This window comes from Streptomyces sp. NPDC014894, assembly GCF_043080985.1.
GTDB lineage: Bacteria > Actinomycetota > Actinomycetes > Streptomycetales > Streptomycetaceae > Streptomyces.
On the sequence record NZ_JBIBWD010000003.1, the window covers coordinates 285,429 to 343,099 of the forward strand.

A 57,671-nucleotide genomic window follows, 5' to 3' on the forward strand; every position below is an offset into this window, starting at 1 on the left:
CGACAGTCTCGATGGTGACCAGGACAACCCATGATCGTTGAGAGGGCCGTGTTCACCCATGCCGACACCCCAGCCTATGCCCGTGCCGACATCTCGGCCGACGCCGTCGAACCGGCGCCGCCCGCCTGCCGTGAACTGACCGCCGTACTGTTTGACGACGGCCCCGCCGAATCCCATTCACGCTGGCGCAAAATCATCTCGACAGACCCCTTTCGATTCCGTCCGGAGCTGCGGACCGAGGAGCGCTGGGAGTTGTCATATGCCCGGCTGCGTGCCTTCAACGAGGAAATCGAAGCCCCCGAAGAGCTGGCCCGCGACGCACGCGGCCTCGCCGCGATGCACGAATGGGCCGCGGTCGTCGACGGAGCGCTCGCCACGGTGGCCGGAATTCACTACAACCTCTTTCTCGGCAGCCTGATTGATGACCATTCAACGGAGCGCGATCTCGCTCCTTTCCTGAGTCTCACGCGTACAGGAACGTTCCTGTGCACGGAGCGCGCCCACGGAAATGACGCCGCCGCCCTGGAAACGACGGCCGTTTACGACCGCCGTGCCAATGGCTTCGTCCTCCACACCCCGGGCGAGGGCGCGCAGAAGTACATGCCCAACACCAGCGCGGCGGGCGGCCCCAAGTCGGCGGTGGTCGCGGCCCGGCTGCTCGTGGACGGCCGGGATCTGGGCGTCTTCCTCTTCCTCACCCCGCTGACCGACGACAACGGCCCGCTGCCCGGGATCACCGTCGAGCGCCTCCCCGAACGCGTCGGCAGCCCGGTCGACCACTGCGTCACCTCCTTCGACCGGGTGCGGCTGCCCCGTACCGCCCTGGTCCAGGGGGCGCACGGCCGGCTGCTGCCGGACGGGTCCCTGCGCAGCACCGTGGGCAGCCCGCGCAAGCGCTTCCTGCGGGCCATCGGCCGGGTCACCGCGGGCAAGCTGTGTATGAGCGCCAGTACGCTCGGCGGCTGCCGGGCCGCGCTGGCCATCGCCGTCCGCTACTCCTACACCCGGCACATCTCCGGTCCCACCGCGGGCACCAGGGTCCCGCTCGCCGCCCACCGCAGCCACCACGCCCGGCTGCTGAGGTCCCTGGCGACCGCCTACGCGATGACCTTTCTGCACCGGTCCGTCACCGAGGCCTGGGTCGGCCACGAGCCGGCCGACCGCGACCGGGTGGAGCGGCTGGTGGCCGTCGCCAAGGGCTGGATCACCTGGCAGGCGCGCACCATCACCATCGAGGCCCGGGAGCGGTGCGGCGCACGGGCGCTGTTCCCCGTCAACGGACTCGCCGAGTTCCCGGCCAACGCCGACGGAGCCATCACCGCGGAGGGCGACAATCTCGCCATCTGGTGCAAGGCCGGCGCGGAGATGATCTTCGGCTACACCCCGGGCGAGCCCTCCGGCGACCGCACCGAGGCGTCCAAGTCGCCCAACGCCCTGCGGGACCCGTCCTTTCTGCGGGACCTGCTCGCCGACGTGGAGCGCCGCTGGCACCACCGGGCCCGGCTCAATCTCCGGTCGGGGCCGTCGGGGGACTCCCTCGGCCGCTGGAACAACGCCTCCGGGGCCGCCCTCGAACTCGTCGAGACCCATGCCGTCCTCCAGGCCGCCGACGCCTTCATCGCCGCCCTCGAAACCGTCCCGCACACCGCGACCCGGGCCCTGCTCAGGGATCTGTGCGCGCTGTTCCTGCTGGACGCCGTCGCCCCGCGCGCCGGTGAGCTGCTGGCCGACGGGCACCTCAGCGCCCCTCAGGTACGGGCGCTGCCGGACGTCGCCGAGCGGCTGACGTCCCGGCTCGCCCCGCATCTGGGGCTGCTCGCCGAGGCCTTCGCCGTACCGGAGGAGCACCTCGCCGATCTGCCGATGCTGCACGCCACCTGAGCGCGCGGGACGCCCCGGGCGCCGGGCGGCGGCCGGGGGCCGGGGCCGTCCGGCAGGCGTCACCGTCGGCAGGCCCCCCGGGGCGCCCGCCCTCGCCCGCGCGGGCCGGACCGGCGTGCGCACCGTACGAACGGCCGTACGAACGGCCGTGCGCGGGGCGGGCCCCGGCGGCGTCCCGAGCGCCGGGGCCGGCCGCCGTCGCGGGGGCCTCCGCGGTCACGGGGACGGCTCCCGTCAGGGTTTGCGCGCCACCGCGCCGTACATCGCGACGTCCCGGTCGTCCGGCGGGGTCCCGCCCGGGTCGGGACGCCAGTGGTGCACCTGGCGCAGCCCCGGCCCGACCATGTCCAGACCGTCGAAGAACGCCTCGGCCGCCGCGCGGTCGCGCAGCACCATCGGCATGCCCTGGCGCTCGTACTCCCGGGCCACCCGCCCGACCTCCTCGGGGGCGAAGTCGGCGGTGCCGATCGTCGCCGCGAGAAAGCTGCCCGGGGGGAGCGGGTCCAGCAGCCTGCGCAGCAGGGCGTGGTCGTCGGGCGGGGTGATGAAGTGCAGCATGCCGATCACCATGAGCGCCACCGGCTCGCGCGGATCCAGCAGCTCCCGGAACTCGGCGGACCCGGTGATCGCGTCCGGGTCCCGCATGTCCGCGTCGACATAGGCGGTCCGGCCCTCCGGCGAGCTGGTCAGCAGCGCCTGCGCGTGGGCGAGGACGATGGGGTCGTTGTCCACATAGACGACGGAGGCGTCCGGCCGCTCCCGCTGGACCACCTCGTGGAGATTGGGGGAGGTCGGCAGACCCGTGCCGATGTCCAGGAACTGACGGATCCCCTCCTCCCGGGCGAGATGGCGCGCCGCCCGGTGCATGAACTCCCGGTTGGCCCGCATATGGACCGGGAGCGCGGGCCACTGGGCGCACATCGCCCGCCCGGCCTCGGCGTCCACCGGATAGTGGTCCTTCCCGCCCAATATGCAGTCGTACACCCGGGCCGAGTGCGCCCGGCCGGTGTCCACCCGGTCCGCCGCCCGCCTCTGGTCGGTCATCCGCCAACTCCTTCCGATCCGGCCGTGACCGGGAAGTGTAGGCGGCCGTGCGGCCGTCCCGGCGCGGCCGGGGGAGTCGTCCGACGGACTCCGTTCCCGGCCCCGGACCGCTTCGGGGCGTCACCTCGGGGTGTGACGCCGAGTCCCTCCGTCATACCGGGGGTTGACGCCCACGATCACATCCTCGGGTGACGACCCGCGCCCCGCCTCGCTCGCAGACTGCAACGCGGCTCACGAGGAGAGGAGGGGACCGGATGAACACGGATCGGCGCATCGGCCTCCGTACGGTTCGGAGGTTCTGTACGGACCCGATGGACCTGTCGGACCCGATGGACCCGTCGGCCCCGACGGGCGTGGTCGAAGCGCCGGTCGGGCCGCCCGGGACGGCGACCGCCGGGGCCGGGCCGTACGGGGAGCCGCGCGGAGGCCCGCGGGCTCCCGTCCTGCCCCGCGCCCCCGCCGCACCGCGCGAGCCCCGCCCCTGGAACGCGCTCGGCTGGTCCGCCTGTTCGGCCGCCGCCCTGCTGCTGTCGCTGCTGTCCAGCCTGCCCCCGCACCGGTTCTGGGGCGGCTGCGCCGCCGTCGGCTACGCCCTCGCCGCCCTGCTCGCGCACCGCGCCCACCGCGCGGCGGCGCTCGTGGCGGCGGCCGGCACGGTCCTCGTACCCCTGACGATCCTCGCCGCGCGGGGCGTCTCCCAGCTGGAGGTCGATGTCGTCGAACGCTCCGGAGAGCTTCTGCTCGGCACCGGCAGTCCCTATGTCGCCGAGCCGCTCGACCGGCCGGACTACAACCCCTATCTCCCCGGCATGGCGCTCTTCGGCCTCCCCCGCGCGCTCCTCGGCCCCACCCCGCTCGCCGACGCCCGCTGGTGGTTCGCCCTCGTCTTCCTCCTCGCGCTGGCCGCGTCCGCCCGCGTCGCCGCCCGGCCGAGCCCCGGCCGGTCCCCCTCCTCCGGTCCCCGGACGGCGCGTGCCCTGCTGTGCGCGGCGGCCTTCCCGGCGGTCGCGCTCCCGCTGGCCGTCGGCGGGGTCGATCTGCCGGTCATCGGCCTGATGTGCCTGGGACTCGCCCTGGCGGCAAGGGGATCGAGCGGCCGGGCCGGGCTCGCCGTCGGCGCGGCGGCGGCGCTGAAGTGGACCGCGTGGCCCGCGCTCCCCGTCGTCGCCGTCCTGCTGTACGCGACCCGGGGCCGCCGTTCCGCGCTGCGCGCCGCAGCGGCCGCCGCCGGCGTCCTGCTCGTCACCGCCGTGCCGATCGCCCTGGCCGGCCCGCGCGCCTTCGCCGAGCACCTCGTGCGCTACCCGCTGGGCGAGGGCCGGGCCTCCTCGCCCGCCGCCAGCCCGCTGCCCGGACAGCTGCTGGCCGCCCATGTCCCGTACGGCTCCGCCCTCGCGGTCGGCGCGCTGGCGGTCGCGGCCGCGGCCCTCGCGTACTCCCTCGTCCGCCGCCCGCCCCTGACCCTGCTCGCCGCCGCCGACCGGCTGGCCCTCGGACTCGCGGTGGCCATGTGCGCGGCCCCCGCCACCCGCTTCGGCTATCTCGTCTACCCGCTCGTCCTCTTCGCCTGGTTCCGCCTCGCGGCGGCCCGGCGCCCCGACGGGCCGAAGCCGCCTCCCGCGCACGCCCCGACCATCCGCCCCCGTACGACCTCTGGCAGGCACCGTGTCCCGCACCCTGATCGTCACCAATGATTTCCCGCCCCGCCAGGGCGGCATCGAGACCTTCGTCCACGCGATGGCCGTCCGCTTCCCGGACGACGAGGTGGTCGTCCACACCTCCGCCACCCCCGGCGGCGAGGCCTTCGACGCCGGTCTCCCCTTCCCCGTCGTCCGCGACCCGGCCAGGACGCTGCTGCCGACCGGCGCGGCCACCCGGCGGACGGCGGAGCTGATCCGGCGGCACCGCTGCGACAGCGTCTGGTTCGGCGCGGCGGCCCCGCTCGGCCTGATGACGCCGGCCCTGCGCCGCCGTACCGACGCCCGAATATTCGTCGCCACCACCCACGGCCACGAGGTGTGGTGGGCCCGAACCCCCGGCGCGCGGACGCTGCTTCGGCGGATCGGCGACCATGTGGACACCCTCACCCACCTCGGCGGATACACCCGGGAGAAGATCGCGCACGCGGTCGGCCCGGCCGCCGCCGCCCGGATGCGGCGGCTCACGCCGGGCGTGGACGCGGCCGTCTTCCAGCCGCACGGCGACCGCTCCGGGACCCGCGCCCGATACGGCCTCGGCGAGCGCCCGGTGGTGCTCTGCGCCGCCCGGCTGGTGCCGCGCAAGGGGCAGGACACTCTCATCCGGGCGCTGCGCCAGGTCCACCGGGCCTGCCCCGACGCGGCCCTGCTGATCGTCGGCAGCGGTCCGTACGAGCGTGAACTGCGCGCGCTCGCCGCCGCCGAGGGCGTGCGGGACTCCGTGGTCTTCGCGGGCGGCCACCCCCACGGGGCGATGCCGTCCTTCTACGCGGCGGCGGACGTCTTCGCCATGCCCTGCCGCACCCGCCGGGCCGGACTGGAGGTGGAGGGCCTCGGCATCGTCTTCCTGGAGGCCGCCGCCGCGGGACTCCCGGTCGTCGTCGGCGCGTCGGGCGGCGCGCCCGACGCCGTGCGGGACGGCGAGACGGGGTACGTGGTGGACGGGCGCGACTCCGGCGCGGTCGCCGCTCGGCTGCTGCTTCTGCTGGAGAACCGGGAGGCGGCCCGGGAGATGGGGCGGAAGGGGCAGTCGTGGGTCCGCGCCGAGTGGGGCTGGGACCGGCAGTACCGCACGCTCGCCGGCCTCCTCGGCCGGGACCGCTGACCGCCCCCGGCCGGTCCCCCCGGCTTCGGCGCGGCGGGTGGCCGTCACGGCGGCCCCAGGACGCGGGCCTTCGACGCGAGCCGCCTGCGCGGGCCGCCTGCGCGGGGTTTACGACGGCGCCCGCTCCCGTACCCGGAATGTCCGCCCCGGGCTGGGTAGATCAGCCGGTACGCCCCGCGGGGCGGCCCGGCGCGCCGGTCGCCGCACCCTGCCGGGGCGTACCGACCCCGACTGCCGACCACTGCCCCGGGAGCCCTGTGTGAGCGTTCAGCCGGACCGGCGGACCGAGAAGCCGTTCCTCTACATCGTCGTGTGCGCCGCCGGAATCGCGGGCGACGTCGACCGATTGATCACGTCCGCCCAGCAGGCCGGCTGGGAGGCGGGCGTCGTCGCCACCCCGCAGGGCCTCGGATTCCTCGACGCGCCCGCCGTCGAGGCCCGCACCGGATATCCGATCCGCTCCGCCTGGCGCGCGCCGGGCGACCCGCGCCCGCTGCCGCCCGCCGACGCCATAGCCGTGGCCCCGGCCACCTTCAACACGATCAACAAATGGGCCGCCGGGATCTCCGACACCCTGGCCCTGGGCATCCTCTGCGAGGCCCACGGCCTCGGCATTCCCATCGCGCTCCTGCCCTTCCTGAACGAGGCCCAAGCCGCGCACCCCGCGTACGCCGAGAGTCTGCGAAGGCTGCGCGGCATGGGCGTCCTGATCGGCTCGTACGAACCCCACCGCCCCAAGTCGGCCGAGGCCGCCGACCGCTTCCGCTGGGAGGAGGCCCTCGAACTGCTGGCTTCCGCCCCGCCGCCCCGCGCCTGACCGCCGCCGGGGCCGTGCCCGGGCCGATGTTCACACCGTATTCGCGTACGGGGCCGCCGCCCCCGCGCCCGCACCCCTGACGGACCGCGCGCGGGCGTCTGGAGGACGCCGGGCCGAAGGGTCCCGCCGGGAGCCGGGACGCCGCCCGCGGTGCTCCCGGGGCGCGCGCCGGCCCGGGAAGGCGCTTGGCCCAGCGGGCCGCGCATCGCGGAAGGGGAGGGAGGGGACCAGCGTCAGTGCTGGTCAGATGGGAAGAGCGCCCCCGGCAGGACTCGAACCTGCGGCCAAGCGCTTAGAAGGCGCCTGCTCTATCCACTGAGCTACGGGGGCCGATGACTGGCCGCGGCTGCCGGAACCCGCGGGTCCGTGACCTTGCCGGGACAAGGATAGGGCTCCGATTGCCTTGACCTCATTGCTTCACCTCCGTGGCACGATGTGGAGGTTCGGTGAAGCGAACCGATAATCGCAGGCGAGTGCGATTTCCGCACCGCTTTTGGCGGCCGGGGCCCCGGGTGTTGTGCACTCGTTATGCCTGTGCCCCACTCATCCCCTCTGCCCCTTGTGTCCGACCGGCGCGCAGACAAGCTCATACGCTTCAAAAAGCCGCCAAAGTTAGGCATTCTTCGCATGTGGTGACCTTGGATGCACGGCCTCAGCTGATCGACGCACTAACCGCCCTGCGCGACCGTGTCGCCGCCGTGCGTCTCCCCCTGCCGCTCCCCGGCGCGCCCCGGGCCCGTCAGACACGGGTCGAGCTGCTCGCGCAGCTCGACGACTACCTCGTGCCCCGGCTCACGGATCCCGCCGCCCCGCTGCTCGCCGTCGTCGGCGGATCCACCGGAGCCGGGAAGTCCACTCTCGTCAATTCCCTGGTCGGACGGCGGGTCAGCGAGGCGGGAGTGCTGCGGCCCACCACCCGCACCCCCGTACTCGTCTGTCACCCCGACGATCACCACTGGTTCGCCGAGATGCGGGTGCTGCCCCACCTCACCCGGGTGTGGCTCCCGCGCCAGGACGACACGGAGGACGCCGACGCGGCCGATGAGAACACCCCCGAAGGGGGGAACCGGCTACGGATCGAGAAGGCGTCCTCCCTGCCCAGGGGCCTCGCCCTGCTCGACGCCCCCGACATCGACTCGCTGGTCGTGGAGAACCGGCTGCTGGCGGCCGAGTTGATCTGCGCGGCGGATGTGTGGGTGATGGTGACCACCGCCTCCCGTTACGCGGACGCCGTGCCGTGGCATCTGCTGCGTACCGCCAAGCAGTACGACGCGACCCTCGTCACCGTCCTCGACCGGGTGCCCCACCAGGTGATCAACGACGTCTCACGGCAGTACGCGGCCCTGCTCACCAAGGCCGGTCTCGGCGAGGTGCCCCGCTTCACCATCCCGGAGCTGCCCGAGTCCGCGGGCGGAGGCAGCGGGCTGCTGCCCACCACCGCCGTCGCCCCCCTCTTCGGCTGGCTCGCCCACCGGGTCCAGGACCCAGCGGCCCGGCAGCAGGCCATCGGGCGCACGGCCACCGGAGTGATCAATTCCCTCAATGCCCGGATGCCGGAGCTGGCGGCGGCCGTCGCCGGGCAGTACGCCGCCGCCGTACGGCTCATGGGGGTGGTGGAGGAGGCGTACGACGGCGAGCGGGAACGGGTGGACCGGCAGCTGAGGGCCGGTGCGGTGCTCGCCGGCGACGCCCGGACGCGCTGGCGCGGCTTTCCGCGCGACAGTTCGGCGGGTGAGTTGCTGGATTCGCTGGTCGGCAGCCTCTGCGCGCTGGTGCAGTGCGCCGTCGCCGCCGCCGACGAACATGTCCACGATGCCTGGCGGCGGGAGCCCGGGGCCGGGGCGATCACGCTCAGGGGACGGCTGGACCTGGAGGCCGCCGAGCGGATCGGGATGGCCGTCCGGCGCTGGCGGCGCGAGCTGGAGGAGCTGGCCGACGAGGAGGTCCGCAAGCTGGAGCTGCACGCCGCGCCCGACCCCGAGACCGTCGCCGCCCTCGTCGCGACGGCCCTCCTCGGCGGCCGGCGGGCCCGAGGGGCCGGGGAGCAGCTCGCCGAGCGGATCGGGGCGCAGGGGGCGCTGAGGCTGCGCGACCGGGGCGGCGAGGTGCTCACCGCGTACATCGACGGCGTGCTGCACAGCGAACGGGACCGCAGGCTCGCCCCCCTCGACGCCCTCGACGTCTCCCCGGAACCGCAGGCCGAGCTGATCGCCGCCCTGTCCGTACTGCAGAAGGTGAGGTGACGGCGGTGACCGCCATCACGGGCGACGAGAACCGGGCCCCGGGGCGGGCCGGCGAGCGGGCGGAGGAGGCTGCCGCCCCCGGCCCCGAGGGGGGCGGGACCGGGAGTCCCGCGGAAGCGGCCGGTCCGCAGACCCCGGAGGCGGGACCGGACCTCGGATCCGGCCTCGGGGCCGACCCCGGACCGGACCACGGACCGGACGCTGGGACGGACCCCGGGGCGGCGGTCGGATCGGGGCCCGCACCGGAGCCCCTCCCCGGGGAGCCGGGCGTCGCCCAGCCCCGCGAGTCCGGCGAGGGCCGGTCCGGCGGCGGCTGCTGGGACGACGGGCTGATCGCCCGGCGCTCCGGCGGCCGGGAGCGCAAGGACCCGGCCGCGGAGCCGGAGGAGGGCGACGCGCACGTACCCATCGGCGGCACCTACGGCGGACCGCTCCGCACCCGTCTCGACGCGCTGCGGGAACTCGTCGGCCTCTCCAGCGCCCGGGTCGAGAGCGACACCCTCGCCGAGGCCGGCCGGGTGCTCGACGAGGCCTCCGCCCGCCAGCGGCTCTCCTCCCGGCACACCGTCGTCGCCATCGCGGGCGCCACCGGCAGCGGGAAGTCCACCCTCTTCAACGCCCTCGCGCAGGTCCCCCTCTCCGAGACCGGACTGCGCCGGCCCACCACCTCCGCGCCGATCGCCTGCAGCTGGTCCGAGGGGGCCGCCGGACTCCTCGACCGGCTCGCCATCCCCCCTCGGCTGCGCCGCAGACCACTCGCCGGAGGCGCCGACGAACTCTCCGGACTGGTCCTCGTGGATCTGCCCGACCATGACTCCGCCCTGGTCAGACACCGTGAACAGGTGGACCGGGTGCTCGCGCTGGTGGACGCGGTGATCTGGGTGGTCGACCCCGAGAAGTACGCGGACGCCGCTCTGCACGAGCGCTATCTGCGGCCCCTCGCGGGCCATGCCGAGATCACCTTCGTGGTGCTGAACCAGATCGACCGGCTGCCGGGGGACGCCGCCGACCAGGTCCTGGACGATCTGCGCAGACTCCTGGACGAGGACGGCATGGCGCTCGGCGAGCACGGCGAGCCCGGCGCGACCGTACTGGCGCTCTCCGCGCTCACCGGCGAGGGCGTGGACGAGCTGAGAGACGTCGTCGGCGCGTTCGCGCAGGAGCGGACCGCCCCCGCCCGACGGCTCTCCGCCGACGTGGACGCGGCGGCGGCCGGACTCCGCGCGGCGTACGTCGCCGAGGGCCGCACCGGCCTGGACGAGCGCACCCGCGACGACTTCGCGGCCCGGCTCGCCGAGGCCGTCGGCGCGGAGGCGGCGGGCGAGGCCGCCGAACGGGAGTGGCGCAGACACGCCATCAGGGCCTGCGGAACCCCCTGGCTGCGGCTCTGGCGCTGGTACGAGCGCAAACGCACGCCCGGGAGCGGGGTCCGGCCGGCGCTCGCGCCGGTCGAGGAGGAGCTGACCGCCCGCCAGCGCGTCGAACAGGCGGTGCGCACGGTCGCGGACGAGGCCGCCGCCGGACTGCCCGCGCCCTGGGCGCAGGCGGTCCGCGAGGCGGCCGTCCGGGGCGCGGACGGCCTGCCCGAGGCGCTGGACGAGCTGGCGGTGCGCGAGGCGGCGGCGACGGGCAAACGGCCGCTGCGCCCCGCCTGGTGGCCCGCCGCCGTGCTGGCGCAGATGTCGATGACGGTGCTCCAGGTGTACGGGGGGCTCTGGCTGGTGGGACAGATCGCCGGGGTCCTGCGGCCGGGGCTGGTGGTCCCGGCGCTGCTGATGGCGGCGGGGATCGTGGGCGGGCCGCTGCTGGAGTGGGCGTGCACGGCGGCCGTACGGGGGCCCGCGCGGCGGTACGGGCAGGACGCCCGGCGACGGCTGCGGGAGGCGGCGGCGGGGTGCGGCCGGGCGCGGGTGCTCGATCCGGTCGCGGGAGAGCTGATGCGGTACCGGGAGGTGCGGGAGCAGTACGCGACGGTGGCGGGGAGGGGGCGCGGGAGGGGGTGAGGGGCGCTTCGGGCGGCCGCGTGGGCGGTCGGCCGCGACCGCGAGGGGCGCGGGGGCGCTCGGGGCGCGGGCCACTGCCTGTTGCCCGGCACCCGTCCCCCGTCGTCCGTCCCCCGTCGTCCGTCCCCCGGGAGGGTGACGGAGTTTTCCACAGCCGGGCGGCGGTCCACAGGCCCCGGCGGGATCCGGCGGGCCGGTCCAGCATGGAGATCGGCCGGCAGGGAGCCGGGCGGAGCGGACGGGGAGGTGGCCGCCGATGAACGACACGATGGTGACGGTGGTGGGCAATGTCGCCACGCAGGTGGATTACCGGGAGACGGCGACCGGCGGGATGGCGCGGTTCAGGGTCGCGGTGACGCCGCGCCGCTGGGACCGGCAGCGGGAGAGCTGGACGGACGGACGCACCAGCTTCTACACGGTCTTCGCCTGGCGGACTCTCGCCGCGAATCTGGCCGGATCCCTTTCGGTGGGCGATCCGGTCGTGGTGCACGGCCGGTTGAGAGTGCGGGAGGAAGAGCGGGAGACCTCTCATGACGACTCACGGGGCACATCTCCCGGCACATCGGACGGCGGAGTTCAGCGAAGGACTTTCGTGGACATCGAGGCCGTGTCGGCGGGCCACGATCTGACGCGCGGCACCTCGGCATTCCGACGAGTGGCGAGGGGAGCACCGAATGTGACGGAGCGGCAGCCGGAACAGCCGGGCCACGCGGAACAGCCGGGGGAGACGGCGAATGCGAGGCCGGCGGACGAGTGGGCGGGTCATCACGCGGGGGTGGCCGCGGCCTCTCCCGGAGGCTCGGAGGACGCCGCCGGGATGGCCGCTCCACCCTTCTGAGCAGGGCATCTCCGGGTATCACGGTGTGGAGATTTGTCGATACGCAAAGGGGGATTCGGCGACGCGGGGGCCTTCGGCGATAACGATTACGAGTCGGAATGCTTGTCCGACGGTATGACGGGGGACTGGGCCGTTCGGCCTCTCTAGGATTTCCCGTATTCACGGGGCACTTGAGTCTGTCGGCGAGGCACTTCCCCCATGCGCCACACGTGAACGCACACCGCACATGAGCAGGGGAAGCGGCATGGGCATCCGCGTACGCGAGCACGTGGTACACGCGAATGCGCCTCGCCCGGAGGGGAATTCTGTGTTGTCGAAGTTGGCTGCGTCCGCCGGACGCGGGCGGGGGAGCGCGCGCCGTCTGACGGCCGCGGTCCTGACGGCGGGTCTCGTCGCGGCGGGGGCCGCGGCCGGGACGGGTACGGCCGCGGCCGACGACGGGCCGCAGCACCGGGTCGGCGCCGCCGCGACCCTCGACGGGCTCAAGACGTTCGACCGCGCGGTGCTCCGCGCGAACGGCAAGAGCCACCCCATCCCCGCCGGCCTCTTCGAGATGACCGTCGACGGCGGCGGCCGGCTGAAGACCTACTGCATCGATCTCCACAACCCGACCCAGGTCCAGGCGAAGTATCTGGAAGCCCCCGGGAAGCAGACCTCGCTCGCCGCCAACCGCGACGCGGGGAAGATCCGCTGGATCCTGCGGAACTCCTTCCCCCAGGTGGACGATCTGGCGGTGCTCGCCGAGCGGGCCGGCACCGGCCCGCTCACCCAGAAGGCCGCCGCCGCCGGCACCCAGGTCGCCATCTGGCGCTATTCGGACGGCGCGGACGTCGACGCGCTCGACCCCGCCGCCGAGAAGCTCGCCGACTGGCTTCACGAGAAGGCCCGCGACGACGCCGAGCCCGCGGCCTCGCTCAGCCTGGAGCCGAGCACCGTCGCCGGGCGGCCGGGCGACCGGCTCGGCCCGGTGACCGTGCGCACGGACGCGGACCGGGTCTCCCTCTCCCCGCCTGCGGACGCCGCGGCCAGCGGGATCAGGGTCACCGACGCGAAGGGCAGGCCCGTCGCCAGCGCGGTCGACGGCGCCGAGGTCTATCTGGAGGTGCCCGCCGACGCCCCCGACGGCTCGGCCGCGCTCACCGCCCACGCGATGACCTCCGTGCCGGTCGGCCGGACCCTGACCTCCACCACCCGGAGTCAGGCCCAGATCCTCGCGGGCTCCAGCGAGTCCACCGTCTCCGCGACCGCCGGCGCGACCTGGGCCGCGAAGGGCGCGATACCCGCCCTCTCCGCGCGGAAGAACTGCGCCGCGGGCGGCGTCGACGTCACGGCGGTCAACGCCGGCGACGCGCCGTTCACCTTCGAGCTGGCGGGCGCCGAGCACACGATCCCGGCCGGGCGGTCGCGGACGGTCACCGTCCCGGTCGGCGAGGACCAGCCGTACGACTTCACCGTCACCGTGCCCGGAGGCTTCAGCAAGAGCTTCAAGGGCACGCTGGACTGCCGTATCACCGGGCTCGCGGCCCCCGCCTCCTCCCGGGCCTCCGCCACGGAGACCCCGGTCTCCCGGATCGCCCCCGCCTCGGCCGGGGGATCCTCCGCGGGCCTGGAGGGGGACCTCGCCGCGACCGGCGGCTCCGGCGCCACCCCGATGATCACGGGTATCGCGATCGTCCTGGTCGTCATCGGCGGCGCCGCCGTCTTCTTCCTGCGCGGGAACAAGCCCTCCCCGAAGGAGTGACCGCCCCTCGGCGCACGGTGACCGCCCCCGCCGTGCGCCCCGCCCCGCGCCCCTTTGCCCCGCGACCGGTTTCCATCGGGGGATGGACGTCAGGCAAGATGGGGTGTATCTGCCCACTCACTCATCTGCCGGACGGTTTCTCTTGGCTGAGTACATCTACACGATGCGCAAGACGCGCAAGGCGCACGGCGACAAGGTCATCCTCGATGACGTGACGCTGAGCTTCCTGCCCGGTGCGAAGATCGGTGTGGTCGGCCCCAACGGCGCCGGTAAGTCCACCGTGCTGAAGATCATGGCCGGACTGGAGCAGCCCTCCAACGGCGACGCGTTCCTGTCGCCCGGCTACACCGTCGGCATCCTGCTCCAGGAGCCGCCGCTGGACGAGTCCAAGACGGTCCTGGAGAACGTCGAGGACGGCGTCGCCGAGATCAAGGGCAAGCTCAACCGGTTCAACGAGATCGCCGAGCAGATGGCGACCGAGTACACCGACGAGCTGATGACGGAGATGGGCAAGCTCCAGGAAGACCTCGACCACGCCAACGCCTGGGACCTCGACGCCCAGCTGGAGCAGGCGATGGACGCGCTCGGCTGCCCCCCCGGGGACTGGGCCGTCACCAACCTCTCCGGTGGTGAGAAGCGCCGCGTCGCCCTCTGCAAGCTGCTGCTGGAGGCCCCCGACCTGCTGCTGCTGGACGAGCCCACCAACCACCTGGACGCCGAGTCCGTGCAGTGGCTGGAGTCGCACCTCGCCAAGTACGCCGGCACCGTCGTCGCCATCACCCACGACCGGTACTTCCTCGACAACGTCGCGGGCTGGATCCTGGAGCTGGACCGCGGCCGCGCCATCGGCTACGAGGGCAACTACTCCACCTACCTGGAGTCCAAGCAGGCCCGGCTCAAGGTCGAGGGCCAGAAGGACGCCAAGCGCGCCAAGCGGCTCCGCGAGGAGCTGGAGTGGGTCCGCTCCAACGCCAAGGGACGGCAGGCCAAGTCCAAGGCCCGTCTGGCGCGTTACGAGGAGATGGCGGCCGAGGCCGACAAGATGCGGAAGCTGGACTTCGAGGAGATCCAGATTCCCCCGGGCCCGCGTCTGGGCAGCATCGTCGTCGACGTGGAGAACCTCTCCAAGGGCTTCGGCGACAAGCTCCTGATCGACAACCTCAGCTTCACCCTGCCGCGCAACGGCATCGTGGGCGTCATCGGCCCCAACGGCGCGGGCAAGACCACGCTCTTCAAGATGATCCAGGGGCTGGAAGAGCCCGACGCCGGATCGATCAAGGTCGGCGAGACGGTCAAGATCTCCTACGTCGACCAGAGCCGCGCCAACATCGACCCCAAGAAGTCCCTGTGGGCCGTGGTCTCCGACGAGCTGGACTACATCAACGTCGGCCAGGTCGAGATGCCGTCCCGCGCCTATGTCTCGGCGTTCGGCTTCAAGGGCCCGGACCAGCAGAAGCCCGCGGGCGTGCTCTCCGGCGGCGAGCGCAACCGGCTGAACCTGGCGCTCACCCTGAAGCAGGGCGGAAACCTCCTGCTCCTCGACGAGCCCACCAACGACCTCGACGTGGAGACGCTCTCCTCCCTGGAGAACGCGCTGCTCGAATTCCCCGGAGCCGCCGTGGTCGTCTCCCACGACCGCTGGTTCCTGGACCGGGTCGCCACCCACATCCTCGCCTACGAGGGCGACTCCAAGTGGTTCTGGTTCGAGGGCAACTTCGAGTCGTACGAGAAGAACAAGGTCGAGCGCCTCGGCCCGGACGCGGCCCGTCCGCACCGCGCCACCTACAAGAAGCTCACCCGAGGCTGAGGGGCTGAGGACACCCATGGCCCGGCACCTCTACCGCTGCCCTCTCCGCTGGTCCGACATGGACGCCTTCGGGCATGTCAACAACGTGGTCTTCCTGCGCTATCTGGAAGAGGCGCGGATCGACTTCATGTTCCGGCTCCAGCCGGGCGACGGCTCGCCGTCGTTCTCCGGCGGGTCCGTCGTGGCCCGCCACGAGATCGACTACGTCCGGCCGCTGGTCCACCGCCACGAGCCGGTGACCGTCGAGTCATGGGTGACCAGAATCGGCGCGGCCTCCCTCACCATCGCGTACGAGATCAAGGACGAGGCCGGGGACGCCGAGGACGGCGAGGGCTCCGCACAGGTCTATGTGCGGGCCTCCACCGTCGTGGTGCCCTACGACCTGGAGGCGGGCCGTCCGCGCCGGATCAGCGCCGAGGAGCGTGCCCACCTCCAGCGGTATCTGCCCGCCGTGGAAGAGGGCGCTCTCGTCGCATGACCGTGCCCGTGCGCAGTCTGTACTTCGCCGACGCGAGGGAGGCGGAAGATCTCACCGCCTTCCTCGCCCGGCTGCTCCACTACGACCGCGCCGCCGCGGTGCGTCTCCAGGCCGGCGGCCCCGAGGGGCCGCAGGCCGGGCTCGCCGTCTTCGGCCGCCCGCCCTCCTTCGAGGTGCTCGCGATCCGCACCGCCCGGCTCGGGCACCCGGCCCTGCTCGATGTCACCGTCTCCGCCGGTGAACTGCTCGACAGCGTCACCGGGGCCGAGTTCACCCTGCCCGGCCCCGTCACCGGCCCGCCGTGGACCGGTGTGCTGCCGCCCCGCGGCGGCTGGCGGGAACTCCCCGGGCTCCCCGGGACCGACGCCATGCGCGACACCGTCGCCGCCTCCGTCGCCGAGTTCCGCTCCCGCGACGAACAGCTCCCCGCCGAGCACCGCACCCGCGCCGAGCGGGACCGTATCGGCCGGGAGATCTGGTCCCGCACCCTCAGCGACACCCCGCTGCCCCTGCGGGCCGTGCACGCCGCCCACTCCCTCGGCTTCCTCCGCCCCCAGGTCCCGGTGGCGCTGCTCTCCGCCGGCTCCTGGCTCCGGCTGCGCACCCCCTTCGGGTCCGTCGCCGTCCGGGTCGGCGGCCTGGGCGGGCTGAGCGTCGTCCCCACCCGCACCGGCTGACCACCCCCGGCGAAGGGAAGCCCATGACCTCCGGCTACGACGCGATCGTCCTCGGACTCGGCGGTATGGGCAGCGCGGCCGCCGCCCATCTCGCCGCCCGGGGGGTGCGCGTGCTGGGCCTGGAACGATTCGGACCGGTCCACCATCAGGGCTCCAGCCACGGCGGTTCACGCATCACCCGGCAGTCCTACTTCGAGGACCCGGCCTATGTCCCCCTGCTGCTCCGCGCCTACGAGCTGTACGACGAGCTGGAGCGCGAGACCGGCCGCGACATCGCCACCCTCTGCGGCGGGCTGATGATCGGCCGGCCCGAGAGCCGCACGGTCGCGGGGGCCCGGCTCTCCGCCGAACAGTGGGACCTGCCGCACGAGATGCTCGACGCCCGGGAGCTGCGCCGCCGCTTCCCGACGCTGACCCCGGCCGACGACGAGGTCGCGCTCCACGAGGCGAGGGCCGGACTGCTGCGGCCGGAGAACACCGTCGCCGCCCATCTCGAACTCGCCGCCCGCCACGGCGCACAGCTGCGCTTCGAGGAGCCGGTGACCCGCTGGGAGCCCTACCGCGACGGCGTACGGGTCCACACCGCGCAGGGCGCCTACCGCGCCGACCGGCTGATCGTCTGCCCCGGCGCGTGGGCGCCCGAACTCCTCGCCGACGTCGGGGCGCCGATCACCGTCGAGCGGAAGATCATGTACTGGTTCCGGCCGAGCGGCGGCATAGGACCGTACCGGCCGGAGCGCCACCCGATCTATGTCTGGGAGGACCCGGACGGAATACAGGTGTACGGCTTCCCCGCCATCGACGGGCCCGACGGGGGCGCGAAGGTCGCCTTCTTCCGGGACGGCGGCGTCTGCACCCCGCAGACCATCGACCGCACCGTCCACGACCATGAGGTCCGGGCGATCGCCGACTATCTCGGCCCCCGGCTGCCCACCCTGCCGGGGAGCTTCATCAAGGGGGTGACCTGCATGTACTCCACCACCCCCGATGAGCACTTCGTGATCGCCCGGCACCCGCGGCACCCCGAGGCCGTCACGGTGGCCTGCGGATTCTCCGGGCACGGCTTCAAGTTCGTGCCCGTGGTCGGCGAGATCCTCGCCGATCTGGCGCTGGAGGGCGTCACCCGCCATCCCATCGGCCTCTTCGACCCCGGCCGCTTCGCCGCCCCGCCCGGCTGACCCGCGCGCCCCTCGGGGAGATCCCCGTCAGCCGGCGGTGTTCACCATCGAGGCGGCGGCGTAGACGAGGTACTTCCACAGCTGTTCCTCGTGCTCCGGGGCCAGCCCCAGCTCGTCCAGCGCGTCACGCATGTGCTTCAGCCACGCGTCGTGCGCCGCCCGGTCCACCGGGAACGGAGCGTGCCGCATCCGCAGCCGAGGGTGGCCGCGGTTCTCGCTGTAGGTGCGCGGGCCGCCCCAGTACTGCATCAGAAAAGTGGCGAACCGGTCCTCGGCGGGGCCGAGGTCCTCCTCCGGATACATCGGCCGCAGCAGCGGATCGTCGGCGACGCCCTGGTAGAAGCGGTGAACCAGGCGTCGAAAGGTTTCCTCGCCGCCGACCTGTTCGTAGAAGGTCTGCTCCTGGACGGTGCCGCGCGGAATCTCAGTCACCCCTCCATCGTCTCAGACGCACCGGCGGAGGACCGAGGGCCTAGGACCATCGGACCACCGGCCCGGACCGGCCCCCGCGAGGGTCCGGCGAGGGTCCGGCGAGGGTCCGGCGCGGGGGCGGACGGGGGCGGACGGGGGCGCACGGCGGACGGACCGGGCACGGACCGGGGGACCCGCACGGCCCGGCTGCTCGCGCGGCGGGCGGCGCCGCAGCACAGTGGAGACATGGCCACGCATCTGGAACGCTACGCCGAGCCCGCCGCCGAGGCACGGCGGTCGATGGTGCGCCTGATCGCGGCCGACGGCTCGCTGACCGACCCGGCCTGGCGGCGGGCCTTCGAAGACGTCCCCCGCCACCTCTTCGTCCCGTACTACTTCGTCAACGGCGTCGGCGGCTACGAACGGCTCTGGTGCGAGGACCCCGACCCCGTGCGCCGCGAGCGCTGGCTGCGCGGGGCGTACTACGACGGGCCGCTCGCCACCAGGGTCCGCGACGGCGAGCTGATCTCCTCCAGCAGCCAGCCGTCGCTGATGGCCCGGATGCTCCAGGCGCTGGAGGCGCGGTACGGGGACACCGTGCTGGAGATCGGCGCGGGCACCGGATACAACGCGGCGCTCCTCTCCCACCGGCTCGGCGACGAGCGGATCACCACCGTCGACATGGAGGCCGAGATCACCGACTCCGCGCGGGCGCATCTCGCCGCCGCCGGATACCGCCCGGTCGTGGTCACCGGCGACGGGGCGCGCGGCTGCCCGGAGCGCGCCCCCTTCGACCGGATCATCGTGACCTGCACCCTGCCGTACATCCCGTACGACTGGCTGGCGCAGTGCCGGCCCGGGGCCCGGATCCTCGCGCCGCTCTCCACCGGGCTGATCGCGCTGACGCTCCGGGACGACGAGCGCGGCGGACGGATCGCCGAGGGGCGCTTTCTGCGGTCCTCGGCGTACTTCGTCTCGCTCCGGGGCAGCGCGGCCGCCCCGAGGCGGCGCGCCGCCGCGCTGCCCCGCCGGGTCCTGGACAGCGATCTCTTCCGGTTCCTGCTGACGCTGACCGCGGACAGCCTCGATCCGAGGGAGGCGCTCGCGCTCTGGGAGCGCGAGCGCCGGCCCGGGCGGGAGCGCTTCGGGGTCACCGTCGGCGGCGGCCGCCAGTGGGCCTGGCTGGACGATCCGGCGGGGCCGTACGTCTGGCCGCTGGGCCCACCGGAAGCCCCGGAAGAGAGGCCCTAGCCGCGGCGGACCGTGATCGTGGTCCAGGCGCCGACATGGACCCGGTCGCCGTCGTTCAGCGAGACCGGGACATACGGCTGGATCGGCTCCTCGGCCCCGTTGAGCGTGGTGCCGTTGGTGGAGTTCTGGTCGACGACCGCCCAGGTGCCGTCGGGCTGCTGCACCAGCACGGCGTGCTTGTGCGAGACGCCCGGGTCCTCCGGCGGCACCGAGAGGTCGATGTCGGGGGACTCCCCGGTCGACTGGCGGCGGCGGCCGATGGTGATCTGGGTGCCGGTGAGCTGAAGGTGCTGCTCGGGGGAGTACGCGGGCAGATTGAGGCCGCTGGCGTCGGGACCGCTGCGCTGCATCATCGCCATGAAGTACTCGCGGTCGGGCGCGATGACGGCGGTCCAGTTGTCGGCCGACGGATACGACGGCGGCGACTGGTGCTGTCCGGGGGCCGAACCGCTGTCGTCGTGCCGCCCCGGCCCCTGGGGGAACGGGGAGTCCCCTCCGGCCTGCGGGAACTGGTGCGGGGCGGGCGGCGCGCCCTGGGACGGCGGGGAGATCATCCAGTCGTCCACCGCGCTCTGCTGCTGGGGCTGCGGCGGGGCGGACTGCTGATGGAAGCCCTGCGGCGGGCCGGACCTGCCCTGCCCGGGACCGCCGGGCTGCCCGGAGCCCCCGTGCTGGCCGGGACCGGGGCCGCCGTGCTGGCCCGGACCGCCGTGCTGACCCGGTCCCTGCGGGAAGGGCGAGGGCGGTCCCGGCGGGAACGGCTGCCCCGGGCCGTCGCCGAGCGATTCGGCGGGGCGGTTCAGCTGGGAGGGCCGGGAGCCCTGGTAGTCGTAAGGGTCGTGCCCCTGCGGACCGCCGGGCCGGCCGTGCTGCTGCGACGCGCTCTGCTGCGCCGACTGGCCGTGCTGCGGCGGTGGCCCCTGGTGGCCGTGCGGACCCCGGGGCCCGGGCGGCGGCGGGGGCGGCTGGTTGGTGAAGCCCGACGGCAGGTTCAGCCCGGGGGAGGGGGCCTGCGGCACCGGGGCGATCGGCGTGTACGACGTCGCCGTGTGGGTCAGGAAGTTGTACCGGCACTCCTCGCAGAACGGGGCCATGGCCTCGCGCGGGGTGCGGCACTGCGGGCACAGCTCCGCGTGGGCGGTGGCGTGCGGATCGCCGCCCGGGCCGGGGTAGCCGTACCCGGGGGCGGGCGGCGGCGCGGACCCTGTGGGAGCGCCGGGACCGGCCATGCGGTGGCCGCAGACCTCGCACCAGTCGTCGGAACCCGACTGGTGTCCGTTCGGGCAGGTCGGCATGTCGGCGCTTCCCCCTCTCCTCGTCCGGCCCGGGGGCCGTCTCACCTCTGTCGTACGTCTCTCGTACGCCGTCGCTCGGCGGCCTCGGTCGCGGCGGAGGCGACTACTTCTTCACCCGGACCGTTCTCGTGGACCGTGTTTCGAGCGTCATCTCATCGGCCTCGGCGACCTTGGCCTTCAGTCGCACAGTACCTGTCGCCGCGTCGACCACGTCGACCACCTTCGAAAGCAGTTTCGCAGTGTCCTCGTTCCCGGAGACCTGCGCCAGCTGCACCGCGCGGCCCAGCTTGGCCGTGGCTCCGTCGTAATCGCCCAGTTTGCGGGCATCCAGACCTTGTTGGATGACTTGGGCCAGTTCTGCCTGACCGGTGTAGTGCGCCACCTGGGGATTGATCGAGGTGGAGGCGGCCATGTCGTCCGTCCATATCGCCCTGATCAGACCCTGGGAGAGCACCTCGGGCGTCCCGCCGTCCGGAGCCGGGACGATCAACGAGGCCCGGGCCGCGAGCATCTCCTGTCCAATGGACGCCTCCGGCACCCGGACGCAGACGTGATAGTCGCGGGACTCGTCGCCCCAGGATCCGGTCGGATAGTCCCCGGCCCGCGGGCCCGCCTCCGTCCGTCTCCCGGTCAGCTCCGTGACGGAGGGGGCCACCTGCTTGACGAACCTGATCTCCACCCCGACCGGCGTCCACAGCCGCAGCGCGACGTCCGCGACCTCCTTGCCCATCGCGTTCTCCATCATGGCGGTGAAGTCGGCCGCCAGCTGGGCCGGATCGGCCACGATGTCCGCGGTGCCCAGCAGCGCGGAGGCGATCCCGGTGACCTCCTTGACCTCCCAGTCGGTGCCCACCCCGCGGGCGTCGCAGGTGAACCGCCCCGCGACGGCGGCCAGCGCCGAGCGCAGCGCCTCGGGCGACTCGTGCTCATTGCGGCCGTCGGTCAGCAGGATGCCGTGCCGGATGTCGCCCGCGGAGGCCGCGAGCAGCCGGTCCGCCAGCCCGAGCCAGGTGCCGATCGCGGTGCCGCCGCCCGCGCTGAGACGCCGCAGCGCGCTCTTCGCGTCGCCGCGGGTGTGCCGGTCGGCGATCGCCAGGCGTCCGCCGCCGGGATAGACCTCGACGGCCTGGTGCGTCCCCGCGACCACGGCGAACTCCACCCCGTCGCGCAGGGTGTCGATGGCGGCGGCGGTGGCGTCCCGGGCGTTGCGCATCTTGGTCGGCGGATAGTCCATGGAGCCGGAGCAGTCCACCATGATCACCACGGCCGCGCCGGGCGCGGGCGCGGGGATCCCCGCCGGCGACGCCGAGACGCCCCGCAGCGGAACGCCTCCTGTGGTGCCGCCGCCGGTGGAGGTGACGGTCACGATCGCGTTCACCTCGCGGCCGCCCTCGGGCAGATACTCGTTCTGATACACCTCGACCGAGAACCTGGGCACCTGGGACTTGGAGAAATTGGCCATCTGCTGGACTCCTTGAAGGCTCCGCTCGGGGAGATCTGGACAAGTCCGGGCTCATGCCCCGTCGCGGGCGCCTCCCCCGTCACGGGCGCCCGGTCGCTCTGTGCGGGCATCGTGCCCCGGTGTGCGCGTCAAGCCCGGTGATAGGCGCCGTGGGACGACTCCGCCCCCTGCCGCGCCACCGCGAACGGCAGCACCGCCACCGTCACATTGTCGTGGCCGCCTCCGTCGAGCGCGTGCCCCACCAGCACCTGGGCGCTGTGCAGGGGCCGTTCGGCGGCGTCGGCCGGGATCGCGCGGGCCATCTCGTCGGGGCCCTCCGCGTAGTTCCACAGACCGTCGGTGCAGACCACCACCACCCCCGGACGGTCCGGTTTGAAGGCGGCGGTGTGCGGCTCCAGTTCGTACGCGTCGGCGCCCAGCCAGCCGGTGATGGCGTGGGCGCGCTCGTCCGCGTACGCCTCCCGCTCGTTCATCAGGCCGGCGGCCACCATCTGGGCGGCCCAGGAGTCGTCCTCGGTGAGCCGGGCGGCGGGGCCGCCGCGGTCGTCGGGGACCCAGTAGACCCGGCTGTCCCCGACCCAGCCGACGATCAGCAGCCCCCCGGCGGAGATCGCGCCGACGATCGTGCACGCGGGCGCGTTCAGCTGGTGGTGCGGGGCGGGCTCCGCCGGATCGGCCGCGGGCGTCCGGTCGGCCAGCGCGTCCACGGCGGCGGCGGCCGCGACGATCGCCTCCCGCATGGCCTGCTGGGGGTGGGTCCCGCGCGGCAGCGCGGCGAGCAGCAGCTCGTTGGCGGCCCCGGCGGCGGCCAGTGACGCCTCGTCGGGGCGGGTCGCCGAGGAGACGCCGTCGCAGACGATCGCGACCACGGCGGGCGATCCGTCCGGCAGCGCGGTGGTGGAGATCGCGAACGCGTCCTCGTTGCGGTGGTGGCGCAGTCCCCGGTCGCTCACGGCGGCCACGGGGCCCAGCTCGCGCTCCATGTGGTCGCGTTCCTTCGGCTGCGCGTGGCCGCAGTTCTCGCAGTACCCGTCGGGGTCGACCCGGCCGGAGCGGCAGGCCACACAGACCTTGCCGGCGCTCGGCGCGGCGGGTGCGGGCGGTGCGGGGACCGCCGCGACGCGCGGATCGGCGGCGGGGGGCTGCGGCGCCGGCGCCGGGGTCTGGGCCGGCGGCTGCGGCGCGGGCAGCGCGAAGTCCCCGGTCTCCCCGGGGGCCCCGCCGGGTCCGTAACCCCCGCCGGGCCCGTGCTGCCCGGCGACCCCGGGCCCGTACGCCTCCCCGCCCCCGGGCGCGTACCCTTCGGCGGCTCCCGGCTGCCCGGCGGCCCCGGGCTCCCCCGTGGACCGGGGCGGCTCACCGGACGGCGGCCGCCCGGCGGCCCCCGCCCCCGCCCCCGCGCCCGCCCCCGGCGCGCCGGGAGCCCGCCACTCGGGCGGCACGGGAATGGCCAGCGTCGGACGGTCCGGACCCGGCGGCGCGGCGGCGGCCGACAGGTCGTGTCCGCACGCGCCGCAGAAGCGGTCGTCCTCCTCCATCGGCTCCGCGCAAGCGGGGCACGGCGACCCGGCGGCCGGCCGGTGCATCTGCGACGACATCAATCACACCCACGTCCGGGGGCGGAAGCGGTTGGCACGCTCCACCAGTTCCATCCGCTCCTCGCCCCGCTGGGCGAGCCGGGCGAGGACCCGGTAGGAGCGTTCCAGCCCGAGGCGCAGTCCGCGTTCGTCCAACTCGCTGCCGAGCAGCGCCGCGGGCGCGGAAGCGGGCCGGGCCGCCGGGGCGGTGGGCGCGCTGCCGGGCCGAGACGCGCTCGACGGAGCCGGTACGGACGGCTGAGCACCGGGACTACCGGAGAGTACCCAGTCCAGGGCCGTACCGAGTACCTCTGTGGACAACTGTTCGCGGCGCACCGCGTCCAGACCGAACCCCTTCAGCGCCTCCACCTGAGCCGCCGCGGCCAGCAGATCGTCCAACAGCGGTTCCTGGGCCGCCCGTCGGCGCAGCCGGGCCCGTACGGCGGCGACCCGGGCGGCCGTGTAGTGGATCGACGACTCCGGCACCGACTCCAGGGTGCGTACGGCGCCGGTCCGGTCGCCCGCCGCGAGCTGCACCCGGGCCAGGCCGAACGCGGCGCTGACATAGCTCGGGTCGGTCGTCCACACCAGCCGGTAGTACTCCGCCGCGTTGTCCAGCTGGCCGAGGACCTCGGCGCACACCCCGAGCGCCAGCTTGGGCGCGGGCTCGCCGGGAAAGGCGTCGTAGATCGCGTCGAAGGAGAGCGCCGCCGCCGCGTCGTCCCCGGCCGTCAGCGCCGTCAGACCCCGGTACCAGACCACCCGCCAGTCGTCCGAGTGCCCGTTCTCCAGCTCCGCCAGCACGGCGGCCGCGGCGGAGCCCTCGCCCAGCTCCAGCCGGCCCCGCAGTTCCCGCAGCCGGGTCTCGGTGGTCGGCGCGGGCCCGGCGGCCAGCGCCGCGATCAGCTCGGCGGGCGCGGAGGCCAGCAGACCGGCGAGGAAACCGGCGTTGGGGTCCCCGGGGTCGACCCGGGGGACGGGCAGCGCGAGCGAGACGGCCCGGGTGTCGAGGGCGGCGAGATGCGGCGCGAGCCGCACCGCGCCGGGCGCTCCGGCCCGCTCCGCGATCCCGGCGGCGGCGCTCGGGCCCCGGGCGGGCTCAGCGATCCCCGCCGAGGCCCCCGGCTCACCGGCCCGTGACGCGCCGGCCCCCGGCTCACCGGTCGCCTGACGCGGAAGCGGCGACGGCCCGGCGGGCGCGCCCGCGCCGATGGCCTTCTTCCGACCCCGGCCCCGGCCCAGGCCCAGGCCCCGCCCCAGGCCCCCGCCGCCGGCGCGCCGCGCGCCCAGCGCCGACACATCGCCCGCCGACTCGGCGAACAACTCCGCGTCGGTGACCCGCAGCTCGGGACCGAACAGCGTCGACAGCGAGGGACGCGGCCGGCCCGTCTGGAGGGAGACCACCTCCCTGAGCACCCCCGTCAGCTGCTCCGCCATCTCCTGCGCGGAGGAGAACCGCCGGGCGGGATCCGGGTCCGTCGCCCGCACCAGCAGCCGGTAGAACGACTCGTAGGTACGGAAGACCGGCACGTTCTCCGGATCGGGCAGACAGTCCGCGAACACATTGGTGTAGCCCTGGAAGTCGAAGGTCAGCACGGCCAGGGTGCGCGCCACGGTGTAGAGGTCGGAGGCGACCGACGGACCGGTCTCGGCGACCTCCGGAGCCTGGTAGCCGACCGTGCCGTAGATCGCGGACTCGTCGTCGTCCATCCGCCGGACCGCGCCCATGTCTATCAGCTTGAGCTGGTCCTGCTGCTGGATGGCGTTGTCGACCTTGAAATCGCAGTAGAGCAGCTGACGGCTGTGCAGATGACCGAGGGCCTCCAGCGCCTCGATCCCGTACGCGCACGCCTGCTCCACCGGCAGCGGATCCCGCTTGCCGGACGCGTCCCGGCGGTCGTTCGCCAGCTCCTTCAGCGACTTCCCGCCGACGTACTCCATGACGATGTAGCCGTCGAGCGAGCCGGTGCGCTGGTCGAGGTGCTCGACGAAGTTGTAGATGCGCACGATGTTGGAATGCTCGATCTCGGCGAGGAACCGGCGCTCCGATATCGCCGCCGCCATCGCGTCCTGGTCGCCCGTGTCCAGCAGACCCTTGAGCACCACCCAGCGGTCCGAGACGGCGCGGTCCACCGCCAGATAGACCCAGCCCAGACCGCCGTGGGCGAGACAGCCCGCCACCTCGTACTGGCCGTGCACGATGTCACCGGCGGCGAGCTTGGGAACGAAGGAGTACGGATGGCCGCACGAGGTGCAGAAGCCCTCCGTGCGCCCGGTGCGCGTGCCGCGCGAACGCCCCACCGGGGCCCCGCACTCGGAGCGCGAGCAGAACCGCTTCCGCTCCGGCACCTCCGCGTTCTCCATCACGGCCGTACGCGGCTCGGGGCGCGGCACCTCGGGCACGGTCACCAGCCCCGCGCCCAGCCGATTGCGCCCCGAGACGCCGGTGGAGCTGCCGGAGCTGCGCACCGAGACCGAGCGGGTGGAGGAGGCCGAGCCGGACGCGGCGGTGGCGCGCGACAGCCGCCCCGACACCGAACGGCGGGAGGTGGAGGAGCGCGCGGACGCCCGCGAGGAGGCCCGGGAGGAGCGGGAGCCGTTGCGCACCGATCCGCCCGTCCGGCCGGAGCCCGGCGCGCCCGGCGGTCCGGCGGCCGCGACGACCGGCGCGAGACCGCAGGTGTCGCAGTACAGCTCGCCGCCGCCCATGTCCTCGTAGCCGCCGTCGCAGCCGGGCCGCTGACAGCTCTCGTTCCCGCTCACGCGTCCCCCCGGCGATCCTCGGGCCGGGACGGCCCCGGCTCCCGTTGGGCCAGGGCCTCGGCCGCGGCCCCCTGATAGCGCAGCACCGCCTGCTCGGCGACCCGCAGATCGCACGGCGCGCTCCACAGCATGCGGCGGGCCACGTCGTACCGCTCGATCAGCAGCGGGTCCTCGGCGAGGCCCAGACGGGCCATCTTCGCCTTGTACGCGTCGAGCCGGCCGCGCAGCTCGGCCCGGACCGCGAGCGGGGCGGTGACCGCCGTCAGCGACTCCCGGGCCCGCATCAGCTCGTCCTCGGCCTCCCGCTCCAGGGTCTCCAGCAGCGGGGAGAGCCGGTGCCAGCGGGAGTGCCTGCGGTACTCGGCGGCGGTGCCCAGCCGCTCCTGGAGCGCCGTCGGCGGGCCGCTGACCGCGGGCACCTCGGTGGCGGCGATCTTCGCCAGCACCTCGCCGCGCGCGGACCGGGCCTCGGCCAGGGTGCGATCGGCGCGGGAGAGGACGTCGCGCAGTCGCATCAGCCGCTCCTCGGAGTCCTGGCGGACCCGCAGCACGGCCTCGATCTCCCGCCGGATGTCCTCCAGGGCGCGGGCCGCCCGGTCGTAGCGGTCGGTGTCGGGCCGCCCGCCGCCGGGGGCCGAACTGCCGCGCGCCGGACGCCAGAAGGCCAGCGGGTCCGAGATCACCTGGGCGCGGAGCGCGGACAGCTCATGGGTGATCTCCTCCAGCTCGTCCCCGGAGGGGTGTTCGCCGGGGCGCACGCCCACCGAGTGGGCGAGCGAGCGGGTGCGCTGCAGCTCGGCGGAGAGCAGATCGATCCGGGCGGGCAGCGCCGACCACACCGCGTCCGCCGTCACCACGACGTCCAGGGAGCTCGCGTACAGCTCGTTCATCCGCTCGACCAGCTGCTCCAGCGAGAAGCGCTCGGAGAGTCTGGCCGGTCCGCCGATCGCCAGGGCGGCGCCGGCGGCCGGGGCGGCCACGGTCACCCCGGGGCCGCGCAGCCGCTCGGTCAGTTCGGCCAGATCCTCCCGGCCCGGCCAGCGGCGGCGCGAGCGCAGCTCACGGATGCCGGTCAGGGCGGCGGAGTAGGCGTCGAAGTATCCCCACAGCAGGGCTATCGCCTGCTCCGCGGCGGCCCACCGGTCCTTGGTGACACCGGTCAGCTCGGCCCCTTCGAGGAGCCTGCGGCCCGCGTGGTCCTGGAGGGCGAGCAGTGAGGACTCGATCGCCTCGTGCTCGGCGCCCAGACGTGTCAGCGCCCGGTCCACCTCGTCCCGGTCCATGGCCGGTCCCGAGGTCCACCCGCCGGAGCCGGAGGCCGCTCCCGCGACGCCCATCGATCACCTCTTTCGTTCGTCAGCGCTGCCGGTACTTGGGCTCGGGCGGTCGGGACATGCCGGGCAGACCGTCGGCGAGCCACCGCTCGTACGCCTTGGTCCATTCGGACACGCGGTACTCCTCCAGCACGTGGTTGACCCGGCGCACCAGATCGTCCTTGCCGAGCTTGACGGCCACGCCGTAGTACTCGGTGGTGAAGGCCTCGCCCTTCAGCTCGACCGCCGGGTCCTGGGCCGCCTGGCCGGCCGCGAGGGCGTTGTCCGTGACGACCGCGTCGGCGAGGCCCTCCTGGAGCCGCACCAGGCAGTCCAGCTGATTGGGCACGGTGAGGATGTCCTCGTCGGCGGGGCCGCCGTCGTGCGCGTCCCGGTAGACGGAGCCGAACGCGTTCTTCTCCAGGGCCTCGTACGCCGTGGAGCCCTCGGCCGAGCAGACCCGCTTGCCCTTCAGCGAGGAGTCGTACCCGGTGATGTCGGAGCCCTTGGAGGCGAGCACCTGCTGTCCGACCTCGAAGTACGCGGTGGAGAAGGCGACCTGCTTCGCCCGGGCGCAGTTGATGGTCATGGTGCGGACGACGAGGTCCACGGTGTCGCTGTTGAGCGCGGGGATGCGCTGATTGGTGGGGATGGCGCGGAAGATGATGTCGTCGGCGTCGCCGAGGACGTCCTCGGCGATGGCGCGGGCGAGATCGATGTCGAAGCCCTTGAGCCTGCCGGAGTCCGCCGGATCGCGGTAGCCCCAGCGATAGCTGTTCTGGTCCACTCCGACGACCAGCTTGCCGCGCCTCTTGATCTCCGCGATGTTCGGTCCGTCGCCGGAGGACGCGGGCAGGGAGGCCTCCGGCGCGGTGCAGTCGTCCGCGGCGGCGGGCGAGGCGGCCGTGACGCTCCGCTCGCCGCCGGAGCCCGCGGCGCCGACGCCCCGGGAGAGCGGGAGCAGGGTGACGGCGGCGGTCAGCGCGCAGACGGCGGCCATGGCGGCGACCCCGCCCCAGCCGCGCAGAGCGATCCGGCGGCCGGTCCCGGACCCGGCCGCGGCGGAGCCCCCCGCCCCGGTCGTGGCGTCGGCGGAGCCCCCGGCCCCGGTCGTGGAGTCCGCGGAGCTGGTCCCGTCCGTCATCTCTCCCCCTCTCACCGGTACTCCGACAGTCTGCGGTTGACGCCGACGACCGCGCCCGCGGCGCCGAGCACTCCGAGCACCGCCGCCCCGGCGGGCAGTCCGCCGAGCGCGTCCCGCCCGTCCCGCGCGGCCCGGGTGAACTCGCCCTGCTCATGGGCGAGCGCCTTCTCCAGGGCCTCGTCCACCCGGTCGAAGGTCTCCCCGGTGGAGCCCTTCGCCCCGATGACCTTCTTCAGCGCGCCCTCGTAGTCGCCGGCCCGGTCCGTGGTGCTGACGTCCCGGTGCCGGGTCCGCCACTCGCCCACGGCGTCGGCCGCCGAGGCGACGGGGGCACGGCCCGCGTCGTCGTCCGCGAGCTGCCCGGCGCGGTCGAGCCCCTTGCCGAGGTCGACCATGCCCGCGGTGTACTCCGTCTCGTACTTGTCGCTCTTGCCGTCGTCGGTGAGGACCGCGCCGCGCGCGACCAGGACGAGATTCTCATTGGCGCGGGCCTTCAGGGAGCTGATGCGCGCGTCGTTGAGCACGTCGAGGGAGTGCTGCCCCTCCTGTCTGGCCTCGGCCAGCGAGGACCGCGCCAGGGTGTGCCCGACGGCCAGCCACAGCAGGACGGCGGTGGTGGCGGCGGTCGCGGCGAGCAGCCCCGGATTGAACACGCGATGGGTGCGCAGATAGGTGCGGCGCTGGGCCCAGAGCAGCGTGCCGAGCGCGGCCAGACCGATCGTGAGCGAGGCGAGCGGCCAGAACCGGGCCTCCTCCTCGTCCTGCTGGAGACGGGCCGACTCCGCGTCGTACAGCTTCTGGGCGGCGGGCAGCAGCACCTTGGTCATCTGCTCGTTGGCGAAGCGGAGATGGGCGCCGCCGAGGGGCAGATTCTGCCGGTTGTAGGCGCGGGCGGTCTCGATCCGGCCGGTGTAGACCGGCAGTTCCTGATTGAGCGTGGCGATCTGGCGGCCGGACTCGCTGGAGCCGTCGGCGGCGGTCGCGGCCTTGACGAGGAGCCTGGATGCGAGGGCGATGTCCCGTTCGTACCGCTCGCGGACCTCGGCGGGCTCCTCGGCCGGTCCGGCCAGGAAGCCGCTGGAGGCGGCGGTGTCGGCGTCGGCCAGCGAGCGGTAGACCGAGGCGGCGTCGGCGCTGAGGGGCTGGCTGCGGCTCACCACGTCGTCCGCGGAGGCCGCCCGGTCGGAGACCTCCAGGGCGGTCACCGCGCCGAACGCGACGACCAGCGCCGCCAGCACGGCGCCGATGATCCGGAGCCGGCCGGGCTCGGTCGTCGCGGTGGCGCGCAGCCGGGAGCCGGCCGCGAGGAGCGCGCCCCGCGCGGAGACAGGAGCGGAATCAGGAGCCGGAGCCGGAGCGGGAGCCCGGCCGGGCCCCGGGCCCGGCGGGTGTGCGGGGCGCACCTGCGGCGGGTGTGTCATGGACCTCCCCCTCGGTCGCTGACGGCGGCCCGCTGCCCGGCGGGTCGGGGGGAAAGTCCCCATGGCCAGCAGTATGGCCGTGATGACCGACAATCACAGCCTGATTGACTGGATCTTGTGATCCGGCGGTCAAGTCCGCTGTGAGGCCCCCGCCTTGAATACGCCTCGCGCGCCTGATCGGTTCCCGTCCACGGGTACGGACGAGGCCCCCGCCCGGACCCGCCGGACGGGGACCTCGGGCGAGGGCCGTGCGCGGGGCCCGGCCTTCAGCGAGCGGCGTCTAGCCCGCGTAGTGGGCCCGGAGGCGGGCGTGGGCCTCGGCCGGGGCCCCGGTGTGGTCGAAGCCGAGCAGGGCCGCGCCGAGGACGGGCGGGGCGGTCACGACGGAGAGGACCGCCTTGGGGGCCTTCGCCGCCGTCATGGCGGTGATGTGCGCGTCGAGTTCGGGATGCCGGGCCGCGAGGACCCCGCCGCCGAGCAGCACCGGGGCCTCCTCGTCCAGCAGACCGAGCCGGTCCAGCGCCACCGTGGACATGGAGACGATCTCCTGCGCCAGCCGGCGCACCAGATAGCGGGCGACCGGATCGCCCGCGGCGCTGGTGGCGAAGAGGACCGGGGTCAGCTCGTGCGTACGGGAGTACGGGACGGTCCCCCGGTGCAGCGCCTCGATGAGCGCGTACACGGAGTCCAGGCCGAAGTGCTCGGGAAGAGTACGGGCCAGGGCCGTCGGCTCGCCCCGGCCGTCCTCCGCGCGGGCCGCGTGCCAGAGGGACTCCTCGGCCATGCCCTGGCCGCCGCCCCAGTCCCCGGAGATCTTGCCGATCGCCGGATAGCGGGCGGTGCGGCCGTCCGGCAGCATGCCCACGCAGTTGATCCCCGCGCCGCAGACCACGGCCACGCCCCGGGGCTCGTCGACGCCCGCGCGCAGGATGGCGAAGGTGTCGTTGCGGACCCGGGTGGTGCGGCCCCAGCCCCGGGCGTGCAGGGCGGCGCTCAGCTCCGCCTCCTCCACGGGCAGGTCGGCGTTGGCGAGACAGGCCGACACATGCTCGATCGCGTCGGTGGACGCGCCCCGGTCCCGGGCCCGGCCCAGCGCCTCGCCGACGGTGTCGGCGAGGAGGTCGACGGCCCGGTCGATGCCGACCTTCGGCGGCTGGAAGCCGTGGTGGCCCCGCGCGGACGCGAGGACCGTGCCATCGGGGCCGACAACGGCCACATCGGCCTTGCTGTTGCCCGCGTCGATGGCGAGTACGGAAGCGGTCACGCCCACGCCAGGTGCTCCCGGTTGTGCGCGACGAGCCGGTCGGTGAGCGCCTCCGCGTACTCGTACTGCCCGATCAGCGGATGCGACAGCAGCGCCCGGAAGACCCGGTCACGGCCGCCGCGCAGCGCCGCGTCCAGCGCCAGGTCCTCGTACGCCGTGACCTGGGCGATCAGCCCCGCGTACAGCGGATCGAGCCTCTCCACGGGCAGCGGCGTCGCGCCGCCGCCGTCCACCGTCGCCTGGACCTCGATGACGGCGTCGTCGGGGAGGAAGGGGAGCGTGCCGTTGTTGAGGGTGTTGACCACCTGGTACGGGCTGCCGCCGCCGCCCAGCAGCGAGGCCGCGAGGTCCACGGCCGCCTCCGAGTAGAAGGCGCCGCCCCGCTTGGCCAGCAGCTCCGGCTTGGTGTCCAGCGCAGGGTCCCCGTACATCTCCAGCAGCTGCCGCTCCATCTCGGCGACCTCCGAGGCCCGCGACGGCTTGGTCCGCAGCTCGCGCACGACCTCGTCGTGCGCGTAGAAGTAGCGCAGATAGTACGAGGGGACCACGCCGAGGCGTTCGATCAGCGGGAGCGGCAGGCCGAGGTTCTCCGCGATCGAGGACCCGTGCTCGGCGAGCAGGGCGGGCAGCCGGTCCTCGCCGCCGGGGCCGCCGACGCGGACCCCGGTCTCCCAGGTCAGATGGTTCAGCCCGACATGGTTCAGATGGACCTCGGCGGGGGCCACGTCCAGCAGCGCGGCGAATCGGCGCTGGAAGCCGATGGCCACATTGCAGAGCCCGACAGCCTTGTGGCCGGCCTGGAGCAGCGCCCGGGTCACGATGCCCACCGGATTGGTGAAGTCGATGATCCAGGCGTTCGGGTTGGTACGGCGGACCCGTTCGGCGATGTCGAGGACGACCGGCACGGTGCGCAGCGCCTTGGCGAGCCCGCCCGCGCCCGTGGTCTCCTGGCCGACGCAGCCGCACTCCAGCGGCCAGGTCTCGTCCTGGAGCCTGGCGGCCTGGCCGCCGACGCGCAGCTGGAGCAGGACGGCGTCGGCGTCCGCGACGCCCGCGTCCACGTCGGAGGTGGTGGTGATCGTGCCGCTGTGGCCCTGCTTGGCGAAGATCCGCCGGGCCAGGCCGCCGATCAGCTCCAGCCGGTCGGCCGCCGGGTCGATGAGGACCAGCTCGCTGATCGGGAGCGTGTCCCTCAGCCTGGCGAAGCCGTCGATCAGCTCAGGGGTGTAGGTGGACCCGCCACCCACGACTGCGAGCTTCATTTCGTGTATCAGCCCTTCACTCCGGTCAGTGTGACACCCTCGACGAACGCCTTTTGGGCGAAGAAGAAGACGATGATCACGGGGGCCATGACCAGAACGGTCGCGGCCATGGTCAAGTTCCAGTCGGTGTGGTGCGCGCCCTTGAAGGACTCCAGGCCGTAGCTGAGCGTCCACGCCGCGGGATTCTCGGAGGCGTAGATCTGCGGTCCGAAGTAGTCGTTCCAGGCGTAGAAGAACTGGAACAGCGCCACGGCCGCGATGCCCGGCTTGGCCATCGGGAGGACGACCTTGAGCAGGGTGCGCACTTCGCCGCAGCCGTCCACCTTCGCCGCGTCGATGTATTCGTTGGGGATGGTGAGCAGGAATTGCCGCAGCAGGAAGATGGCGAAGGCGTCGCCGAACGCCATCGGAATGATCAGCGGCCAGAGGGTGCCGGTCAGATCGAGCTGCTTCGCCCAGAACAGATACATCGGGATGATGATGACCTGGGGAGGCAGCATCATCATCGAGATCACCAGCATCATCGCCACCCGCTGTCCGCGGAAGCGGAATTTGGCGAGGGCGTAGGCCACCGGGATCGAGGAGAGGACCGTCAGCACGGTCCCCAGCCCCGCGTACAGCAGGGTGTTGCGCCACCAGGTGAGGAATCCGGGGGTGTCGAGCACCTTGGTGTAGTTGCTCCACTCCCAGGTCGTCGGGATGAGATCGCGGGTGAGCGTCTGCTGATTGCTCATCAGCGAGGTCAGCACCACGAAGACGAAGGGGAGGACGAAGAAGAGCGCGGCGGCGACTCCGAGGGAGTGCACCGCGATCCAGTGCAGCACCGCCTTGCGGCGGGCGGTGCGCGCGGCGGGGGTGAGGGCGGGGGCGGCGGCGGGCCCGGATTCGGGCGCGGCGGGCTTGGATTCGAGCGTGTGGGTCATGGCTCAGTCACCCATCTGAATGAGGCCGCCGCGGCGCCGCATCAGAAGTGCGGTGAAGACCATGGCGAGCGCGAACAGAACCAGGGCGACGACGGCCGCCGTGCCGTAGTCGAATCGCTGGAATCCGGCGTTGTAGACGATTTGCGGCAGGGTCAGGGTGGACCGCTCCGGATAGCCCGGTTCGAAGAGCTGTCCGCTGCCGCCCATATTGCCGGACGCGACCTTCGCGGCGACCAGGGGCTGGGTGTAGTACTGCATGGTCGCGATCACTCCGGTGACCACGGCGAACAGCACGATGGGCGAGATATTGGGCAGGGTGACGAAGCGGAATCGCTGCCAGGCCGACGCGCCGTCCAGCTCGGCCGCCTCGTACTGCTCCTTCGGCACGTCGAGCAGCGACGCCATGAAGATCACCATCAGATCGCCGACGCCCCAGAGCGCCAGCAGGGTGAGCGCCGGCTTGGACCAGTCGGGGTCGGTGAACCAGCTGGGGGCCGGGAGGCCGAGCGCCTCCAGACCCGAGTTCACCGGCCCGGTGCCCGGGTTGAGCAGGAAGACGAAGGCGAGCGTCGCGGCCACCGGCGGGGCCAGATAGGGCAGGTAGAACAGGGTGCGGAAGACCCCGGCACCCGTCTTGATCTTGGTGATCAGCATGCCGATGCCGAGCCCGAAGATCACCCGGAAGGTGACCATCACCAGCACCAGCCACAGGGTGTTGCGCAGGGCCGGCCAGAACATCGGGTAGTCGCTGAAGACGTAGGTCCAGTTGTCCAGCCCGTTGAAGACCGGCGGACGGAAACCGTCGTACCTCATGAAGGAGAAATAGACGGTCGACAGGAGCGGATAGGCGAAGAAGAAGCCGAATCCGATCAGCCAGGGCGAGAGGAAGGCCGCCGTTCGAAGCGCCGACCGGCGGCGCTTCGAACGCAGGGTGTTGGTGGTCATCGGGCCGGGTTCGCTACTTCAGCTTCGCGATGTCGGTGTCGATCTGCCGCGCGGCCTTCTCCAGGCCGGCCCGCAGATCCTTCAGCTTGCCCGACTCATAGCGCAGACCCACGTCCTGGAGGGTCAGATGATAGGCCCCGCCGTCCACATTGGCCGGGCTGGTGTTGGACTTCGGGTGCTGCGCGATGTCGATGAAGGTCTTGAACTCCGGGGCGTGCTTGAGGTCCGGGGACTTCAGCGCCTCGATCGTGGAGGGCACATTGCGGATTCCGTTGGAGAAGGCCACCACCGCGTCGGTGTCCGTGGTCATGTACTTCACCAGCTCCCACGCGGCGTTCTGCTTCTTGCTGGTGGAGGCGATGCCCATGATGGTGCCGGAGAGATAGCCCTTGCCGTAGTCGGCGAGCTGGTCGTCGGGCACGGGCAGCGGAGCGGTGCCGATCTCGAATTTCACCCCGGCGTCCTTGGCCATGCCGAGCCGCCATTCGCCGTCGAGCTGCATGGCGACCTGGCCGGTGTGGAAGGGGTGCTTGGCGCCCCATTCGTCGCCGAAGGTGTTCCGGTACTTCTTCAGCTTGGCGAATCCGCCCAGTTTGTCGACGAGTTCCTTCTGGTACGTCATCATCTTGCGGAAGGCGGGGTCCTTGGCGATGTTGGACTTGCCCTCGGCGTCGAAGTAGGTCGGCGACCACTGCGGCACATAGTGCGAGATGGTCGTCTCATAGCCGTGGTAGTTCGGCATGAAGCCGAGCTGCTCGTAGCTGTCGCCCTTGGTCTTCGTCAGCTTCTTCGCGACCTCGTCGAACTCGCTCCACGTCTTCGGCGGGGCGGCGATGCCGGCCTTCTCGTACGCGTCCTTGTTGTAGTAGAGGCCGTACGCGTCGCTCAGCAGCGGCAGCGAGCACTGATTCCCGTTGAACTGGGTGTAGTCGAGCAGCGGCTTGTGGAAGACCTTCGTCGGGTCGATGTCCGACTTCTTCAGGAAGGGATTGAGGTCGGTGAACGCGCCCGTGGCGCAGAATTTGCCGACGCTCGTGGTGGAGAAGGAGGAGACGACGTCCGGGGCGTTGGAGCCGCCCGCGCGGAGCGCCTGGTTGATCTTGTCGTCGGTCATATTGCCGACGATCTTCACCTTGATGTTCTTGTGGGCCGCCATGAAGCGGTCGACGTTGTCCTTCATCGCCTTGACCTCGCTGGGGGCGGACCAGCCGTGCCAGAGGGTCAGGGTGGTCTCCGCCTTGGGGTCGTCCGTGGCCTCGCTCTCGGTCGACCCCGTACAGGCGGAGGCGAAGAGGGAGATCGCGGCGGTGGCGGCGAGCGCTGCGGCGGATTTCCTGGTGCGTATGGACATGGCGGTGTCTCCCTGTGGCGGGTCGAGAGGACGGGTCGGGGGTGCCTGGGGTGCCTGTGGGTGCCTGTCGTGCTGAGGAAAGAGCTGCTGGTGCGGGTTCGCGTGCGGGTTCGGGTTCGCGTGCCGGTTCGCGTGCGGGTTCGGGTTCGGGTGCGGGTCGGGGGAAGCCGGAGGCGTCGGGAAGAGTCGGGAGGTCAGCGGTAGGTGTCGAAGACGTCGTCGCGGGTGGCGGCGAGGGCGCTCTCCAGCGCTCCCCGCAGGACCGGGTGTTCGCGTACGGAGCCGAGGACCAGCCGGGGTCTGGGGGCGGCCAGCTCGCCCAGTTCGGTCTGGACCCGGGCGCGCAGCGGCTCGCCGCCCGCGACGATCGCCTCGCCGGAGAGGACGACCAGCTCGGGGTCGAGCACGGCGACCATGGAGGCCAGACCGGTGGCCAGCACGGTGGCGTACCGGTCGAGGAACTCCCGGCACGGCCCCGAGTCGGCCTCGGCGGCCGCGGCCACCAGCCGGGGGGCCACTTCGGTGTAGCGCCCCTCGCCGATGTCCTCCACCCCGAACTCACGGGCGAGCCGGGGCAGCACCTGGGCGCCGGCCAGCTCCTGGAAGCCGCCGCTGTTGGCCTGGGTGACCTGCCGTACGAGCGGGGTGCCGGGGACCGGGAGGAAGCCGACCTCGCCCGCGCCGCCGGTGGAGCCGCGGTGCAGCCGGCCGCCGATCACCAGCGCGGCGCCGAGGCCCTCCTCGTTCCACAGCAGGACGAAGTTGTCCATGCCGCGCGCCGCGCCGAGGTGCTGTTCGGCGACGGCCACGAGATTGACGTCGTTCTCGTACTCCACCGGCATCGGCAGCGCCGCCGCGAGGTCGTCGAGAAGGGCGGGGGAGTGCCAGCCGGGCAGGTGCGAGGCGTAGCGCAGCCGTCCGGTCGAGGGGTCGAAGGCGCCGGGGGTGCCGATGACCAGCCGGTTGACGTCGGCGCGGGTGAGTCCGGCGGCCTTGGCGGCCCCGTCGAGGGCCTGGGTGACCTGCTGGACGGCGCTCTCGGCGCGCCGCCCCGAGGTCGGCAGCTCGAACTCGCCGACGGTGGCCCCGGTGAGATCGGCGACGGCGGCGCGGACGGACTGGGTGGTGACGTCGAGACCGGCGGCGAAGCCGGCCCGCGCGTTGACCGCGTACAGCTGGGCGCTGGGGCCCGGCAGGCCCTCGGTGGTCCCGGTGGCGACGACCAGTCCGGCCGTCTCCAGCCGGGCCAGCAGCTGGGAGGCTGTGGGCTTGGAGAGGCCGGTGAGCCGGCCCACCGCGGTACGGGACAGGGGGCCGTGCGCCAGCAGCAGATCGAGCGCGGCCCGGTCGTTCATCGCGCGCAGCACCCGGGGGGTGCCGGGAGTGGTCCCCGGGGTGGGGGTGGTTCCGGCCACGACGGTGCACCTGCCTTCCGGCTCCGATGGTCCTACCTGCACTGTTAGGAAAGTTTCCTGTCCCGTCGGGAGGAAACTAAGCCGCGTGCCGGGCAGCCGTCAATGGTCCATGCCTGCGGCTCTACCAATCCGTTATCCGGCACTCCGCTTTCCGTCTGCGCGCGGCGCGCCGCCGGAGCCGTTCGGTCGGGGGGTACGGCGTCGGCGGTACGGGCGGGGGCGGGGGTACGAAGACGACGGCGGCGGCGGACGTCCCGGGCCGGTGAGGCCGGGGCGTCCGCCGCCGTGTCGTTCGCTGTGGGGGTGCGCTCTCGTGCTTCTGCGCTACTGGGCTTCTGCGTTTCTGGGCTTCCGCGCTTCTGTGCCGCTGTGCCGCTGTGCTTGTCGCGTCTCGTGCGCCGCGGGACGCGTGTCGGCCCCGGCTACTTCGACAGATTCGCCGGGGGCGGTATCGGGGACGCGGCCATCGACTGCGGGGAGGTCGGGCTCGCCAGCGCCGACGGGGGCGCGACCGAGGCGGCCGGATCCGAGGCCGGGGCCTCCTCGGCGACGAGCGGCAGCCCGCCGACGATACGGATGCCCGCGGCGTCGAAGGCGTGCTTGATCCGCCAGCGCAGCTCCCGCTCGACCCCGAGCCCCTTGCCCGGCATGGTCTTCGCCGAGACCCGCAGCGTCATCGAGTCGAGCAGCACCTCGGTCAGGCCCAGCAGCTCCACCGGCCCCCAGAGCTGCTCGTTCCACGGCTCCGTCTTGGCCAGGTCGTCGGCGACCTCGCCGATCACCTCGCGCACCCGGTCCAGATTCTCCGAGGGGTGGACGGTGACATCGACCGCGGCCGTCGCCCAGCCCTGGCTGAGGTTGCCGATCCGCTTGATCTCGCCGTTCCGCACGTACCAGATCTCGCCGTCGACGCCGCGCAGCTTGGTCACCCGCAGGCCGACCTCGATGACCTCGCCGGAGGCGACGCCCGCGTCGACAGAGTCGCCGACCCCGTACTGGTCCTCCATGATCATGAAGACGCCGGAGAGGAAGTCGGTCACCAGATTGCGCGCGCCGAAGCCGATCGCGACGCCGGCCACACCGGCGGAGGCCAGCAGGGGCGCCAGGTTGATCTTGAAGGCGCCGAGGATCATCAGTCCGGCCGTGCCCAGGATCAGGAACGAGGCGACCGAGCGCAGCACCGAGCCGATGGCCTCCGAGCGCTGCCGCCGCCGCTCGGCGTTGACCAGCAGACCGCCGAGGGCCGTGCCCTCCACCGCCTGGGCGGAGCGGTTCATCCGCGCTATCAGCTTGGTGAGCGCCCGGCGGACCAGCATGCGCAGCACCAGCGCGACCACCAGGATCAGCACGATCCGCAGGCTGGTGTTCAGCCAGGTGGACCAGTTCTGCTCCACCCAGCCCGCGGCGTCCTGCGCGTGCTGGGCCGCCTCGTCGAGGGTGACGGGCCCCTCCGGCGAAGGGGCGGGCGCCGACGGGTCGTCGGCGCCCGGCGGGACGGACAGGGGGCTCGCGGTCACGAGGAGTGCCTCCAGGCATCGCGTACGGCTGGCCAACCACACTAACGGGGCATCCCGCCCGCCCCCGTTGTTGTGTTCGGGCAAGAGAGATGTCTCACCCGGGGATGAAATCGACGGGTCGCGCGTTGTGACAGGCGATGTGGTCGAAAACACTTCGAGCCCGTTACGGCTACGTGGTGGCGCTCGGACCTGGCCTGAGGAGAGACTGAGAGCAGATCGTCCCGGCGCGAGCCACGCGCCGCCGGCGTACAAGGAGGCATCCACCGTGCCGCACGTCCTGGTCCTCAACGCGTCGTACGAGCCCCTCGGCGTCGTACCGCTCCGCCGCGCGCTCGTCCTCGTCCTGGAGAACAAGGCTCTCTGTCTCGAGGAGTCCGGCGCCTTCATGCACAGCGCGACCCGTGTCGTCGCCGCCCCCAGCGTCGTCCGGCTGAAGCGGTTCGTCCGGGTGCCCTACCGCGGCCCCGTCCCCCTGACCCGCAAGGCGCTCTTCGCCCGCGACGGCGGGCGCTGCATGTACTGCGGTGGCGTCGCGACCAGCGTCGACCATGTCATTCCGCGCAGCCGCGGCGGACAGCACGTCTGGGACAACGTGGTGGCGGCCTGCCGCCGGTGCAATCACGTCAAGGCGGACCGGCATCTGCTGGAGCTGGGCTGGAGACTCCGCCATCAGCCCGCGCCGCCCAGCGGTCTGGCCTGGCGGATCATCGGCACCGGACACCGTGATCCACGCTGGATGCCCTATCTGCAACCGTACGGCGCGGAGGACGCGGTGGCCCGGATCGACGGCATATCGGCCTAGATCCCGGGCTCTTTTATTGCGCGGAGCGGGGGCGCGGGGCGGGGGCGGGGGCGGGCGGCGCGGCACCGGGGCTTCCGCCGGGGCCTCCCGGCGCGGGCCGCGCGGGCTGCCCGGACTTCGCGGCTTCATGGGCGGGCCCCGCCCGGGGACTTCGGCAGCGCCTCCCCGACGGACCGGACCCGCCTCCGGCCGCGCTCCCCGGCCTGAGCACCGACTCCGGCCCATGCACCGACTCCGTTCCGCGCACCGACTTCGTTTCGCGCACCGACTCCGGCCCGTGCACCGACTCCGTTCGGGGGATCCGCCGTCCGGGCGAAACCGCTCGGAGGCACGGGCGAGAGGCGCCGGCGGGAGGCGCCGGCCGGGTGCGCGCGCCGGGCTGTGGTGCGGGGGCGCCTGCGTGCGGGCGAGGCGGACGGCGTCCGGGTGCGCGAAGACGGCGCGCGGTGCGGCGCGCGCTCCCGGGCGGGGAGTGCGCGCCGCGCGCCGCAGGACGGAGAGTCAGCGGTCCGCGACCGCGTAGGCCTCGACCGACCACAGGGAGTAGCTGAAACGGGTCGCCCTCCGATCCCCCTGGATCCGGATGTAGCGGACGTCGGCGCTGTCCATCCGGACGGCCTCGCGCCCGCCGCGCCCGCCGTCCACCGTCGCCGCCGTACGCCACGCCCGGCCGTCCGACGAGACCTGTACGCGGTACTTCGCCGCGTACGCGTCCTGCCAGCGCAGCACCACCTGCCCCAGCCGGACCGGGCGGGGCAGCTCCGCCTGCCACCAGGCGGTGTCCTCGACCGGGGACGACCAGCGGGTCGCCGGGTCGCCGTCGAGGACCGCGGACGCCGGGAAGTCGGGCGTCTCGTCGCCGGACGAGGAGGCCGTGATCCCCGGCTCCGCCAGCAGATCGCGGCCCTCGGTGCGCGGATACGCGTGCACGGTCAGGGTCTCCTCCTGGCCCGCGAAGGAGAGCGGCACCCGGTACTCCCCGGCGGGGGTGTCCTTCGGTACGGAGACCTCCACCGGCACCGTCGTCCGCACGCCCCGGGGCACCGTCGTCCGCTTGGGAGCCTTCACCTTGATCCCGGCGGGGGCCTTCGCGGTGACCGCGCCGCGCACCTCCCCGGGCCGACGCGGCGTCAGCCGCACCTCCGCGCGCTGCGGACCGCCGCCGATCGCCGCGTCCGTCCGCTCGCGCTCCAGGTCCAGTTCGGCGGCGGGCTCGTCGGCGAACCACGGCACCACCGAGCGCACGGCGACCGGACCGCCCCCCTCCGCCACGACCCGGACCGCGTCCGCGCGCAGCCCGCGCGCGTCCGTCTGGGTCCAGCCGCTCGGCGAGAGCGCGCCGAGCCGCCGCCAGCCCTCGCCGGGCACCCGGGCCTCCAGCCGCGCGGCGACGCCGGGCTCGGTCATCGCCACCACCGCGCCCAGCGGGCGGGCCCGCTCCAGCCGCACGGTGTCCTCGCCCGCCGTGTGCGCGGTCCGGTCCGCGCCCGTCCAGGCCGAGGACTCCTTCACCGCCCGGTCCAGGAACGGCTCCAGCACGCCCTTGCCGACCGTGGCGCGGCTCGCCCCGAGCTGCTCGCGCAGCCGCTCCAGCTCCAGGAAGGCGCTCCAGGACCGCTCCCCGTCGCCGTCGAGCTGGGCGCTGAGCATGTCCACCGCCAGCTCGCCGGCCCGGCCGTAGCGGGACAGCTGGTCCAGCCAGGGGCGGACCTCGTCGTCCAGCCGCCCGTCGGCGGTGCGGGTGAGCCGGCCGGGGGCCTCGCGCATCACCGTGAACTCGGCGCGCAGGGCCTTCGCCGCCCGCTCCCGGGCCGCCCGGTCCGTCGTGCCGCGCAGCCGCCAGAACTCCTCCAGCAGCGGCGTCAGAGCGCGCGACTCGGCGGGGTCGAGGATCGAGGAGGAGTGGTTGCCCGCGAGCGCGCCGAGCGCCGCGCGGGTCGCGGCGTCGTCGCCCGCGAGATCGGATATGGCCGCCTGCCAGGACTCCTGGGGCCGGTAGCCGCGCGGGTTCCAGGCGTAGTCGGCGGCGGTGAACAGCGGGATCCGGGAGGCGGAGGCCTGCTCCATCGCCTGCGCGAGCAGGGCCGCCGACCCGCCGGCGACGGCCGGTTCACGGCCCGTGTAGGGGCCGAGGAAGAGCCGGTCCTGCGCGTAGTCGTTGACCGGGTAGTTGTCCATGGTGACCAGCGGATGGCGGAACGCGTCCCGGGCCTCGGCCAGTTCCCGGCCGGTGATGGTGCGCGGCACCACGCCGACGCCGGTCCAGGCGACCTGGACCGCGGGGTCGAGGGTCTCGGCGAGCGCCCGCCGGTACTCGGTCGCGCCCTCCTGGTAGAACTCGGTCGGCATCAGCGACAGCGGCTCCGCCTCCGGGTGGCGCTCCGCCAGATGCCGTGCCACCGCGTCGGCCGCCCGCGCCTGGGCCCGGGCCGCCGCCTGGGGGCCCGAGCCGAAGGTGCGGGCGTCCGCGCGGCAGTGCCACTCGCTGTAGCTGACGTCCTGGAACTGGAGCTGGAAGGCGCGCACCCCCAGCGCCCACATGGCGTCGATCTTGCGGGTCAGCGCCCGTACGTCGGCGTCGTCGGAGAGGCACATCTGCTGTGCGGGGGCGACCGCCCAGGCGAGGGTGACATGGTTCTGGCGCGCGCGGTCGGCCAGCTCGCGGAACTCCGCCCGCTGGGCGGCGGGATAGGGATCGCGCCAGCGCGCCTGCCGGAACGGATCGTCGCCGGGGGCGTACAGATAGCGGTTCTGCTTGGTCCGGCCCATGAAGTCGACCTGGGCGAGCCGCTCCTGATGGCTCCAGGGCTCCCCGTAGAACCCCTCCGCGACGCCCCGGACGGCGGTGCCGGGCCAGTCCCGTACGAGGACTCCGGCGACGGATCTCCGCTTGCCGGGCGCGCCGGTGATCAGCTGACGCAGCGTCTGGACGCCGTGGAAGAGACCGCTCTCGCCGACGCCGTCGATCGCGACCGCGCCCCGGTCGCCGATCTCGCCGGCCCCGATCCGATAGCCGCCCGAGGAGAGATCGGCGCGTTGGGGCGCTCGCAGGGCGCGCAGTGCGTCCTGCGCGCCCGGTCCGCCGATGTGGAAGACCGGGCCGCGCCCCGGCAGCGAGGTGTGCACGGTGCGCACCCCGGCCTCGCGCAGCTGCCGCTCGGCCAGTTCGAGGGCGCGCGGGTCGGCCCCGGGCCCGGCGAGCAGGGTGACGTCCGCGCCCAGCGGTACGGCCGGGCCGGCCGCCCGGATGAACTGCGGCCGGGGCCAGACCGGGGGAACGGCCCCGTCGGCCTGGGGATCCGCGGTGGTACGGGCGGGGGAGACGGGGTCCGAGGGAGCGGCGACCGCGCCCTGTGTCCCGGAGAGGAGGCCGCCGATCACCGCGACGGTGACAGCGGTGGCCGTACGCCTCCTGCGTGCCAGTCGCACGTTTGTCCCCTTTCGGTCCCCTGAATGTCTCATCCATGTCTCTGTTTGATTGCGAGCCCACCACTCCTGCCAGGAAAGTGTCAACGTGCGTGGCCGATGTGCGCCTTTTGCCTGCCGAGGTGGGAGGTCGCGGGGCTGGTCGGGGGCGCGCGGGAGCCCGCGAACGCCCCTTGCTCGCAGGCCGCCCCGCCTCCGACCGTCCCCGACCCCGACCCCGGCCGCCTCCGCCGCGACAACGCGCTGGCGCGGGGCGGGACACAGGCGCGGGCACGGGCACGGGCACGGACACGGGCACGGACGCAAACGCGGCCACAGGCACGCAGCCGATCGCCGATCGCCGGTCCCCGTTCTTCGGGCGGGGGGCGCGCGGGAGCCCGGAGGGAGTTCGTCCGGTGCGGTGTGCGACCGAAGGCCGGTCGGGGCCCGGCACGCCGGGAACGATGTGTGACGAGAGACACGTTGACTGATCGAATACGTCTGCGGGCGGACCGGCCGGGTAAGCGCCGCACAGACCGGTCACCGTTCGCACCGTCGTTGGGAGTGTCTCCATGACCGCCGCCGCCCATCTCCTGCTCTCCGCCCTGACCACCCAGGCCCTCGGCGCCGAACAGACGGCGAGCCCCCGTCAGCGCCCCCGGAAACCGGCCCGGCGCCCCGGCGAGGCGGCCTCCCGCGCCGCGCGGAGCGGCGGCGCGCCCCGAGCCCCCTGGGCGACCGGACCCGCCGGCGGATACGCCCCCTTCATAGGCGAGCCCACCGCGAGCGGCCCGCTGACCAGCGAGCCCCCGCTGCCCGACGCGGCCCCGCTCACCAGCGAGCCCCCGCTCGCCGACACCGCGCCGCTGACCAGCGAGCCGACCGCCGCCGGATTCGCCGGCGACCCCCAGTCCCCAGGAGTCTGAGGAGACCGCATGAGCCTGGCCAGGCTCGCCGCGCTGCACGGTGTCGCCGCCGCCCGCACCCCCGCCGAGGGAGCGGCCGTCCCCGTCCCCGAGGCCACCCTCGTCGCCGTCCTGGCCGCGCTCGGCGTGGACGCCGGCAGTCCCGAGGCCGTCGAGGAAGCGCTGATCCGGGCCGAGTCCGACGCCCGGCGGCTGCTGCCCCCGGCCGTGGTCCGATGGGACGGCGAGCCCGATCCGCCCGCCCTGGCCCGTCTCCCCGACGGCACGGCCCTCCGTCTGGTCCTGGAGGACGGCGCCGAGAGCCACGACCCGGCGCACGCGCCGTACGGAGTGCACCGGCTGACCGCCGAGGCCCCCGACGGCCGGACCGCGCGGAGTCTGCTGATCGTCGCCCCCGGCCGGGCCCCCGCCCCGCCCGCCCGCGCGCACGGCTTCCTCGTCCAGCTCTACTCCCTGCTCTCCGAACGCTCCTGGGGCATGGGCGACCTCGGCGACCTGGCCGAGCTGGCCGCCTGGTCCGGCCGGTCGCTCGGCTCCGGATTCATCCAGGTCAATCCGCTCCACGCGGCCGTCCCCGCGAGCCCCGGCGGGATCGCCGACCCGTCCCCCTACCGCCCCTCGTCCCGGCTCTTCCCCGACCCGGTCCATCTGCGGATCGAGTCCGTCCCCGAATACGCCCACTCGGAGGGCCGCGACCGGGAGCGGCTCGACGCGCTCCGCTCCCGGGCCGCCCTGCTGCGCGCCTCGGTGCTGGACAAGGGCGAGCTGATCGACCCGGACGCCGTCCGGGCGCTCAAGCTCCGGGCCCTGGAGACCCTGCGGCGGGTGCCGCTCACCCCCGGCCGCCGCGCCGCGTACTGCGCCTTCCTCGCCGAGGCGGGCCGCCCGCTGGAGGACCACGCCACCTGGTGCGCCCTCGCCGAGGTGCACGGCCCCCGCTGGCGCTCCTGGCCCGAGCCCCTCAGGGACCCGCGCTCCGCCGCGACCGCCCGCGCCCGGCACGAGCTGATGGACCGCGTCGACTTCCACTCCTGGGCCGTCTGGCTCACCGACCGCCAGCTCGCCGAGGCGGCCGGCGCGGCCCGCGAGGCCGGGATGGGCGTCGGCGTCGTCCACGACCTCGCCGTCGGCGTGCACCCCGAGGGCGCGGACACCTGGGCGCGGGGCGGGACGTTCGCCGCCGGCATGTCCGTCGGCGCGCCCCCCGACGCCTTCAGCGCCCACGGCCAGGACTGGGGGCTGCCGCCCTGGCGTCCCGACGCCCTCGCCGCCTCGGGGTACGCGCCCCTGCGCGAGCTGCTGCGCGGCCGGTTCCGCCACGCGGGCGCGCTCCGGATCGACCATGTCATGGGCCTCTTCCGGCTCTGGTGGATCCCTCGGGGCCGCCCGCCCGCCGACGGGACCTATGTCCGGTACGACGCCGAGGCGATGCTCGCCGTCCTCGTCCTGGAGGCCCACCGGGCCGGCGCCGCCGTCCTCGGCGAGGATCTCGGCACCGTCGAGCCGGGCGTACGGGAGAGCCTGGCCCGGCGCGGGGTGCTGGGCACCTCCGTCCTCTGGTTCGAGCGCGACTGGGCGGGCGCGGGCCGCCCGCTGCCGCCCCACGCCTGGCGCGAGGGCTGTCTGGCGACCGCGACCACCCACGATCTGCCCCCCACCGCCGCCCGGCTGACGCTCGGCCATGTGGAGCTGCGCGACCGTCTCGGGCTGCTCGGCCGGCCCGTGGAGCAGGAGCGGTCGGCGGAGCGGGCGGACGTCCACGAGTGGCTGCGGCTGCTGCGGAGCCTCGGGCTGCTGCCCGAGGGCGAGCCCGGCGAGGAGGAGAGCGTCCGCGCGGTCCACCGCTTCCTGCGCGCCACTCCCGCCCGGCTGGTCGGCGTCTGGCTGCCGGACACCGTGGGGGACCGCCGCCCGCAGAATCTCCCCGGCACCTGGGACCAGTACCCGAACTGGCGGCTGCCCCTCGCCGACGCCGAGGGCCGCCCGCTCACCCTGGAGGAGCTGACGGCCTCGCCCCGGCTCCACGCGCTGATGGAGGTCTTCGCCGAGCGCGCCGCCCCCTGAACCGCCGCCCCGCGCACCCGCGCCCGCGCCCCGGCCCCCGCCCGTACGGCACCCCCGGGCGCGCGCCCCGATCGGCCGTTCGCTACGTTGGCACCGTGGACAAGAAGAACGCTTTGCGCGCCGGCACCGTCGCGGCCGGTACGACGCTGATGATGCTGCTCCTGTCGTCCCCCGCGCTCGCCCTGACGCCCGACGACGGAGACGACCCGGGCCAGGGTCTGACCGTGGCCGAGACCCTCGGTCTCTTCGTCGCCGCGCCGCTGGCGATCTTCCTGGTGATCGCGGGCCTGGTGATGGTCCTCGACAAGTCCAGGAAGCAGGAGCAGGGCTGACCGGTCGGGCCCCTCGCCCACCGGTCCGTCTTCCGGCCTCCGACGACACCGGGCGCTCCCGGGTGCGCACACCCCTGGAGCGCCCTTGTCACGCCCTTTTCCCGGCACTCCCGCGCCGACGGTGACCCGGGCTCCCGGCGACCCCGCCCCCGCCCTCGACTCCGCCCTCGCCCCCGCGGGGTGATCCCGGGCCCCGCCCGTCCCCCGACGGGCCCCCGCCTATGACGGGTGCGCGGACATCAGCCGCCGCAGCAGGTCTCCGAGCTGTTCCCCCTGCTCCTCGGTGAGCACCGAGTCGAACATCCGGTGCTGGAGAGCCAGTCCGGCGGCGACCGCGCGGTCGATGACCTCAAGGCCCTCCGCGGTGAGGGTGACCCGCAGCCCGCGCCGGTCGTCCGGGTCCGGATTGCGGGTGAGCAGCCCCGCCTTCTCCAGCTTGTCCAGCCGTCCGGTCATCCCGCCGGTGGTCAGCATCAGCGTCGCCGACAGCTCCCGGGGCGAGAGCGTGTACGGCTCCCCGGACCGCCGCAGCGCCGAGATCACGTCGAACTCGCCGCGGCTGACCCCGTACCGCCGGTACTCCTTCTCCGTCAGATCGCCCATGGCGCGCGCGATCCGGTACACCCTGCCGTAGACGGCCATCGGGCCCGTGTCGAGATCGGGCCGCACCGCCGCCCACTGATCGACGATCGCGTCGACGGCGTCCCGGGCGGGCCCGGCTCCCGGGGCGGTTGCAGAAGTCATGGCACCAGTATCCATGGACATGGGTTGTGCACAAGTAAGCAGCTTGACGGAAAGTAGCTTACGAGTAAGCTACTTTCCACTGACTTACTTCAAGGGATCGCTCATGAACCGCGCCGCAGTCGTCGCCCTCACCGCGCTCGCCCCCGTCTCCTGGGGCTCCACCTACGCGGTCACCACCGAGTTCCTGCCACCCGACCGGCCGCTGTTCACCGGTCTGATACGGGCCCTGCCCGCCGGGCTGCTGATCCTCGCCGCCACCCGGGTGCTGCCGCGCGGCTCCTGGTGGTGGAAGGCGGCGGCGCTGGGCGCGCTCAACATCGGGGCCTTCTTCCCGCTGCTCTTCCTCGCCGCCTACCGGCTGCCCGGCGGAATCGCCGCCGTCGTCGGCTCGGTGGGCCCGCTCGTCGTGGTCGGCCTCGCCGCGCTGCTGCTGGGCGAGCGGCCGACCGCGCGCACCCTGCTCACCGCGATCGCCGCCGCCTTCGGCGTCAGCCTGGTGGTGCTGCGCGCCGGGGCCGCGTTCGATCTCATCGGGGTGGCGGCCGGTCTGGCCTCCTCCGTCTCGATGTCCGCCGGAGTCGTCCTCACCAAGCGCTGGGGCCGCCCCGAGGGTGTGGGCCCCCTGGCGATGACCGGCTGGCAGCTCACCTCGGGCGGACTGCTCATCGCCCCGGTCGCCCTGCTCGTGGAGGGCGCGCCGCCCGCGCTGGACGGCACGAACATCGCCGGGTACCTCTATCTCGCGCTCGCCAACACGGCGGTCGCGTACTGGCTCTGGTTCCGCGGCATCGAACGGCTCACGGCTGCCTCCGCCACGCTCCTCGGCCCTCTCTCGCCGCTCACGGCGGCCGTGATCGGCTGGGCGGCGCTGGGGGAGGCGCTCACTCCCGTACAGCTGCTGGGCATGGCGGTCGCGTTCGCCGCGACGCTCATCGGCCAGCTGCGGCCGCGCCGGCGGGCGGTGGACGGGAAGCCGGCCGCCGCACCCGCGGCGCCGTCCCTACCCGCGACGCCGGCAGGACCGGCCGCGCCCGCCGTAGCCGCCGCGCCCGCCGTAGCCGCCGCGCCCGCCGGACCGGCCGCGCCGGGCGCGACCCGTCCGCCGGGCGCCGGAAGGCTCTAGGACGGAACCGCGTCCGCCGTCACCGCCAGGGACTGGAGATAGCGCATCAGCGTCATCAGCACATCCCTGCTGGAGCCGCGCAGCCTGGCGTCGCAGTCCACGATCGGCACCGACAGCGGCAGATCGAGCGCCGTACGGATCTCCTCGACGGGATACACCGGGGCGTCCGGGAAGGTGTTGATCGCGACGACGAACGGCACCCGCCGCTCCTCCAGCCGCCCGATGACGTCGAAGCTGACCTCCAGCCGCCGGGTGTCCACCAGGACGACCGCGCCCAGCGCGCCCTCGAACAGCCCGCGCCACAGAAACCAGAAGCGCTGCTGCCCCGGGGTGCCGAACAGATACAGCACCAGCTCGTCGTTGATGCTGATCCGGCCGAAGTCCATGGCGACGGTCGTGGAGGTCTTGCGCTCCACTCCCTGGATGTCGTCGACGCCCACCCCGGCCTGGGTCATCGTCTCCTCGGTGGTCAGCGGCCTGATCTCGCTCACCGAGCCGACCAGCGTCGTCTTGCCCACGCCGAAACCGCCCACGATGACCACCTTCACGGCGGCGGTGGTCGTCTCCGGCAGCACATCCTCGCTGCGCGGGCCCACGGCCCGCTCAGAGCTTCTGAAGTCCATCGATCACTGCCTCAATCAAAGCGCGGTCGGGGAGTAGCGCGGGCTGGACCGGAGCGCGGGCCATCACCTGGCTGTCGAGCAGCAGATCGCTCAGCAGCACGGTGACGACGCTCACCGGAAGACTCAGGTACGCCGAGATCTCGGCCACCGAGAGCGGGGACTGGCAGAGCCGGACGATCGCCGCGAGTTCGGGCGCCATCCCGTGCCGGGGGCCCGACTTGGCCACGATCAGGGTGACCAGGTCGAGCGTGGCGGGCACGGACGCGCCGCTGCGTCCGCCGGTGATCACGTACAGCCGTTCGGGGCTGCTCTCCTCCCAGTCCCCCGCATCGCTCACGCGGACTGCCTGTCCTGCCGCGGCGGGCTGGACAGGTGCTCTCCGATCCGGAGTACGAGGTCGCGCATCCGCTGGCCCATGAGCCCCGCGTCGACGCCCTCATCGGCGAGTACGGCCAGGAAGGCGCCCGAGCCCGCCGCCATCAGATAGAAGAATCCGCCGGTCATCTCGATGACCACGAGATGCATCCGGCCGTCGCTGCCCGGGAGTTCGGAGGCGACCGCGCCCGCCAGGGACTGGAGCCCGGCGCAGGCGGCCGCGAGCCGGTCCGCCGTGTCGTCGTCCGCGCCGTGCTGCGCCATCCGCAGCCCGTCCGCCGACAGCACGATGACGTGTCTGGTCTGCGGTACGCCTTCCGCCAAGTCCTTGAGCATCCAGTCCATGTTGGTCTGGTTGGACTGCTGCTGAATCATGGCTGCGTACTCCCCTTGTTCGTCTGGGTTGCCTCACCGGCCAGGCCGTTCTGGAACGCCGTGAGCCACATACCGGGCTGCACCGCGGGCGCGGCCTCCGGCTGGGGCGGCGCGGCGGCAGCGGGCGCTGCGGTGACGGGGCTCTTGCGGCGCCGCTGCGGCAGCCCGGTCGCCGTACGTTCGGTGATGACCGGGAGCTCGTCGTCGGGCATGAGGTCCGCGATCGTGGGGCCGGTCGGCTGCCTGGCCGGCTGCTCCTGGATGACCGGCACACCGCCGGCCCGGGGCCCGGAGGCCGCGCCGATGCCGTGCGCCAGGCCCGTCGCCGACGCGACGGTGGTGATCAGTTCCTTGGGTACGACCAGCACGGCGCGCACGCCGCCGTAGGCCGAGGACCGCAGCGACACCTTGAATCCGTACGCCTGGGCGAGCCGGCCGACCACCGCGAGGCCGAGGCGCGGGGTCTCGCCCAGATCGTTGACGTCGATGCCCTGCTGGGCCTGGCGGAGCATGCGCTCGGCCCGCAGCCGGGCCTCCTCGCTCATGCTCACCCCGCCGTCCTCGATCTCCACGGCGATGCCCGAGTTCACATCGACGGCGGTGAGATGGACCTTGGTCTGGGGCGGCGAGTAGCGGGTGGCGTTGTCGAGGAGTTCGGCGAGCGCGTGGATCAGCGGCTCGACGGCGCTGCCGACGACGGCGACCTCGGAGACCGAGTGCAGCTCGACCCGCTGGTAGTCGATGATCCGCGACATCGCGCCGCGCATCACGCTGTAGAGGGGTACGGCCCTGCTCCACTGGCGGCCGGGGCGCGCGCCGCCGAGCACCGCGATGGAGTCGGCGAGCCGGCCGATCAGGGCGGTGCCGTGGTCGATCCGGAGCAGATCGCCGAAGACCTCCGGGTTCTTGCCGTGCCGGTCCTCCATCTCCCGCAGCTGCTGGGCCTGCTGGTGGACGATGGCCTGGACGCGGCGGGCGATGTTCACGAACGCGCGCTGGGCCGACTCGCGGAGGTCTTCCTCGCGGGCGACGGCGTCGAGCACCGAACTCAGCACGACCTGGTGCTCGGTGGAGGTGTGCAGGGAGTCGAGTATGTCCTCGGGGAACTCGCCCCGGCGCAGCCGCTCCACGACCTGCGGCAGCAGCTCACGGACCAGCCGGGTGGTCTCGGCCTGCTCACGGGCGAGGGCGGCCTCCCGCTCGGCGAGGCGCGCGCCCAGCTGGGTGACGCGGCGGCCGCGTCTCACGGTCTCGGCACAGGAGATGGCGATCGCGGTCACGGCGATGACATCGACCCAGATCACGGCGGTGCGCGCGGATCCGGACACCACTGCGGCGGCCATGGCGGCCGCGACGGCGGTGACGACGACAGGCACGAGCCACACAAGGGAAGCCGCGGGCCGCGGAGTCTCGGTCGACGTTTCCTGTCGGACCATCAGCACCCTCAAACCATCGGAACGGGAATGATCATATGACGTCAGTCGGGGAGCATATCCGTGTCCGGTCGGAACAGATCACACGAGGTCATGGATTTGGCCTGATATTGACGCTTGGGAACCACAAAGACGCCCAACTCCGAGGAGTCGGGCGTCTTCTGGTCCGGGCGCCCGGTCGATCGGGCATCCGGTTCTCCGGTTACGGGTACGGCTAGGAGGCCGAGCCCGCGGCCGCGTCCGCCGCCTGGGCCCTCAGCGCGCGCTCCACACCCGAGCGCGACTCCAGCACCAGCCGCCGCAGCGCCGCCGGCGGCTGCTCCGCCTCCAGCCAGGCGTCCGTCGCGTCCAGCGTCGCGGACGACACCTGGAGCGACGGGTAGAGCCCGACCGCGATCTGCTGCGCCATCTCCGTGCTGCGCGACTCCCACACGCCCTTGACCGCCGCGAAGTACCGCTCGGCGTACGGGGCCAGCAGCTCACGCTGATCGCTCTGGGTGAAGCCCGCGATCACCGCCTCCTGCTTGGAGTTGGTCAGGCTGTCGCCCTCCACCGCCAGCGCCCAGGCCTCGGCCTTGGCCTCCTCGGTCGGCCGGGCCGACCGCGCGGTGGCCGCGTGCTGCTCGCCCGCCGCCGTACGGTCCCGCTCGTACTCCGCCGCGATGCCGTCCTCGTCCAGCACCCCGGTCGCCGCGAGCCGCTCCACGAACGCCCAGCGCAGCTCGGTGTCGACGGCCAGACCCTCGATCGTGTCCGCGCCCTCCAGCAGCGCCTGGAGCAGATCCAGCTGCTGCGGGGTGCGCGCGGTCGCCGCGAAGGCCCGCGCCCAGGCGAGCTGGTGGTCGCTGCCCGGCGCGGCGGCGCGCAGATGCGCCAGCGTCGCGTCGGTCCAGCGGTTCAGCCCGGCCTCGCGCCAGCGCGGGTCCGCGTACAGCTCGATCGCCGTCTTCACCTGGCGGTGCAGCGACTGCACCACGCCGATGTCCGACTCCTTGCCGACGCCCGACAGCACCAGCGACAGATAGTCCCGCGTCGCCAGCTCGCCGTCGCGCGTCATGTCCCACGCGGCCGACCAGCACAGGGCCCGCGGCAGCGACTCGGCGAAGTCCCCGAGGTGCTCGGTGACCACCCGCAGCGACTCCTCGTCCAGCCGGACCTTGGCGTAGGAGAGGTCGTCGTCGTTGAGCAGGACCACCGCGGGCCGCCGCCGGCCCGCCGGGAACGGCACCTCGGTCAGCTCGCCGTCGACGTCCAGCTCGATCCGGTCCGTGCGCGTCAGACGGCCGTCCGCGTCGAGGTCGTAGCAGCCGATCGCGATCCGGTGCGGCCGCAGCGTCGGCTCGCCCTTGGCCCCCGCCGGGAGCGCCGGAGCCTCCTGCCGTACCGCGAAGGAGGTGACGACGCCGTCGCCGTCCACCGCGATCTCGGGCCGCAGCACATTGATGCCCGCCGTCTGGAGCCACTTCTGGGACCAGGTCGTCAGATCGCGGCCCGAGGTCTTCTCCAGCGCGCCCAGCAGATCCGTCAGCCGGGTGTTGCCGAAGGCGTGCGCCTTGAAGTACGCCTGGACGCCGCGGAAGAACTCGTCCTCGCCGACATACGCCACCAGCTGCTTGAGCACGGACGCGCCCTTGGCGTAGGTGATCCCGTCGAAGTTCACCAGGACATCGTCGATGTCACGGATCTCCGCCATGATCGGATGCGTCGACGGCAGCTGGTCCTGCCGGTACGCCCAGGTCTTCATGGAGTTGGCGAACGTCGTCCACGAGTGCGGCCAGCGCGAGCCCGGGGCCGCCGCCTGGCAGGCGATCGAGGTGTACGTGGCGAACGACTCGTTCAGCCAGAGATCGTTCCACCACTCCATGGTGACGAGGTCGCCGAACCACATGTGGGCCAGCTCGTGCAGGATCGTCTCCGCCCGCACCTCGTACGCCGCGTCCGTCACCTTCGACCGGAAGACGTACTGGTCGCGGATGGTCACCGCGCCCGCGTTCTCCATCGCGCCCGCGTTGAACTCCGGCACGAAGAGCTGGTCGTACTTGGCGAACGGGTAGGCGTAGTCGAACTTCTCCTGGAACCAGTCGAAGCCCTGCCGGGTGACCTCGAAGATCGCGTCCGCGTCCAGATACTCGGCCAGCGAGGGACGGCAGTAGATCCCGAGCGGGACCGACTGGCCGTCCTTCTCGTACGAGCTGTGCACCGAGTGGTACGGGCCGACGATCAGCGCCGTGATGTACGTGGAGATCCGGGGCGTCGGCTCGAACCGCCAGACGTCGCCGTCGGGCTCGGGAGTGGTGGAGTTGGAGATCACCGTCCAGCCCTCGGGAGCCTTCACGGTGAACCGGAAGGTCGCCTTCAGGTCGGGCTGCTCGAAGTTCGCGAAGACCCGGCGCGCGTCGGGGACCTCGAACTGCGTATAGAGATACGCCTGCTCGTCCACCGGGTCGACGAAGCGGTGCAGGCCCTCGCCGGTGTTGGTGTACGCGCAGTCCGCGACGACCTTCAGCTCGTTCGGGCCCTCGTGCAGATGGTTCAGCGCGATCCGCGAGTCGCGGAAGACGGCCGCGACGTCGAGCGACTTGCCGTTCAGCACGACCTCGTGGACGGCCGGGGCGACCAGATCGATGAAGGTCTCCGCGTTCGCCTCGGCGGAGTCGAAGCGCACGGTGGTCACCGAGCGGTAGAGGCCCCCCTCCTGCGCACCGCTGAGATCGAGGTCGATCTCGTACGCGTGGGTGGTCAGCAGGCGCGCCCGCTGCTGCGCCTCTTCGCGGGTCAGGTTCGTGCCAGGCACGCGGTCATCTCCTCGTTTTCGTGACGTTTGCCGTCATCCTTCCACGCGGCGCGGCCCCGGGGCGTGTGAGTAATGCCTGGCAGGGCGGGGAACGTCGGATCCTTGACCGGGAGACGCGCACGAGCCCCGGGAGCGGGCGGGCCCGAAGGCTCAGGCGGCCGCGGAAGGCGCCGCCCGAGCCTCCCGGACCGCCGCCGCGAAGTCCCGTACCGCCGCCGTCGCCCCGCCGCGCCGCCACACCACGCCCAGCGCCGAGACCGGCAGCCCGTCCACCGGGACGAACGCGATCCCGTTCCGGGCGTTGGCGTCCGCCGTCGCACGGCACAGCAGCATCGTCCCGATGTCCGCCGCCACCATCGTCAGCCCCTCCTGGAGCGTGACCGCCTCCGGCCCCCGCGTACCGCCGCCGGACCCCGGGGCCTGCGCCGCGCGCCAGTACGCGGGGGCCGGCGGGGCCGGGGCGATCAGCCGGGCCTCCGCCAGCGCGGCGGCGGGCAGCGAGGACAGGGAGGCGTACGGGTGACGCGCCGGGACCGCCAGCGTCTGCCGCTCCCGGGAGAAGACCGGACCCAGCTCCACATCCGGCTCCGCCACCGGCAGCAGCACCGCCGCCGTGTCCACCTCACCGCGCCGCAGCGCCCCGAACGGATCCGCCAGCGGCAGCTCCACGATCTGGGTGTCCAGCTGCGGACGCGCCCGGCGGAAGGCGGTGATGGCCCGCATCAGCTGCTCGTTCGCCGTGCCCTGGAAGCCGATCCGCAGCGAGCCGGTCCGGCCGAGCGCCGTGTCCCTGGCCGCGTCCACCACCCCGGACAGCCGCTCGTACGCCGGCCGCAGCTCCTCCAGGAACCGTTCGCCGAACGGGGTCAGCCGCACCCGGCGGCTCGTCCGCTCCACCAGCCGCGCGCCGAGCCTGCGCTCCAGGGCGGCCAGCAGCTGGCTCACCCTGCTCTGCGAGAGGTAGAGCCGCGTCCCCGCCCGGCCGAAGTGCAGCTCGTCGGCGAGCACCAGGAAGCACTCCAGCTCCCGGGTCTCCAGTCCGCGCATGCCCGTGTCCCGTCCCTCGCCCGGATCGATGAGTCCGCCTCATACAAGGATGAGGACTTCGCCGTTGTTCCCCGCCCCGGGCGGCAGCAGCCTGGGAGCCATGACCACCCACCTTCCCCCGGGCCCGTCCCCGTCCCCGAGTCCGCCGACGAGTCCGAGCCCGATCCCGAAGGCCCCGCCGGCCCGGGGCCGGGCCGCCGTCCTCGCCCTGGCCGCCGCGACCTTCACCGTCGTCACCACCGAGATGCTGCCCGTCGGGCTGCTCAGCCCGATCGGGGCCGGACTCGGCGTCTCCGAGGGCACGGCGGGTCTCGCGGTCACCCTCCCCGGACTCGTCGCCGCCGTCACCGCCGTCCTGCTGCCCGCCCTCGCGGGGCGCGCCGACCGCCGCGCCCTCCTCTGCGGACTGCTGCTCGCGCTCGCCGCGGCCAACGCCCTCTCCGCGCTCGCGCCCGGATTCGGCGTGCTGCTCGCGGCCCGGCTCGTCGTGGGCGTGTGCATCGGCGGCGTCTGGGCCGTCGCGGCGGGGCTGGCGCATCGTCTGGTCCCCGGGGCCTCGGTGGGCCGCGCCACCTCCGTGATCTTCAGCGGGATCGCGATCGCCTCCGTGGCCGGGATCCCGGCCGGGGCGCTGGTCGGGGACCTCGCGAGCTGGCGCTGGGCGTTCGCGGCCGCCGGGGTGCTCGCCGCCGCCGTCGCCGCGGCGCTCGCCGCGCTGCTGCCCCCGCTGCCGCCGGAGGGGACCGTCCGCGCCCGGGAGATGGCCGCGCTGCTGCGGACGCCCGCGGTGCGCGCCGGGATCCTGGTGATCGCGCTCCTGGTGACCGGGCACTTCGCCGCGTACACCTATGTCCGGCCCGTGCTGGAGCGCGTCGACGGGATCGCCGCCGGGGCGATCAGCGGGCTGCTGCTGGTGTACGGGGTCGCCGGGGTCGTGGGGAACTTCCTCGGCGGGGCGGTCGCGGCGCGCTCCCCGCGCCGGGCCCTGCTCACGGTCTCCGCGGTGCTCGCGGGGGCGGTGGGGCTGCTGGCGGCGGCGGAGGGGAGCGCGTGGGTGTCGGCGGGGCTGCTGGTGGTGTGGGGGCTGGCGTACGGGGGTGTGTCGGTGTCGGCGCAGAGCTGGATGGGGAGGGCGGCGCCGGGGGCGCGGGAGGCGGGGGCGGGGGTGTTCGCGGGGGTGTTCAATGTGGGGATCGCGGTGGGGGCCGGGGTCGGCGGGCTCCTCATGGACGCCTCCGGCCCCACCTCCCCCCTCCTCCTCGCCACCGCCCTCGCCACCCTCACCCTCCCCACCCTCACCCGCACCCGCCTCTGACCACACCCCTCCGCCTTGGGCCCGGGCGTTGTCCGGGTGTCGGCTGGGCGAATCTCAGCCTCGCCGGCGTTTGAGGCGCGAAGGGGCCCGGGCCCCGTTCTGGTGCTGGTGCCTGGGGTGCGGGTCCGTCCTCAATCGCCGGACGGGCTGGATGTGGGTCTGCCGGGTCCGTCCCCAGCGGCCGGGCGGGCTGGGTGTGGCTGGGCGAGACCCAGCCCCGCCGGCGATTGAGGCGCGAAGGGGCCCGGGGGCCCGGGGGCCCGGGGGCCCGGGGGCCCGGGGTCCCCGGGGTGGCCCCGGGGGGTTCAGGGGCGGAGTTCGGCGGCGACGAGTTCCGCGATTTGGACGGTGTTGAGCGCAGCGCCCTTGCGGAGGTTGTCGTTGGAGACGAAGAGCGCGATCCCGTGCTCCACCGTCTCGTCCGCCCGAATCCTCCCCACGTACGACGCGTCCTTCCCCGCCGCCTGCAGCGGCGTCGGAATCTCCGACAGCTCCACCCCCGGCGCCCCGGCGAGCAGCTCGTACGCCCGCTCCACGCTCAGCGGGCGCTCGAAGCTCGCGTTCACCTGGAGCGAGTGCCCGGAGAACACCGGCACCCGGACACAGGTCCCGGACACCTTGAGCCCGGGGATCTCCAGGATCTTGCGGGACTCGTTGCGGAGCTTCTGCTCCTCGTCGGTCTCGAAGGACCCGTCGTCGACGAGGTTCCCCGCCAGCGGGACCACATTGAAGGCGATGGGCCGCTTGTACACGCCCGGCTCGGGGAAGTCCACGGCCCCGCCGTCGTGGGTCAGCTCGGCCGCGTGCTCGACGGTCCGCTTCACCTGGCCGTCCAGCTCGGCGACCCCGGCGAGGCCGGATCCGGAGACGGCCTGGTAGGTGGTGGCGACCAGCGCGGTGAGCCCCGCCTCCAGCGCCAGCGGCTTCAGCACCGGCATCGCGGCCATCGTGGTGCAGTTCGGGTTGGCGATGATCCCCTTGGGGCGGTCCTTGACCGCGTGCGGGTTCACCTCGGAGACGACCAGCGGCACCTCGGGGTCCAGCCGCCAGGCGGAGGAGTTGTCGATGACGACGGCGCCCTGCCCGGCGACCTTCTCGGCCAGCGCGCGGGAGGTCGCGCCGCCCGCCGAGAAGAGCACGATGTCCAGGCCGGTGTAGTCGGCGGTGGAGGCGTCCTCGACGGTGATCTCCCGGCCCTCCCACGCGATCGTGGACCCGGCGGACCGCGCCGACGCGAAGAGGCGCAGCTCGGCGACGGGGAACTTCCGCTCGGCGAGGATGCTGCGCATGACTGTGCCGACCTGACCGGTGGCTCCGACGATTCCGACCCTCACCGATGTCTCCTCTGTGCGTTTCGTACTGATTTTACTGGGCTGGGTGCGCTCCATGATGCGTATGTCCCCGGCCGACTTGTCCAGTCCATTGTCCGAGGGGCGGACGTTGTGACGTAGGACATGCCAGGTCGGGGGCGCGGAGCCCGCGCGGCCCGG

At 73.6% G+C, this 57,671-nt stretch carries 44 protein-coding genes and 1 tRNA gene; 19 read left to right on the forward strand and 26 right to left on the reverse strand.

What is annotated here, in order from left to right:
- Positions 1–30 precede the first annotated feature (30 nt).
- Positions 31–1,881 carry an acyl-CoA dehydrogenase gene (locus tag ACF089_RS09195; RefSeq protein WP_392023969.1) on the forward strand — a complete coding sequence of 617 codons (1,851 nt, stop codon included), beginning with the start codon at positions 31–33 and terminating at the stop codon, positions 1,879–1,881.
- Between the two features lie 234 nt (positions 1,882–2,115).
- Here ACF089_RS09195 and ACF089_RS09200 read toward each other — a convergent pair whose 3' ends face one another.
- The gene (locus tag ACF089_RS09200) at positions 2,116–2,925 is read right to left on the reverse strand and encodes an SAM-dependent methyltransferase (protein WP_392023971.1); all 810 of its coding nucleotides are present in this window, start codon (positions 2,923–2,925) and stop codon (positions 2,116–2,118) included.
- Between the two features lie 254 nt (positions 2,926–3,179).
- Between ACF089_RS09200 and ACF089_RS09205 the strand changes: the two genes are divergently transcribed.
- The 3 genes from ACF089_RS09205 (at position 3,180) to ACF089_RS09215 (ending at position 6,544) form a co-directional block, all read left to right on the forward strand.
- Entirely contained in the window at positions 3,180–4,619 is a 1,440-nt protein-coding gene (locus tag ACF089_RS09205; RefSeq protein ID WP_392023974.1) for a glycosyltransferase 87 family protein, read from the forward strand.
- The gene (locus tag ACF089_RS09210) at positions 4,579–5,727 is read left to right on the forward strand and encodes a glycosyltransferase family 4 protein (RefSeq protein WP_392024752.1); all 1,149 of its coding nucleotides are present in this window, start codon (positions 4,579–4,581) and stop codon (positions 5,725–5,727) included. The genes ACF089_RS09205 and ACF089_RS09210 overlap by 41 nt, the downstream gene beginning before the upstream one ends.
- Before the next feature lie 259 nt (positions 5,728–5,986).
- Positions 5,987–6,544: a flavoprotein gene (locus ACF089_RS09215; RefSeq protein ID WP_392023977.1), complete on the forward strand. Its 558-nt coding sequence runs from the start codon at positions 5,987–5,989 to the stop codon at positions 6,542–6,544.
- Between the two features lie 257 nt (positions 6,545–6,801).
- Here ACF089_RS09215 and ACF089_RS09220 read toward each other — a convergent pair.
- A tRNA-Arg gene (locus ACF089_RS09220) sits at positions 6,802–6,874 on the reverse strand.
- 308 nt (positions 6,875–7,182) lie between these two features.
- Here ACF089_RS09220 and ACF089_RS09225 point away from each other — a divergent pair.
- From ACF089_RS09225 to solA, 8 genes are all read left to right on the forward strand, one after another.
- The gene (locus ACF089_RS09225; RefSeq protein ID WP_392024754.1) at positions 7,183–8,787 is read left to right on the forward strand and encodes a dynamin family protein; all 1,605 of its coding nucleotides are present in this window, start codon (positions 7,183–7,185) and stop codon (positions 8,785–8,787) included.
- Positions 8,784–10,790: a GTPase gene (locus ACF089_RS09230; protein ID WP_392023980.1), complete on the forward strand. Its 2,007-nt coding sequence runs from the start codon at positions 8,784–8,786 to the stop codon at positions 10,788–10,790. Before ACF089_RS09225 ends, ACF089_RS09230 begins: the two co-directional genes overlap by 4 nt.
- Positions 10,791–11,046: 256 nt before the next feature.
- On the forward strand, positions 11,047–11,628 hold the full coding sequence (locus ACF089_RS09235) for a single-stranded DNA-binding protein (protein WP_392023983.1): 582 nt from the start codon (positions 11,047–11,049) through the stop codon (positions 11,626–11,628).
- 244 nt (positions 11,629–11,872) lie between these two features.
- The gene (locus tag ACF089_RS09240) at positions 11,873–13,369 is read left to right on the forward strand and encodes a Cys-Gln thioester bond-forming surface protein (protein WP_392024757.1); all 1,497 of its coding nucleotides are present in this window, start codon (positions 11,873–11,875) and stop codon (positions 13,367–13,369) included.
- Between the two features lie 142 nt (positions 13,370–13,511).
- A complete protein-coding gene (gene ettA, locus ACF089_RS09245) occupies positions 13,512–15,176 on the forward strand; it encodes an energy-dependent translational throttle protein EttA (RefSeq protein WP_392023986.1) in 1,665 nt (554 codons plus the stop codon).
- A 16-nt stretch (positions 15,177–15,192) separates the two neighbouring features.
- Positions 15,193–15,654: an acyl-CoA thioesterase gene (locus ACF089_RS09250; RefSeq protein ID WP_392023989.1), complete on the forward strand. Its 462-nt coding sequence runs from the start codon at positions 15,193–15,195 to the stop codon at positions 15,652–15,654.
- The gene (locus tag ACF089_RS09255) at positions 15,651–16,331 is read left to right on the forward strand and encodes a hypothetical protein (RefSeq protein ID WP_392023991.1); all 681 of its coding nucleotides are present in this window, start codon (positions 15,651–15,653) and stop codon (positions 16,329–16,331) included. Before ACF089_RS09250 ends, ACF089_RS09255 begins: the two co-directional genes overlap by 4 nt.
- Positions 16,332–16,354: 23 nt before the next feature.
- The gene (gene solA / locus ACF089_RS09260; protein WP_392023994.1) at positions 16,355–17,509 is read left to right on the forward strand and encodes an N-methyl-L-tryptophan oxidase; all 1,155 of its coding nucleotides are present in this window, start codon (positions 16,355–16,357) and stop codon (positions 17,507–17,509) included.
- A 27-nt stretch (positions 17,510–17,536) separates the two neighbouring features.
- Here the strand turns inward: solA and ACF089_RS09265 are convergent, their stop codons facing one another.
- Positions 17,537–17,941 carry a globin gene (locus ACF089_RS09265; protein WP_392023997.1) on the reverse strand — a complete coding sequence of 135 codons (405 nt, stop codon included), beginning with the start codon at positions 17,939–17,941 and terminating at the stop codon, positions 17,537–17,539.
- A 225-nt stretch (positions 17,942–18,166) separates the two neighbouring features.
- Between ACF089_RS09265 and ACF089_RS09270 the strand changes: the two genes are divergently transcribed.
- Complete coding sequence (locus ACF089_RS09270) at positions 18,167–19,171, forward strand: methyltransferase domain-containing protein (RefSeq protein ID WP_392024000.1); 1,005 nt, start codon at positions 18,167–18,169, stop codon at positions 19,169–19,171.
- Here the strand turns inward: ACF089_RS09270 and ACF089_RS09275 are convergent.
- From ACF089_RS09275 to ACF089_RS09340, 14 genes are all read right to left on the reverse strand, one after another.
- Entirely contained in the window at positions 19,168–20,466 is a 1,299-nt protein-coding gene (locus ACF089_RS09275) for an FHA domain-containing protein (protein WP_392024003.1), read from the reverse strand. The two genes, ACF089_RS09270 and ACF089_RS09275, sit on opposite strands and share 4 nt — an antisense overlap.
- Before the next feature lie 103 nt (positions 20,467–20,569).
- Positions 20,570–21,928 (reverse strand): VWA domain-containing protein, encoded by a 1,359-nt coding sequence (locus tag ACF089_RS09280; RefSeq protein ID WP_392024005.1) that lies wholly within the window; start codon positions 21,926–21,928, stop codon positions 20,570–20,572.
- Positions 21,929–22,056: 128 nt separating this feature from the next.
- Positions 22,057–23,526, reverse strand: coding sequence for a PP2C family serine/threonine-protein phosphatase (locus ACF089_RS09285; RefSeq protein ID WP_392024008.1), 1,470 nt, complete (start codon positions 23,524–23,526; stop codon positions 22,057–22,059).
- A 3-nt stretch (positions 23,527–23,529) separates the two neighbouring features.
- Complete coding sequence (locus ACF089_RS09290) at positions 23,530–26,214, reverse strand: tetratricopeptide repeat protein (protein WP_392024761.1); 2,685 nt, start codon at positions 26,212–26,214, stop codon at positions 23,530–23,532.
- Between the two features lie 50 nt (positions 26,215–26,264).
- Positions 26,265–27,605, reverse strand: coding sequence for a hypothetical protein (locus ACF089_RS09295; protein ID WP_392024011.1), 1,341 nt, complete (start codon positions 27,603–27,605; stop codon positions 26,265–26,267).
- A 19-nt stretch (positions 27,606–27,624) separates the two neighbouring features.
- Complete coding sequence (locus ACF089_RS09300; protein ID WP_392024013.1) at positions 27,625–28,725, reverse strand: glutamate ABC transporter substrate-binding protein; 1,101 nt, start codon at positions 28,723–28,725, stop codon at positions 27,625–27,627.
- 11 nt (positions 28,726–28,736) lie between these two features.
- Positions 28,737–30,146 (reverse strand): hypothetical protein, encoded by a 1,410-nt coding sequence (locus ACF089_RS09305; RefSeq protein ID WP_392024016.1) that lies wholly within the window; start codon positions 30,144–30,146, stop codon positions 28,737–28,739.
- Positions 30,147–30,426: 280 nt separating this feature from the next.
- Positions 30,427–31,416, reverse strand: a complete 990-nt coding sequence (locus ACF089_RS09310) for an N-acetylglucosamine kinase (RefSeq protein ID WP_392024017.1) — start codon at positions 31,414–31,416, stop codon at positions 30,427–30,429.
- Complete coding sequence (locus tag ACF089_RS09315; RefSeq protein ID WP_392024020.1) at positions 31,407–32,672, reverse strand: 6-phospho-beta-glucosidase; 1,266 nt, start codon at positions 32,670–32,672, stop codon at positions 31,407–31,409. The genes ACF089_RS09310 and ACF089_RS09315 overlap by 10 nt, the downstream gene beginning before the upstream one ends.
- Positions 32,673–32,680: 8 nt before the next feature.
- Complete coding sequence (locus tag ACF089_RS09320; RefSeq protein WP_392024022.1) at positions 32,681–33,595, reverse strand: carbohydrate ABC transporter permease; 915 nt, start codon at positions 33,593–33,595, stop codon at positions 32,681–32,683.
- A 3-nt stretch (positions 33,596–33,598) separates the two neighbouring features.
- The gene (locus ACF089_RS09325; protein WP_392024025.1) at positions 33,599–34,540 is read right to left on the reverse strand and encodes a carbohydrate ABC transporter permease; all 942 of its coding nucleotides are present in this window, start codon (positions 34,538–34,540) and stop codon (positions 33,599–33,601) included.
- A 13-nt stretch (positions 34,541–34,553) separates the two neighbouring features.
- Positions 34,554–35,891 (reverse strand): ABC transporter substrate-binding protein, encoded by a 1,338-nt coding sequence (locus ACF089_RS09330; RefSeq protein ID WP_392024026.1) that lies wholly within the window; start codon positions 35,889–35,891, stop codon positions 34,554–34,556.
- 194 nt (positions 35,892–36,085) lie between these two features.
- Positions 36,086–37,246: an ROK family transcriptional regulator gene (locus ACF089_RS09335; RefSeq protein ID WP_392024763.1), complete on the reverse strand. Its 1,161-nt coding sequence runs from the start codon at positions 37,244–37,246 to the stop codon at positions 36,086–36,088.
- A gap of 482 nt (positions 37,247–37,728) precedes the next feature.
- Positions 37,729–38,823, reverse strand: a complete 1,095-nt coding sequence (locus ACF089_RS09340; RefSeq protein WP_392024029.1) for a mechanosensitive ion channel family protein — start codon at positions 38,821–38,823, stop codon at positions 37,729–37,731.
- A gap of 265 nt (positions 38,824–39,088) precedes the next feature.
- Between ACF089_RS09340 and ACF089_RS09345 the strand changes: the two genes are divergently transcribed.
- Entirely contained in the window at positions 39,089–39,625 is a 537-nt protein-coding gene (locus ACF089_RS09345) for an HNH endonuclease (protein WP_392024032.1), read from the forward strand.
- A 501-nt stretch (positions 39,626–40,126) separates the two neighbouring features.
- On the opposite strand, the gene ACF089_RS09350 is transcribed toward ACF089_RS09345, so the two are convergent.
- On the reverse strand, positions 40,127–43,054 hold the full coding sequence (locus ACF089_RS09350; protein ID WP_392024035.1) for a beta-N-acetylglucosaminidase domain-containing protein: 2,928 nt from the start codon (positions 43,052–43,054) through the stop codon (positions 40,127–40,129).
- Between the two features lie 548 nt (positions 43,055–43,602).
- On the opposite strand from ACF089_RS09350, the gene ACF089_RS09355 reads away from it, so the two are divergent.
- The 3 genes from ACF089_RS09355 (at position 43,603) to ACF089_RS09365 (ending at position 46,352) form a co-directional block, all read left to right on the forward strand.
- The gene (locus ACF089_RS09355) at positions 43,603–43,956 is read left to right on the forward strand and encodes a hypothetical protein (RefSeq protein WP_392024038.1); all 354 of its coding nucleotides are present in this window, start codon (positions 43,603–43,605) and stop codon (positions 43,954–43,956) included.
- A gap of 9 nt (positions 43,957–43,965) precedes the next feature.
- A complete protein-coding gene (malQ, locus tag ACF089_RS09360; RefSeq protein ID WP_392024041.1) occupies positions 43,966–46,020 on the forward strand; it encodes a 4-alpha-glucanotransferase in 2,055 nt (684 codons plus the stop codon).
- A 95-nt stretch (positions 46,021–46,115) separates the two neighbouring features.
- On the forward strand, positions 46,116–46,352 hold the full coding sequence (locus tag ACF089_RS09365) for a hypothetical protein (RefSeq protein ID WP_392024043.1): 237 nt from the start codon (positions 46,116–46,118) through the stop codon (positions 46,350–46,352).
- Positions 46,353–46,571: 219 nt separating this feature from the next.
- Here the strand turns inward: ACF089_RS09365 and ACF089_RS09370 are convergent, their stop codons facing one another.
- On the reverse strand, positions 46,572–47,096 hold the full coding sequence (locus ACF089_RS09370) for a MarR family winged helix-turn-helix transcriptional regulator (RefSeq protein WP_392024046.1): 525 nt from the start codon (positions 47,094–47,096) through the stop codon (positions 46,572–46,574).
- A 103-nt stretch (positions 47,097–47,199) separates the two neighbouring features.
- Between ACF089_RS09370 and ACF089_RS09375 the strand changes: the two genes are divergently transcribed.
- Positions 47,200–48,219 carry an EamA family transporter gene (locus tag ACF089_RS09375; RefSeq protein ID WP_392024049.1) on the forward strand — a complete coding sequence of 340 codons (1,020 nt, stop codon included), beginning with the start codon at positions 47,200–47,202 and terminating at the stop codon, positions 48,217–48,219.
- On the opposite strand, the gene ACF089_RS09380 is transcribed toward ACF089_RS09375, so the two are convergent.
- The 6 genes from ACF089_RS09380 to ACF089_RS09405 all read right to left on the reverse strand — a co-directional run bounded on the left by ACF089_RS09380 (position 48,216) and on the right by ACF089_RS09405 (position 54,866).
- Positions 48,216–48,842: an ATP/GTP-binding protein gene (locus ACF089_RS09380; RefSeq protein ID WP_392024051.1), complete on the reverse strand. Its 627-nt coding sequence runs from the start codon at positions 48,840–48,842 to the stop codon at positions 48,216–48,218. The two genes, ACF089_RS09375 and ACF089_RS09380, sit on opposite strands and share 4 nt — an antisense overlap.
- Positions 48,823–49,179, reverse strand: a complete 357-nt coding sequence (locus tag ACF089_RS09385; protein WP_392024053.1) for a DUF742 domain-containing protein — start codon at positions 49,177–49,179, stop codon at positions 48,823–48,825. Before ACF089_RS09385 ends, ACF089_RS09380 begins: the two co-directional genes overlap by 20 nt.
- Positions 49,176–49,592, reverse strand: a complete 417-nt coding sequence (locus ACF089_RS09390) for a roadblock/LC7 domain-containing protein (protein WP_392024054.1) — start codon at positions 49,590–49,592, stop codon at positions 49,176–49,178. The genes ACF089_RS09385 and ACF089_RS09390 overlap by 4 nt, the downstream gene beginning before the upstream one ends.
- Positions 49,589–51,028: a sensor histidine kinase gene (locus tag ACF089_RS09395; protein WP_392024766.1), complete on the reverse strand. Its 1,440-nt coding sequence runs from the start codon at positions 51,026–51,028 to the stop codon at positions 49,589–49,591. The genes ACF089_RS09390 and ACF089_RS09395 overlap by 4 nt, the downstream gene beginning before the upstream one ends.
- Before the next feature lie 211 nt (positions 51,029–51,239).
- Positions 51,240–53,819, reverse strand: a complete 2,580-nt coding sequence (gene pepN, locus ACF089_RS09400) for an aminopeptidase N (RefSeq protein ID WP_392024057.1) — start codon at positions 53,817–53,819, stop codon at positions 51,240–51,242.
- Positions 53,820–53,969: 150 nt separating this feature from the next.
- Entirely contained in the window at positions 53,970–54,866 is an 897-nt protein-coding gene (locus ACF089_RS09405) for a LysR family transcriptional regulator (RefSeq protein WP_392024060.1), read from the reverse strand.
- Positions 54,867–54,966: 100 nt separating this feature from the next.
- Between ACF089_RS09405 and ACF089_RS09410 the strand changes: the two genes are divergently transcribed.
- Positions 54,967–56,181: an MFS transporter gene (locus ACF089_RS09410; protein WP_392024063.1), complete on the forward strand. Its 1,215-nt coding sequence runs from the start codon at positions 54,967–54,969 to the stop codon at positions 56,179–56,181.
- A gap of 305 nt (positions 56,182–56,486) precedes the next feature.
- Here the strand turns inward: ACF089_RS09410 and ACF089_RS09415 are convergent, their stop codons facing one another.
- Complete coding sequence (locus ACF089_RS09415) at positions 56,487–57,515, reverse strand: aspartate-semialdehyde dehydrogenase (RefSeq protein ID WP_392024065.1); 1,029 nt, start codon at positions 57,513–57,515, stop codon at positions 56,487–56,489.
- Positions 57,516–57,671 lie beyond the last annotated feature (156 nt).

What these genes read in the sequence shown, in the direction of transcription:
- ACF089_RS09195 (WP_392023969.1), top strand. Translation starts at nt 31, where the DNA reads ATGATCGTTGAGAGGGCCGTGTTCACCCATGCCGACACCCCAGCCTAT.
- ACF089_RS09200 (WP_392023971.1), bottom strand. Translation starts at nt 2,925, where the DNA reads ATGACCGACCAGAGGCGGGCGGCGGACCGGGTGGACACCGGCCGGGCG.
- ACF089_RS09205 (WP_392023974.1), top strand. Translation starts at nt 3,180, where the DNA reads ATGAACACGGATCGGCGCATCGGCCTCCGTACGGTTCGGAGGTTCTGT.
- ACF089_RS09235 (WP_392023983.1), top strand. Translation starts at nt 11,047, where the DNA reads ATGAACGACACGATGGTGACGGTGGTGGGCAATGTCGCCACGCAGGTG.
- ACF089_RS09240 (WP_392024757.1), top strand. Translation starts at nt 11,873, where the DNA reads ATGGGCATCCGCGTACGCGAGCACGTGGTACACGCGAATGCGCCTCGC.
- ACF089_RS09250 (WP_392023989.1), top strand. Translation starts at nt 15,193, where the DNA reads ATGGCCCGGCACCTCTACCGCTGCCCTCTCCGCTGGTCCGACATGGAC.
- ACF089_RS09255 (WP_392023991.1), top strand. Translation starts at nt 15,651, where the DNA reads ATGACCGTGCCCGTGCGCAGTCTGTACTTCGCCGACGCGAGGGAGGCG.
- solA (WP_392023994.1), top strand. Translation starts at nt 16,355, where the DNA reads ATGACCTCCGGCTACGACGCGATCGTCCTCGGACTCGGCGGTATGGGC.
- ACF089_RS09270 (WP_392024000.1), top strand. Translation starts at nt 18,167, where the DNA reads ATGGCCACGCATCTGGAACGCTACGCCGAGCCCGCCGCCGAGGCACGG.
- ACF089_RS09275 (WP_392024003.1), bottom strand. Translation starts at nt 20,466, where the DNA reads ATGCCGACCTGCCCGAACGGACACCAGTCGGGTTCCGACGACTGGTGC.
- ACF089_RS09280 (WP_392024005.1), bottom strand. Translation starts at nt 21,928, where the DNA reads ATGGCCAATTTCTCCAAGTCCCAGGTGCCCAGGTTCTCGGTCGAGGTG.
- ACF089_RS09285 (WP_392024008.1), bottom strand. Translation starts at nt 23,526, where the DNA reads ATGTCGTCGCAGATGCACCGGCCGGCCGCCGGGTCGCCGTGCCCCGCT.
- ACF089_RS09290 (WP_392024761.1), bottom strand. Translation starts at nt 26,214, where the DNA reads ATGGGCGGCGGCGAGCTGTACTGCGACACCTGCGGTCTCGCGCCGGTC.
- ACF089_RS09295 (WP_392024011.1), bottom strand. Translation starts at nt 27,605, where the DNA reads ATGGGCGTCGCGGGAGCGGCCTCCGGCTCCGGCGGGTGGACCTCGGGA.
- ACF089_RS09300 (WP_392024013.1), bottom strand. Translation starts at nt 28,725, where the DNA reads ATGACGGACGGGACCAGCTCCGCGGACTCCACGACCGGGGCCGGGGGC.
- ACF089_RS09305 (WP_392024016.1), bottom strand. Translation starts at nt 30,146, where the DNA reads ATGACACACCCGCCGCAGGTGCGCCCCGCACACCCGCCGGGCCCGGGG.
- ACF089_RS09315 (WP_392024020.1), bottom strand. Translation starts at nt 32,672, where the DNA reads ATGAAGCTCGCAGTCGTGGGTGGCGGGTCCACCTACACCCCTGAGCTG.
- ACF089_RS09320 (WP_392024022.1), bottom strand. Translation starts at nt 33,595, where the DNA reads ATGACCCACACGCTCGAATCCAAGCCCGCCGCGCCCGAATCCGGGCCC.
- ACF089_RS09325 (WP_392024025.1), bottom strand. Translation starts at nt 34,540, where the DNA reads ATGACCACCAACACCCTGCGTTCGAAGCGCCGCCGGTCGGCGCTTCGA.
- ACF089_RS09330 (WP_392024026.1), bottom strand. Translation starts at nt 35,891, where the DNA reads ATGTCCATACGCACCAGGAAATCCGCCGCAGCGCTCGCCGCCACCGCC.
- ACF089_RS09335 (WP_392024763.1), bottom strand. Translation starts at nt 37,246, where the DNA reads ATGAACGACCGGGCCGCGCTCGATCTGCTGCTGGCGCACGGCCCCCTG.
- ACF089_RS09355 (WP_392024038.1), top strand. Translation starts at nt 43,603, where the DNA reads ATGACCGCCGCCGCCCATCTCCTGCTCTCCGCCCTGACCACCCAGGCC.
- malQ (WP_392024041.1), top strand. Translation starts at nt 43,966, where the DNA reads ATGAGCCTGGCCAGGCTCGCCGCGCTGCACGGTGTCGCCGCCGCCCGC.
- ACF089_RS09370 (WP_392024046.1), bottom strand. Translation starts at nt 47,096, where the DNA reads ATGACTTCTGCAACCGCCCCGGGAGCCGGGCCCGCCCGGGACGCCGTC.
- ACF089_RS09375 (WP_392024049.1), top strand. Translation starts at nt 47,200, where the DNA reads ATGAACCGCGCCGCAGTCGTCGCCCTCACCGCGCTCGCCCCCGTCTCC.
- ACF089_RS09380 (WP_392024051.1), bottom strand. Translation starts at nt 48,842, where the DNA reads ATGGACTTCAGAAGCTCTGAGCGGGCCGTGGGCCCGCGCAGCGAGGAT.
- ACF089_RS09390 (WP_392024054.1), bottom strand. Translation starts at nt 49,592, where the DNA reads ATGATTCAGCAGCAGTCCAACCAGACCAACATGGACTGGATGCTCAAG.
- ACF089_RS09395 (WP_392024766.1), bottom strand. Translation starts at nt 51,028, where the DNA reads ATGGTCCGACAGGAAACGTCGACCGAGACTCCGCGGCCCGCGGCTTCC.
- ACF089_RS09405 (WP_392024060.1), bottom strand. Translation starts at nt 54,866, where the DNA reads ATGCGCGGACTGGAGACCCGGGAGCTGGAGTGCTTCCTGGTGCTCGCC.
- ACF089_RS09410 (WP_392024063.1), top strand. Translation starts at nt 54,967, where the DNA reads ATGACCACCCACCTTCCCCCGGGCCCGTCCCCGTCCCCGAGTCCGCCG.